Source organism: uncultured Polaribacter sp. (genome assembly GCF_947500975.1).
Lineage (GTDB): Bacteria > Bacteroidota > Bacteroidia > Flavobacteriales > Flavobacteriaceae > Polaribacter.
Genome location: NZ_CANMUE010000010.1, coordinates 57672 through 115342 on the forward strand (window position 1 = coordinate 57672; position 57671 = coordinate 115342).

General features: G+C 28.9%; 60 protein-coding genes, 2 tRNA genes and 1 riboswitch (2 of these 63 cut by a window edge). Of the genes, 21 read left to right on the forward strand and 41 right to left on the reverse strand.

All coding sequences use genetic code 11. The features are described from left to right. Both Q0733_RS11445 and Q0733_RS11450 read left to right on the forward strand, forming a co-directional pair. Positions 1 to 899, forward strand: the 3' portion of a protein-coding gene (locus tag Q0733_RS11445; protein WP_298782379.1) for a BT4734/BF3469 family protein. Its footprint begins 322 nt before the window's first position; only the last 899 of its 1221 coding nucleotides appear in the window; its start codon lies beyond the left edge, outside the window; the stop codon is at positions 897 to 899. A 117-nt stretch (positions 900 to 1016) separates the two neighbouring features. After that, positions 1017 to 1116: riboswitch (SAM-I-IV-variant riboswitch) on the forward strand. Then, a complete protein-coding gene (locus tag Q0733_RS11450) occupies positions 1107 to 1532 on the forward strand; it encodes a hypothetical protein (protein ID WP_298782380.1) in 426 nt (141 codons plus the stop codon). (Overlaps the previous riboswitch by 10 nt.) Here the strand turns inward: Q0733_RS11450 and Q0733_RS11455 are convergent. Both Q0733_RS11455 and Q0733_RS11460 read right to left on the reverse strand, forming a co-directional pair. Then, positions 1526 to 2260, reverse strand: coding sequence for a hypothetical protein (locus tag Q0733_RS11455; RefSeq protein WP_298782381.1), 735 nt, complete (start codon positions 2258 to 2260; stop codon positions 1526 to 1528). The genes Q0733_RS11450 and Q0733_RS11455 overlap by 7 nt on opposite strands. 6 nt (positions 2261 to 2266) lie before the next feature. Continuing rightward, on the reverse strand, positions 2267 to 4879 hold the full coding sequence (locus tag Q0733_RS11460) for a P-loop NTPase fold protein (RefSeq protein ID WP_298782382.1): 2613 nt from the start codon (positions 4877 to 4879) through the stop codon (positions 2267 to 2269). A gap of 335 nt (positions 4880 to 5214) precedes the next feature. Between Q0733_RS11460 and Q0733_RS11465 the strand changes: the two genes are divergently transcribed. The 4 genes from Q0733_RS11465 to Q0733_RS11480 all read left to right on the forward strand — a co-directional run bounded on the left by Q0733_RS11465 (position 5215) and on the right by Q0733_RS11480 (position 6934). Then, positions 5215 to 5637, forward strand: coding sequence for a lipocalin family protein (locus tag Q0733_RS11465; protein ID WP_298782383.1), 423 nt, complete (start codon positions 5215 to 5217; stop codon positions 5635 to 5637). Between the two features lie 3 nt (positions 5638 to 5640). Next, positions 5641 to 6096 (forward strand): hypothetical protein, encoded by a 456-nt coding sequence (locus Q0733_RS11470; protein WP_298782384.1) that lies wholly within the window; start codon positions 5641 to 5643, stop codon positions 6094 to 6096. A 107-nt stretch (positions 6097 to 6203) separates the two neighbouring features. Then, on the forward strand, positions 6204 to 6557 hold the full coding sequence (locus Q0733_RS11475; RefSeq protein ID WP_298782385.1) for a hypothetical protein: 354 nt from the start codon (positions 6204 to 6206) through the stop codon (positions 6555 to 6557). A gap of 14 nt (positions 6558 to 6571) precedes the next feature. Next, a complete protein-coding gene (locus Q0733_RS11480) occupies positions 6572 to 6934 on the forward strand; it encodes a KTSC domain-containing protein (protein ID WP_298782386.1) in 363 nt (120 codons plus the stop codon). Positions 6935 to 7398: 464 nt separating this feature from the next. On the opposite strand, the gene Q0733_RS11485 is transcribed toward Q0733_RS11480, so the two are convergent. From Q0733_RS11485 to Q0733_RS11495, 3 genes are all read right to left on the reverse strand, one after another. Next, a tRNA-Arg gene (locus tag Q0733_RS11485) sits at positions 7399 to 7472 on the reverse strand. A 57-nt stretch (positions 7473 to 7529) separates the two neighbouring features. Continuing rightward, the gene (locus Q0733_RS11490) at positions 7530 to 7760 is read right to left on the reverse strand and encodes a DUF2007 domain-containing protein (protein WP_298782387.1); all 231 of its coding nucleotides are present in this window, start codon (positions 7758 to 7760) and stop codon (positions 7530 to 7532) included. A 4-nt stretch (positions 7761 to 7764) separates the two neighbouring features. Next, on the reverse strand, positions 7765 to 7917 hold the full coding sequence (locus tag Q0733_RS11495) for an SsrA-binding protein (protein WP_298782388.1): 153 nt from the start codon (positions 7915 to 7917) through the stop codon (positions 7765 to 7767). Between the two features lie 496 nt (positions 7918 to 8413). Between Q0733_RS11495 and Q0733_RS11500 the strand changes: the two genes are divergently transcribed. Then, positions 8414 to 9346, forward strand: coding sequence for a calcium/sodium antiporter (locus Q0733_RS11500; RefSeq protein ID WP_298782389.1), 933 nt, complete (start codon positions 8414 to 8416; stop codon positions 9344 to 9346). A 2-nt stretch (positions 9347 to 9348) separates the two neighbouring features. On the opposite strand, the gene Q0733_RS11505 is transcribed toward Q0733_RS11500, so the two are convergent. Both Q0733_RS11505 and Q0733_RS11510 read right to left on the reverse strand, forming a co-directional pair. Continuing rightward, positions 9349 to 9723 (reverse strand): VOC family protein, encoded by a 375-nt coding sequence (locus Q0733_RS11505; RefSeq protein WP_298782390.1) that lies wholly within the window; start codon positions 9721 to 9723, stop codon positions 9349 to 9351. Between the two features lie 6 nt (positions 9724 to 9729). Further along, the gene (locus tag Q0733_RS11510) at positions 9730 to 10941 is read right to left on the reverse strand and encodes an MFS transporter (RefSeq protein WP_298782391.1); all 1212 of its coding nucleotides are present in this window, start codon (positions 10939 to 10941) and stop codon (positions 9730 to 9732) included. A gap of 233 nt (positions 10942 to 11174) precedes the next feature. Here Q0733_RS11510 and Q0733_RS11515 point away from each other — a divergent pair, with 233 nt between their 5' ends. Genes Q0733_RS11515 through Q0733_RS11525 form a run of 3 tightly spaced genes read left to right on the forward strand, consistent with a single transcriptional unit; the run spans position 11175 to position 13373 of the window. Continuing rightward, positions 11175 to 12227 carry a hypothetical protein gene (locus tag Q0733_RS11515; protein WP_298782392.1) on the forward strand — a complete coding sequence of 351 codons (1053 nt, stop codon included), beginning with the start codon at positions 11175 to 11177 and terminating at the stop codon, positions 12225 to 12227. Further along, positions 12224 to 12757 (forward strand): DUF4252 domain-containing protein, encoded by a 534-nt coding sequence (locus Q0733_RS11520; protein ID WP_298782393.1) that lies wholly within the window; start codon positions 12224 to 12226, stop codon positions 12755 to 12757. Before Q0733_RS11515 ends, Q0733_RS11520 begins: the two co-directional genes overlap by 4 nt. Before the next feature lies 1 nt (position 12758). Beyond that, a complete protein-coding gene (locus Q0733_RS11525; protein WP_298782395.1) occupies positions 12759 to 13373 on the forward strand; it encodes a DUF1684 domain-containing protein in 615 nt (204 codons plus the stop codon). Positions 13374 to 13637: 264 nt separating this feature from the next. On the opposite strand, the gene Q0733_RS11530 is transcribed toward Q0733_RS11525, so the two are convergent. The 5 genes from Q0733_RS11530 to Q0733_RS11550 all read right to left on the reverse strand — a co-directional run bounded on the left by Q0733_RS11530 (position 13638) and on the right by Q0733_RS11550 (position 16749). Beyond that, complete coding sequence (locus tag Q0733_RS11530; protein WP_298782396.1) at positions 13638 to 13970, reverse strand: hypothetical protein; 333 nt, start codon at positions 13968 to 13970, stop codon at positions 13638 to 13640. Between the two features lie 107 nt (positions 13971 to 14077). Then, complete coding sequence (locus Q0733_RS11535) at positions 14078 to 14779, reverse strand: crotonase/enoyl-CoA hydratase family protein (RefSeq protein ID WP_298782397.1); 702 nt, start codon at positions 14777 to 14779, stop codon at positions 14078 to 14080. A gap of 10 nt (positions 14780 to 14789) precedes the next feature. Beyond that, the gene (gene crcB, locus Q0733_RS11540) at positions 14790 to 15161 is read right to left on the reverse strand and encodes a fluoride efflux transporter CrcB (protein ID WP_298782398.1); all 372 of its coding nucleotides are present in this window, start codon (positions 15159 to 15161) and stop codon (positions 14790 to 14792) included. Then, a complete protein-coding gene (locus Q0733_RS11545; RefSeq protein WP_298782399.1) occupies positions 15161 to 16123 on the reverse strand; it encodes a DoxX family protein in 963 nt (320 codons plus the stop codon). The genes crcB and Q0733_RS11545 overlap by 1 nt, the downstream gene beginning before the upstream one ends. Positions 16124 to 16215: 92 nt before the next feature. Further along, positions 16216 to 16749 (reverse strand): DUF1599 domain-containing protein, encoded by a 534-nt coding sequence (locus Q0733_RS11550; RefSeq protein ID WP_298782401.1) that lies wholly within the window; start codon positions 16747 to 16749, stop codon positions 16216 to 16218. 83 nt (positions 16750 to 16832) lie between these two features. Between Q0733_RS11550 and Q0733_RS11555 the strand changes: the two genes are divergently transcribed. The 4 genes from Q0733_RS11555 to cdaA all read left to right on the forward strand — a co-directional run bounded on the left by Q0733_RS11555 (position 16833) and on the right by cdaA (position 19903). Continuing rightward, entirely contained in the window at positions 16833 to 17414 is a 582-nt protein-coding gene (locus tag Q0733_RS11555) for a TIGR00730 family Rossman fold protein (protein ID WP_298782402.1), read from the forward strand. Continuing rightward, positions 17415 to 18239 (forward strand): dihydropteroate synthase, encoded by an 825-nt coding sequence (gene folP, locus Q0733_RS11560; protein ID WP_298782403.1) that lies wholly within the window; start codon positions 17415 to 17417, stop codon positions 18237 to 18239. 229 nt (positions 18240 to 18468) lie between these two features. Beyond that, complete coding sequence (locus Q0733_RS11565) at positions 18469 to 19074, forward strand: biopolymer transporter ExbD (RefSeq protein WP_298782404.1); 606 nt, start codon at positions 18469 to 18471, stop codon at positions 19072 to 19074. Between the two features lie 52 nt (positions 19075 to 19126). Continuing rightward, positions 19127 to 19903 carry a diadenylate cyclase CdaA gene (gene cdaA / locus Q0733_RS11570; protein ID WP_298782405.1) on the forward strand — a complete coding sequence of 259 codons (777 nt, stop codon included), beginning with the start codon at positions 19127 to 19129 and terminating at the stop codon, positions 19901 to 19903. A 76-nt stretch (positions 19904 to 19979) separates the two neighbouring features. Here the strand turns inward: cdaA and Q0733_RS11575 are convergent, their stop codons facing one another. The 3 genes from Q0733_RS11575 to truA form a co-directional block, all read right to left on the reverse strand. Beyond that, entirely contained in the window at positions 19980 to 20426 is a 447-nt protein-coding gene (locus Q0733_RS11575; RefSeq protein ID WP_298782406.1) for a hypothetical protein, read from the reverse strand. 70 nt (positions 20427 to 20496) lie between these two features. Then, positions 20497 to 22263 (reverse strand): ABC transporter ATP-binding protein, encoded by a 1767-nt coding sequence (locus Q0733_RS11580; RefSeq protein WP_298782407.1) that lies wholly within the window; start codon positions 22261 to 22263, stop codon positions 20497 to 20499. Positions 22264 to 22266: 3 nt separating this feature from the next. Then, positions 22267 to 22992, reverse strand: coding sequence for a tRNA pseudouridine(38-40) synthase TruA (truA, locus tag Q0733_RS11585; RefSeq protein WP_298782408.1), 726 nt, complete (start codon positions 22990 to 22992; stop codon positions 22267 to 22269). Between the two features lie 96 nt (positions 22993 to 23088). On the opposite strand from truA, the gene Q0733_RS11590 reads away from it, so the two are divergent. Further along, positions 23089 to 23586 carry a metallophosphoesterase family protein gene (locus Q0733_RS11590; RefSeq protein ID WP_298782409.1) on the forward strand — a complete coding sequence of 166 codons (498 nt, stop codon included), beginning with the start codon at positions 23089 to 23091 and terminating at the stop codon, positions 23584 to 23586. Here the strand turns inward: Q0733_RS11590 and Q0733_RS11595 are convergent. The 4 genes from Q0733_RS11595 to Q0733_RS11610 all read right to left on the reverse strand — a co-directional run bounded on the left by Q0733_RS11595 (position 23561) and on the right by Q0733_RS11610 (position 27470). Then, positions 23561 to 25402 (reverse strand): ATP-binding protein, encoded by a 1842-nt coding sequence (locus Q0733_RS11595; RefSeq protein WP_298782410.1) that lies wholly within the window; start codon positions 25400 to 25402, stop codon positions 23561 to 23563. The two genes, Q0733_RS11590 and Q0733_RS11595, sit on opposite strands and share 26 nt — an antisense overlap. A gap of 7 nt (positions 25403 to 25409) precedes the next feature. Continuing rightward, positions 25410 to 26075 (reverse strand): hypothetical protein, encoded by a 666-nt coding sequence (locus Q0733_RS11600; RefSeq protein WP_298782411.1) that lies wholly within the window; start codon positions 26073 to 26075, stop codon positions 25410 to 25412. 78 nt (positions 26076 to 26153) lie between these two features. Next, the gene (locus Q0733_RS11605) at positions 26154 to 26819 is read right to left on the reverse strand and encodes a response regulator transcription factor (RefSeq protein WP_298782412.1); all 666 of its coding nucleotides are present in this window, start codon (positions 26817 to 26819) and stop codon (positions 26154 to 26156) included. A 219-nt stretch (positions 26820 to 27038) separates the two neighbouring features. Continuing rightward, the gene (locus tag Q0733_RS11610) at positions 27039 to 27470 is read right to left on the reverse strand and encodes a DUF4293 family protein (protein WP_298782413.1); all 432 of its coding nucleotides are present in this window, start codon (positions 27468 to 27470) and stop codon (positions 27039 to 27041) included. A 188-nt stretch (positions 27471 to 27658) separates the two neighbouring features. Between Q0733_RS11610 and rho the strand changes: the two genes are divergently transcribed. Continuing rightward, positions 27659 to 29335, forward strand: coding sequence for a transcription termination factor Rho (gene rho, locus Q0733_RS11615; RefSeq protein WP_298782414.1), 1677 nt, complete (start codon positions 27659 to 27661; stop codon positions 29333 to 29335). Positions 29336 to 29410: 75 nt separating this feature from the next. On the opposite strand, the gene Q0733_RS11620 is transcribed toward rho, so the two are convergent. The 7 genes from Q0733_RS11620 to Q0733_RS11650 form a co-directional block, all read right to left on the reverse strand. Continuing rightward, positions 29411 to 31501, reverse strand: coding sequence for a peptidylprolyl isomerase (locus tag Q0733_RS11620; RefSeq protein ID WP_298782415.1), 2091 nt, complete (start codon positions 31499 to 31501; stop codon positions 29411 to 29413). A 121-nt stretch (positions 31502 to 31622) separates the two neighbouring features. Continuing rightward, on the reverse strand, positions 31623 to 32891 hold the full coding sequence (locus Q0733_RS11625; RefSeq protein WP_298782416.1) for a hemolysin family protein: 1269 nt from the start codon (positions 32889 to 32891) through the stop codon (positions 31623 to 31625). Between the two features lie 8 nt (positions 32892 to 32899). Further along, the gene (locus tag Q0733_RS11630) at positions 32900 to 33103 is read right to left on the reverse strand and encodes a hypothetical protein (protein WP_298782417.1); all 204 of its coding nucleotides are present in this window, start codon (positions 33101 to 33103) and stop codon (positions 32900 to 32902) included. Position 33104: 1 nt separating this feature from the next. Then, positions 33105 to 33668 (reverse strand): LPS export ABC transporter periplasmic protein LptC, encoded by a 564-nt coding sequence (gene lptC, locus Q0733_RS11635; RefSeq protein WP_298782418.1) that lies wholly within the window; start codon positions 33666 to 33668, stop codon positions 33105 to 33107. A gap of 4 nt (positions 33669 to 33672) precedes the next feature. Next, positions 33673 to 35007, reverse strand: a complete 1335-nt coding sequence (locus tag Q0733_RS11640) for a hypothetical protein (protein ID WP_298782419.1) — start codon at positions 35005 to 35007, stop codon at positions 33673 to 33675. 17 nt (positions 35008 to 35024) lie between these two features. Beyond that, a complete protein-coding gene (locus Q0733_RS11645; RefSeq protein WP_298782420.1) occupies positions 35025 to 36326 on the reverse strand; it encodes a hypothetical protein in 1302 nt (433 codons plus the stop codon). Continuing rightward, positions 36323 to 37051, reverse strand: a complete 729-nt coding sequence (locus Q0733_RS11650) for a type III pantothenate kinase (RefSeq protein WP_298782421.1) — start codon at positions 37049 to 37051, stop codon at positions 36323 to 36325. The genes Q0733_RS11645 and Q0733_RS11650 overlap by 4 nt, the downstream gene beginning before the upstream one ends. 99 nt (positions 37052 to 37150) lie before the next feature. Here Q0733_RS11650 and Q0733_RS11655 point away from each other — a divergent pair. The 5 genes from Q0733_RS11655 (at position 37151) to Q0733_RS11675 (ending at position 41250) form a co-directional block, all read left to right on the forward strand. Then, positions 37151 to 37223: transfer RNA gene (locus tag Q0733_RS11655), tRNA-Phe, on the forward strand. A gap of 655 nt (positions 37224 to 37878) precedes the next feature. Further along, complete coding sequence (locus Q0733_RS11660; RefSeq protein ID WP_298782422.1) at positions 37879 to 39168, forward strand: hypothetical protein; 1290 nt, start codon at positions 37879 to 37881, stop codon at positions 39166 to 39168. A gap of 118 nt (positions 39169 to 39286) precedes the next feature. Further along, entirely contained in the window at positions 39287 to 39538 is a 252-nt protein-coding gene (locus Q0733_RS11665; protein WP_298782423.1) for a helix-turn-helix domain-containing protein, read from the forward strand. Positions 39539 to 39782: 244 nt separating this feature from the next. After that, the gene (locus tag Q0733_RS11670) at positions 39783 to 40049 is read left to right on the forward strand and encodes a hypothetical protein (RefSeq protein ID WP_298782424.1); all 267 of its coding nucleotides are present in this window, start codon (positions 39783 to 39785) and stop codon (positions 40047 to 40049) included. After that, positions 40042 to 41250, forward strand: a complete 1209-nt coding sequence (locus tag Q0733_RS11675; protein ID WP_298782425.1) for a BT4734/BF3469 family protein — start codon at positions 40042 to 40044, stop codon at positions 41248 to 41250. The genes Q0733_RS11670 and Q0733_RS11675 overlap by 8 nt, the downstream gene beginning before the upstream one ends. Positions 41251 to 41424: 174 nt before the next feature. Here Q0733_RS11675 and Q0733_RS11680 read toward each other — a convergent pair whose 3' ends face one another. The 15 genes from Q0733_RS11680 to Q0733_RS11750 all read right to left on the reverse strand — a co-directional run. After that, a complete protein-coding gene (locus Q0733_RS11680) occupies positions 41425 to 42015 on the reverse strand; it encodes an isoprenylcysteine carboxylmethyltransferase family protein (RefSeq protein ID WP_298782426.1) in 591 nt (196 codons plus the stop codon). Position 42016: 1 nt separating this feature from the next. Beyond that, positions 42017 to 42805 carry a cation transporter gene (locus Q0733_RS11685; RefSeq protein ID WP_298782468.1) on the reverse strand — a complete coding sequence of 263 codons (789 nt, stop codon included), beginning with the start codon at positions 42803 to 42805 and terminating at the stop codon, positions 42017 to 42019. A gap of 52 nt (positions 42806 to 42857) precedes the next feature. Continuing rightward, positions 42858 to 45044 (reverse strand): TonB-dependent receptor, encoded by a 2187-nt coding sequence (locus Q0733_RS11690; protein ID WP_298782427.1) that lies wholly within the window; start codon positions 45042 to 45044, stop codon positions 42858 to 42860. Positions 45045 to 45113: 69 nt separating this feature from the next. Continuing rightward, positions 45114 to 45413 carry a DUF6660 family protein gene (locus Q0733_RS11695; protein ID WP_298782428.1) on the reverse strand — a complete coding sequence of 100 codons (300 nt, stop codon included), beginning with the start codon at positions 45411 to 45413 and terminating at the stop codon, positions 45114 to 45116. A 43-nt stretch (positions 45414 to 45456) separates the two neighbouring features. Beyond that, positions 45457 to 45867, reverse strand: coding sequence for a Fur family transcriptional regulator (locus Q0733_RS11700; protein WP_298782429.1), 411 nt, complete (start codon positions 45865 to 45867; stop codon positions 45457 to 45459). A gap of 3 nt (positions 45868 to 45870) precedes the next feature. Continuing rightward, positions 45871 to 47592, reverse strand: a complete 1722-nt coding sequence (locus tag Q0733_RS11705) for an efflux RND transporter periplasmic adaptor subunit (protein ID WP_298782430.1) — start codon at positions 47590 to 47592, stop codon at positions 45871 to 45873. Position 47593: 1 nt separating this feature from the next. Next, the gene (locus Q0733_RS11710) at positions 47594 to 48331 is read right to left on the reverse strand and encodes a heavy-metal-associated domain-containing protein (RefSeq protein ID WP_298782431.1); all 738 of its coding nucleotides are present in this window, start codon (positions 48329 to 48331) and stop codon (positions 47594 to 47596) included. A gap of 84 nt (positions 48332 to 48415) precedes the next feature. Further along, positions 48416 to 48667, reverse strand: a complete 252-nt coding sequence (locus Q0733_RS11715) for a heavy metal-binding domain-containing protein (RefSeq protein WP_298782432.1) — start codon at positions 48665 to 48667, stop codon at positions 48416 to 48418. A 36-nt stretch (positions 48668 to 48703) separates the two neighbouring features. Then, entirely contained in the window at positions 48704 to 49927 is a 1224-nt protein-coding gene (locus Q0733_RS11720) for a TolC family protein (protein ID WP_298782433.1), read from the reverse strand. After that, positions 49924 to 53634: an efflux RND transporter permease subunit gene (locus Q0733_RS11725; protein ID WP_298782434.1), complete on the reverse strand. Its 3711-nt coding sequence runs from the start codon at positions 53632 to 53634 to the stop codon at positions 49924 to 49926. The genes Q0733_RS11720 and Q0733_RS11725 overlap by 4 nt, the downstream gene beginning before the upstream one ends. Before the next feature lie 109 nt (positions 53635 to 53743). After that, positions 53744 to 54157, reverse strand: a complete 414-nt coding sequence (locus tag Q0733_RS11730; RefSeq protein ID WP_298782435.1) for a hypothetical protein — start codon at positions 54155 to 54157, stop codon at positions 53744 to 53746. A gap of 179 nt (positions 54158 to 54336) precedes the next feature. Continuing rightward, positions 54337 to 54756 carry a hypothetical protein gene (locus tag Q0733_RS11735; RefSeq protein ID WP_298782436.1) on the reverse strand — a complete coding sequence of 140 codons (420 nt, stop codon included), beginning with the start codon at positions 54754 to 54756 and terminating at the stop codon, positions 54337 to 54339. 265 nt (positions 54757 to 55021) lie between these two features. Continuing rightward, the gene (locus tag Q0733_RS11740; protein ID WP_298782437.1) at positions 55022 to 56311 is read right to left on the reverse strand and encodes a site-specific integrase; all 1290 of its coding nucleotides are present in this window, start codon (positions 56309 to 56311) and stop codon (positions 55022 to 55024) included. A gap of 257 nt (positions 56312 to 56568) precedes the next feature. After that, a complete protein-coding gene (locus Q0733_RS11745; RefSeq protein ID WP_298782438.1) occupies positions 56569 to 57018 on the reverse strand; it encodes a DUF1569 domain-containing protein in 450 nt (149 codons plus the stop codon). 60 nt (positions 57019 to 57078) lie between these two features. Further along, positions 57079 to 57671, reverse strand: the 3' portion of a protein-coding gene (locus Q0733_RS11750) for a pseudouridine synthase (protein WP_298782439.1). It continues 265 nt past the right edge of the window; the window shows 593 of its 858 coding nt (coding positions 266-858); its start codon lies off the right edge, out of view; the stop codon is at positions 57079 to 57081.

Here is a 57671-nt window from a genome sequence, read left to right on the forward strand (position 1 = left end):
CAAATAATGGTAGAGGGATATTAGTAAGAGTTGAGAATTTAACTATTGATAATTTTAAAGACACTTATTTAGCAATAGCTAAAGAATTAAATATTGATGTAGATATTAGAGCAGCTAAACCTACTCAACCAACATTACATAGTTTTGATAAAGATATTTATTTTAATGAAGATGCTATTACTTGGATTTGTGATAACAACCCTTATTTAGAAAACACCCCCAACACGTCATTAAATATTATAAAAAAAAGAAAGGGTAATGACGTGATAGGGGAAAATTTAATATTAAGGTTTAATAATTTTGATGAGGTAGATTTTAAAGGTAAAGAGTATTTACATTTTAAAGATGAAAAAAAGTTAATGGCTTCTGTAATAATACCAAGAAAAATAAAAGCAGGAAGCAGAAACTCAATTATATCAGCTATAACTTATCAAATTAGAGCCTTAAATCCTTGTATTGCATTTGCACATTTAAAGGCTTTAATTGATAGCATAAATATTAATTGCTGTAAACCAACACTTAAAGATGAAGAGATATATAATATTGCTGAAAACGTGATAAATTTAGAAGATATAGAACCAATTTTAAATAGTCCTCGTAGGTTTTTATTTAACCCTGTTTTTAATCTTACTCATAAGCAAAAGATGAAAATTGTAAACACTAAAAATGGTCAAGCACTTTCAGAAAAAACAATTAAAGAGATTGCTAATTGTATTGATAACTGGGATGTAAAAAAACAAGGCTCAATTAGTCAAACAAAATTAAAGGTTGTAACAGGAAAAAGTATTGGAACTATTGAAAAGTATTACAAATTGTTTAAAAGTCAAATTGCAGATATAAAAGAACAATACAAGTTATTAAAATTAGGTCAAAATACCCCTGCACAACTAATAAATTAGAGTAGTTTAAACATTAAATAGGGTTTTGGTAAGTTCAAAAATTAAAACCCCTTGTAGAGGCTGTTTTGAATTATCTGCTTTTAAATATTGTTAGCTTAAAAACATTTTATAGTTTTGCTTAATCATTACGAATCTCAATATTTTGAGATACCAACCTCCCAAAACAGGGGAAGGTGGTTTAACAATGAGCCTTAACTCAGGAAAAGTATGTTTAACTTACTTCAATTTTTATTAGAGAAAACTGTTAAAGAGGAAGATGTAAAAACCCTTTTTAAAGTTTACCATGATTATGATTTAGTTTTTCATCATTTAGCAGTAGATAGTATTAATGTTAGTAGTGTTTTTGAAGAAAAAGAGCTTTATGATTTTAAGATTAAAGGTCTTACTTCTTTTTTAATGTTTGATAACATTAATACTAAAAACTGGTATATGTATAATGAAATTGAATACAGTAAATTGAAAAACAATCAGTGTATAGCAGTATTGTATTTTAAAAACACTTCTACATACAATACTAAAGCTGTTTTAAATGTGCAAAACAGGGTTTTACATAAGGTTGTTTACTACTGGTATTTGAAGTGTTTTAATTTGAAAATACCGTATAAATTTAAAATATTTCTTAACAATCATTGATTATTTTTAACTTGCTGATGTCTTAATAATAGAATGTTTTCCATTACATATATATAATCTTTTAATTTTTTGTTTTTATTTTCCAAATCATCAAAGTATGCCTTTTTGAATAAAAACCTCCAAAAAAAAATGAAAGCTCCAATAAATATAAATAATACTAAAATTGTTTTAAATGTCTCATTTATTTTAATCGAAGTGTAATCGTTTTTTAATTCAAAAACCAGTATTAATACAATTAAAGCTATAATGGACTTTCCAGAATATTCTATGTATTTTTCAAAAAAAACAAAAGGGTCTTTGTGTGTTCTGTTAAGAAGCGATTTTGCTATATCAATTCGCATTTGAATTAATGATGATTTAGTTTTTAACTCTTTTAAGTATATTTTGTGAATCCTTATGCTGTTTAGTTCTTCTGATTTCCAATTCCAAAAATAAAATGGAATTGGCATATCATTTCCTTGGGCTTTCAATTCCTTTCGAGCAATAAAACTCTGTTTTAAAACTAAATAAAGATATAAAACAGCACTAATTAACACAAATACTACACCAGTCCATTTATAGATTGAGAATTGATTTGTAACTGCTCCGATAGTTATAAATAACAAAACAACAATCATAACGATTTTAAACTCACGATTTAAAAAGAAACTCTGAATATTGTTTAAAAATAATTTTTCATAAGAGTATTCTTTATTAAACTCTTCAAATGATTCGTTAAATGTTTTCATAACTGTTTAATAATTTTGTCTTTTTATAATTGCATCTAATTTTTCAAGTACTGGGATGTATGTAAATTTAAAAGGTAACATCATTCCCTTTTCTATGTATTGCTCGGTAAAAGTTGTAAATTCTTCTAAAAATTCAGATGGAGCAATTAAATTATTCTTTAATTCATCAGACTTTAAAAATTCAAGAAATTTTTCAAATGAACCAAATATTGATTTAGCAATTTCATCAACTCCAGTTTTAAAGTCCTCTGTTCTATCTCCATAAAAAGGTTGAGTACTAACAAAAATGACTAAAAAATAATCTAAATTTTTAATCATATAGTTTTTAAAAACCTTAATAGCATCATCAAGATATACATTTTGCTTTATCCAAGTGTTACTACTAGTCTTTATATGATTTCCTATTTTACACAAGTAAAAGAGAGTCCAAAAGTTTTCATCTGTTTTTTGAAGTTTAGAGGTGTATTTTTTAAAATAAGTTACTAAATAATTCCTTACAGTTTCTCTATCAATTAAATCAGAATTAATGTCAATAAAATCATCTATATAGTAACACAAATCAGCTTCATATCTATAGGGGCTTTCAGCTTCTTCAAAGATAGATTGTATAAATTTTTTCAGTTCATTTACATTAGAATAATACTTTTCTACGATACGGTTTCTTCTGTTATTTATTTTATTCCATAAAATACTAAAATCAAAGCCAAATAAAATTTGCTCTCCTCTAATGGATTTTATTTTATATTTTGAGATGTGTACCATTGATTTAATATAATTCTCATATTGCATTCTATTTTTTAGTTCATATATGTTAGTGTCGTATAAATGAACTCTTGCGTTTTCAAGTTTCCCTTTATTATACCAATCATTCATCTTAATTTTAATTTCCTCATAGGGTAAAGTCATTACTTTTTCAAACTCCTTTATAGATAAATCTTCATTACTCAATTCATCTTTAAAATATTTATAATAGTTGCTCTCTTGTGATATTGAAAGGTTATGCTTATAAATAGTGGATTTAGTAAACAAATTATTTAGCAATATTCCTACTGATATTAATTCTTCATTTTTATATTTTAAAGATTCTTTGATATATACTTCTATTTTAGAGTCTTTAAACTCATCATAAGAACTTGTAATTACTCCCTCTTTTTGAGGTTTTAGAATATATCTTGGTTTTTTACCCTCATTCTTTATAGCAACAAAATCGTCTCTATTCGTATAAAGTAAAGAATAAACATTGTAGAACTTAAACTTTAAAAGTTTTATAATAAGATAGTCTCTAAAATATACTTCATCTTTTATTATTTGATAGTCATTTACAAACGAACTTAAAAACCTTTTAACGTCTCTCAAATGCTTTAAAGACCAAGTAATATTTTCTGTAGATGTTACTGGGTAAAACCGTCTTCTTAAACCATCGAAAAAGTCATTAATATCATTTTTTTGATTTGGAAAATGTTTAAGTAATTCTTGTTTTAAAGAATTGTTAATTTGAATATTTGTTACAGGTAAAAGTTCTATTTCTCTTAAAAAAATCTTTTCTGTAAACTTTTCAGGATTTGGTATATTATGGTTATTTAATGATTTAACTAAATACTCTTTATCATAGGCAACAACATAAGTAAAAGTGTCAAATCCAGCAGTATTTCTTATGAGTTTTAAAATTTCAAATATTTCATTTGCTTGTAGTCTATCAAAATCATCTATAATTATAACAATCCTTTTATTTAATTTCTTTAGTAAATCATTAAGATTATTAAACTCTTCGGTAAGGCTTGATTTTAAAATTAGATTAATACCTTTTAAAACGGATTCAGTAACATCATTTTTATGAATGCTTAATACAGAATTGGAATATTTTCTGATATTCTTTGATACATCAAAACTATATTCTTTTAGACTTTTTTCTAAAGTGTTAAAAAAATCTTGTAAAATTGAATTTAAAGAAATGTTTAACCAAGGATTGAAGTCAATAAGAATGTAATCTTTACTCTTATTAATTTTAAATTGCTCTTTTATCATTTCTAAAAAAGACGTTTTCCCTGTTCCCCATTCTCCAACTATTCCAATAGAAATTGATGTTTCTTCGGATTTTAATTCTTGAATTTCTTTATAAACTCTTTTAGCTTTTTGACTTCTATTTAAGGTGTCTTGTTTTTCAGATTTAATATGTGTATCAAGTAATTGATGGTTATCATTAGTATTACTTTTTTTCTTCTTTATATAAAAAATTACTTTTAATAATATTGGAGTAATAAAGCTAAATAAAAATACATCAAAGTACTTTAGACTTGATAAGTTATGAAACGATAAGAACTCATTTCTGTACTTTACTCTAAAAAAAATATAGAATAGGGTAATTATTAAACAAAAGATAAAATGACTACTTCTTACATAGTAATCATTTTTTATTTTTCTGAAAAAAGTATATAAAATGTAAACTAAAAATAGTGTAAATATTATATCAACAAAAGTATTGCTTACTACTTTTTGAAGTATTGGTTTAGTGATAAAATCGTTGTATTTTAATAATATAGAATCATAAAAAACAACAATTAAACAAGAAAGTATTATTGTGTATTTTAATTCATTAAGAATTTTAGTAATTTTTTTCATAACTCAAAGATATTCAAATGCTAAAATTATTCTCAATTAAGTTTTTAACATTCCCTATCTTTGTGGTAATTATAAACGAATAGATTATAGAAAAGTAAAAAATAAAATATTTTAGAAAGCGTAAGCTGTTATTTGTGAAATAAAATCGCCAATTTTAAAAAAGCAACAATATAACAAGTCTATGCTCTCGTCCAGTTTTTGGACGTGGGTAGTACTTGATTTGTTGCAGGTGTTTGGCGATACCTTTTCACAGTCTTGGTTTGAACTCCACGTCTTTTTTATGCAATAAACTTTAATTTCACTTTAGGGGTTAAGTGAAGAAAAATAATTTAAAAATGAAAAGAATAAATTTCGCCTACTTAACACTATTCACTATCCTGCTTATCAGTTCTTGTTCAAATTCAGATGATACCAACGAAATATCAACAAGTTCAATTATTGCAAAGTGGGAAGAACAACCAGTAAATACAAATTGCTCACAAACTGAAACAATAGAATTTTTTGCAAACGGAACAGTACAATCTCTTGACTTAATAAATCCTCCTTGTGATTATCAATTAGGTACAGCAGAATATACTTTTGAAGCTGATATTTTAGAAGTAAATATCGAAGATAATAGTTTTAGTGATGGTATTTATACCATTCGTTACAATGTTATTACATTAAATGAGACTACTCTAATAGTAGAGCCTTTTTATGATGATGAAGTAGGTACTTATACTGGTACTTTAGAAAGATTTACTTATCAAAAAATATAAGCTATGAGAACTACTTTAATTCTAATTTCAGCTATTTTATTTACTTCATTATCGTTTTCACAAGGTGGAGGAGCATACAAACAACTTAAACCAATCAATAACGGAACTTCAAGCAGTTTACAATACTGGGGAAAAGTAAATGCACAAAATAGAGAAGCAAACCGTTTAGCTAATGAACGAGCAAAAAAACTAAATGAGAAACGGTTTATTGAGTTTAGAGATTTAGCAATAGAAAACTACAATAACAAAAAGTTTTCTAAATGTATTGAGTATTATAATTCATCATTAAAACTTGGTTATTATGATGCTTCTTTAGAACTGGTTGCAGGGATTTCTTACTATCATTTCTTTGTTCAAACAAAAAAGAAAAAATTTAAAAAGAGAGCAAAGAAACTCTTTAAACTATCTAAGAAACACGGTAGCATTGATGCAGAATTACTACTGGATAAATATTTTTAAAAGTACAAACTATGAAAAAAGTAATAACATTAATCTTGTCCCTTTGTTTTGCTAATTTTATCAATGCACAAAAATTAGATTTGAATTTAATAGACAAACTTGTTAAGATGTCTTTTGTTCCAATGGATGAATATATGGTTGAGGGATATGGGTTTAAAAAACTTAAAAATGTAAGTGATGAACGCACAAACACCTATGCACGAAAATTTAATAATGACTTCAATAGTTCAATTATTGTTAAAGTTTTAAACCCTAAAGACACTCCTAATGTAATTGAAATATTTCTTACAAAGAACTTTAATGTAAGAGATATAAAGGACGACCTTTTATCTCGTGGGTATGAATATAATGGGATTAATAAAATTGGCTACATAGTATATAAAAAGAGTAAATCAGCTTATGCAATTTCTAAAGAACCTAATAACAAAGGTATAACACATATAATGGTTTTAACAGAATAATAAAAAGTTTAATTATGTCAAAGCAGACCTATATCACGGTAGTTTTTTTCAGCATTTTTATAATGCTTTCAAATAGTTGTATCAGTCAAAATTGTAATAATATTGATTTGCTTAATATAGGTTATAAAGAAGCAATATCTGAAATAAGAAAAACTAACTTTAGTTTATCTGAAAAAGCAAATACTGATAGTTCTTGGATAAAAAGTATTGAGTATTATTCTTGTGATGAAACAAAAAGTTTTTTAATAATGACTACTAAAAAGAATAAGGAATACATACACAAGAATGTACCAGTAAATTTATGGTATGGGTTTAAAAATGCTAATTCCTACGGTGGATTTTATACTTCAAACATCAAAGGCAGATACCAATACTAAAAAAATATTATAAAAATTTTTAGAAAACACGAGGGTTTAGGGTATATCGTAAAATGCACCCCTACTTCGTTAAAAAGGAAAACCGATTTATTTTAGGGTACTGGGTTCGGCATTTTTAACTTTTGGTTGAGAAAGTTGAACTTTTTTTTTGAGAGAGTACTCGGCTTATTATGGTACGTCTATATATGTTTTTATACTGTATAGGAAACTATGCTTTTTTTGGCGTGATTTAATAAAAGAAAAATAAGTACTTTAATTTCAAACATCTTGTAGTTGTTGACTTAAACGCATTCTATTATATTTTTTTCTTGTTTTGTCAAATTGTCAAGTGTTTTGTTTATGTAAAAAATTTAAAATACAATTGCTAAAATTATTTACGTTACAAATATAGTTACAATTAGCGCTAAAAACGAAGAAACAAAAAAGCAACTAACTGAAATTCAATTAGTTGCTGATTTTTATTGTGACCATGGCAGGATTCAAACCTGCAACCTCTTGAGCCGTAATCAAGTGCGCTATTCAGTTGCGCCACATGGCCTTAAAAGGGCTGCAAATATAATAGCATTTTTTTAAATTAGAAAACTTAACTTGATTTTTATAAGTTTATTTTCTCTTCATATTTTTTTACAGTTTCATTTGCCTTTTCAATATCTGAATTTAACACATGTATTTCTACTGAATTCATATGTGCTCCATAACCAGCTAATCTAGCAGATTCAAACTGATCTTTAATCAAATAAGTAATTTTTTCTTCATCTAAAAGAACTGTTAAACCGTTAACAATAATATTTGTTCCTGTGAATATTCTTTCATGCTCGTTTTTCATAATTTTAATCTAATGAATTAATTGTTACAAAAGCTTTCCAACCAATAATTGCTAATTGAAATTTTGAAGCTTTTGTAATGTCTAACTTTTTTTTAGTAAAAGAAGGTAGTAACAATTTATTAATTTTAGCAAGTGCTTTAAATACAGTTTTTTTCATTTGGTTTGATTATACATCAAATTTAATGAAAATAAACAACTCTTTTTCAAAATTTTTAGTTGCCTTAAATCAATTAATTAGAATAGAATTTGAAAAATAAGTTCTGAAATTTTGTTTAATACTTCTAATAAAATAACAATCATTGTTTCTACGTTTTTAGTTAGTAAATAGTGGTAATCTCTGTTATGTTTTTCAAAGTAGAAGATTTTAAATTTCATCAGCAAACAATTTTTAATTTACCTTTTAATTTGATTTAACTTTTAAAACAAAAAAGACACTTTTTGTTTTAATAATAAACTATAATACTATAAAATAATTATCAATTTAAATTTATAATTACAATTAACATTAATTACTGTTAGCAAATAATGGCAAAGTTTTTACACTTTTAAAAAAGCAAAGGCAAAGTCATCTTTCAAAACCACTTTTTAAGGCTTTTCATTTTTTCCTTTTAACCTAAAGTGATAAAAATGTATCTTTGTAAAAAATAAATTACATGAATTTTTTACTAATAATTAGTGGTTTAGTTTTATTAATTTTAGGTGGAAACTGGTTGTTAAAATCGGCCGTAGCATTATCTTTAAAATTAAACATATCTAAAGTTGTAATTGGAATGACTGTTGTTTCATTTGCTACCTCTGCACCAGAACTTATTGTTAGTATAAATGCAGCTTTAAATGGTTCTTCTGATTTAGCTTTAGGAAATGTAATTGGCTCAAATATTGCAAATTTAGGCTTGGTTTTAGGAATTACTTTACTTTTTGGAAACATGAGCGTAAAAAAAAGTTTTGCTAAGTTAGATTGGCCTGTAATGATGATTGCTTCAGCAATTTTATTCCTATTTCTTTCTCAAGATAAAGTAATTGTACAGTATGAAGGAATTATTTTATTTTCTTTTTTAATTATATTTTTAGTTTATTTATTAAGATCTCAAAAAAATGAAATTCCTGATGAAGTTAATGAAAATGATATTCATTTAGGAGGTTTTAAAATTAGTGCTTTTTTAATATTAGGAGGTTTAGGACTTTGGGGAGGATCAGAATTATTAATTAAAGGAGCAAGAGCTTTAGCTACAGACTTTGGAGTTACTGAACGTATTATTGGAGTTACTATAGTTTCAATAGGGACAAGTGTGCCTGAGTTAGCAGCATCAATAATAGCAGTAATTAAAAAAGAAAAAGCAATTTCTCTTGGAAATTTAATTGGATCAAATATTTTTAACATTTTGGCTGTTTTAGGAATTACTTCTATAATAACTCCAATTTCTTTATCAGACGAAAGATTGTTATCTAGCGATATTTTTTGGATGTTAGGTATTTCTTTTATTATTTTACCTCTTGTGTTCTTACCAAAAAAATATAATTTAGGAAGAAAAGAAGGCTTGCTTTTATTATGTTCTTATTGTGTATTTATCTATTTAACTTTATAATTTTAGATTCTCCAAGGCGGATTTTTTCTATGATTACCAGCTTTATATAAAATAATTTTGTTCTTATCAAGATCATATAAATGTGCTTCTCTCCATAACCAAGGTTGGTTTTTTGGAAGTTGAGAAAATTTAATTCCTTTTTGTTGAAATTCAGCAACTAAATCATCTAATTTATCATCTTCAAAATAGATTGTAACACCCTCTTTTTCAAAAAGTTCATTAACTTTATGAATAGAAAAAGTAGCTTCTCCATCTGGCACTTCAAACCTAACATATTTTGGTAGTGCATCCACAATTAAATTAAATCCTAGGTCTTTATAAAAATTAGTAGCAGCTTCAACATCTAAAGACGGAATTGTTATTTGATTTAGGTTCATAATTATTTACAATTTAATTTTCTCTTTTTTTAAAATTCGTATTAAATAAAACAAGATAGCAACACCTGTTAAAGCAAAAACTGCAATTACATTCCATGTAAATTCAAAGCCAAATTTATTTACCATTTGCATTCCTGCATTATGACTAAAAATATGTGATAATGAAAATGCAATTGCATACAAAGCCATATATTCTCCTTGATTGCCCTTTTTAGCTCTTTCTACGGCAAACGCATTCGAAAAAGGAAAAGCAATCATTTCTCCAACCGTCATTAACAACATTCCAACAATTAAAACACCAATCCAAGAAGTTAAGTTTAAAATAATAAAACTCATAGCAACTAAGAATAAACCGATTAAAACTAATTTTATTTTCGAATTTTTACTGTCTTCCAACCATTTAATTAAAGGCATTTCTAGAAGGAAAATAAAAAAACCGTTGAAACCCATTAACAAACCAATTTCTAATTCTGATAAAAAACGTGCATTTTTATAATACAATGGCATTGTAGAAAAGTATTGCAAAAAGACAAATCCAAAGATAAACATCGCTATAAAAAACACCCAAAAAGGTTTGTCTTTATAGGCAGAAACTGGGGCTTCTACTTTTATTTCATCTTGGATTTTTGCTTTCTTCGGATGTAAAACTTTAAGTAACAAAACGGAAGCTAAAAAACAAGTAACACCATCAACCCAAAACAAACCTTGGTAACCTATTCCTGTAATAATAAGACCACCAACTGCTGGTCCTGCTGAGAAACCTAAATTAATTGCCAAACGTATTAAAGTTACAGATCTGGTTTTATTTTCTGGTTTACTATAAGCACTTAAAGCAACAAACATTGCTGGTCTAAAAGAATCTGCCGCTAACATTACTAAAAATATTCCGGCACAAAAACCTTTAAAAGTGGTTACATATTGTAATAAAACAAATAAAATTCCTGTAAGTACTAAACTTACAAACATTATTTTATAATAACCAATTTTGTCTGTTAATTTACCACCAATCCAAGTACCAACAACAGAACCTAAACCAAAAAAAGTCATAATCCAACCAACATCAGATAAAGAAAAATCAAGGCTCTTAGTTAGATATAATGACAAAAAAGGAATTACCATTGTACCTGCTCTGTTAATAAGAGTTATTAATGACAACCACCATACTTCTTTAGAGAGTCCTCTAAAAGTGTTGATGTAAATTTTAAATAAATTTTTCATGGTTTGGTTAATGTATAAAAATAAAAAGTCCGACTGTGAAGTCGGACTTTTTATAATTGTTTGATTTTATATTAATATTGTCAAAACATATTTATAACCCGATTCTTTCGTGATAAACACGATTGCTTGGTAAAATATAAAATGACAGTTTTCATCTATTTTTCTTATTAATACGATAAATCTACATAAAATATTTGAATGTTGTATTTTTGAAATGAAAAATCTTTAAAAAAATGAAGTTTAAAAAAAGGATTTTATATGCTGCCATCATACTGTTAGTACTTTTTATTGTTAATATTTTTATTAGTACTGGTTTTTTTAGAACTATAAAAAACAATTTTAATGGTAAAATTATAGCGAAAATTAATATTGCTGGGGCTGAAGATATTACTATTAGTAGAATAGATAGTTTTGCAATTGTTTCTTCAACAAAAAGAAATAAAATACCTAATAATGAGCAAGAAATTGGTGGTTTATATTTTATCAATTTAAAAGATGAAAATTTTAAACCAATTCATCTAACCAAAAATTTTAAGAAACCTTTTGCACCTCATGGAATATCTATTTTTAAAAAAGATAGCATCTATACAATTGCTGCAATAAACCATACTAAAGAAGGAGAATTTATAGAAATATTCACTTTATTAAAGCAAGAACTTACTCATCAAAAAACATTAAAAAACCAATCAATACTCAGTCCTAATGATATTGTTTTAGTGAATGAAAATCAATTTTATTTTACAAATGACCATAAATATCATGATGGCTTTATGCGTTTATTAGAAGACTATTTAGGTCTTGAAATTTCTAATGTAGTATTTTTTGACGGAAAAAATTATAAAGAGGTTGCAAATGGAATTTCCTATGCAAATGGAATTAATTTTGACAAAAAAAGAAACCTAGTTTTTGTTGCCTCTCCAAGAAAATTTTTGGTTAAAGTATATCAAAAAAATAATGATAATTCTTTAGCTTTTATTGAAAATATAGATTGTAAAACCGGTGTTGATAATATTGAATTTGATAAAAATGATAACTTATGGATTGGCTCACATCCTAACTTATTACATTTTGCCTCTTATGCAAAAGGTAATAAAGAAACTTCGCCATCAGAAATTATAAAAATTAACTATAAAGACAAGGGGGATTATACAATTGAACAAATTTACATGGAAGATGGTAAAACCATGTCTGGATCTACAGTTGCAGTACCTTTTGATGATTTAATTTTAACAGGAAATGTTATGGATAAACATTTTCTAATTTTAAAAACAATAAATAAAATATGAAAAAAATTATAACCTTTTCTTTATTTCTAATGATATTCACGTCTTGTGGAAGTGGAAAATCTTTTCAAAGTTTCTTTAATAATCATAAAAACGAAGTTGGTGTAACAGCTTTTCAAGTTCCAAATTTTATGAGAGCTTTATTAGTAAATATTTCTCCTGACATTAATCAATTATTTGGCAATGTAAGAGATTTAAAATTCATTACTTTTAATGAAATATCTAAAGCAAAACAAACTGAATTAATTAATGAAATGAGCTTAGTAACAAATAGTAATTATACAGATATTTTAAGGCAAAACACTATTGAAAAAACTAAAATTATTTCTGTAAAAGAAGATGGAGATGTTGTAACGCAAGCAATAATTTTCAATTCTACATTAGCAAAAACATCTGTTTTCTATTTAAAAGGACGTTTTGATCCAAATAGAATTAAAGAATTATCGAATACAAATCAGTTTGAAAATTTATCAAATAAATTAATTCAAAACTATCAAATAACACCTAAAACTCCTGGTTTTAACCCTAATTAATATGAAAAAAATAACATTTATTTCCCTGCTTTTTTTAATAATCTCCTGTAATTCTCAAGACAAACGTAAATTAATTGGAGATACGAAATATCAAAAAAAATTAAACGCAAGTTATAAAGACGCTTCAAAATCCCCCTTAAAAAAGAAAGATTTAAAAAATTTTAAAGGCTTAGATTTTTTTCCTGTAGATTCTTCATTTATTGTAAAAGCTAAATTAAAAAAAACAAAAAATGCACCTATCTTTCAAATGGCAACAACCACAAATAGAAAGCCATTATATAAAGAATATGGTATTTTAACTTTTACCCTAAAAGGTGAAAATTGTAAATTAACAATTTACCAAAGTCAAAATGATTTACGTGATGAAAAATATAAAAATTATCTCTTTTTACCTTTCACGGATGACACATCTGGAAATGATTCTTATGGCGGTGGACGTTACATGGATGTCTTAACAACCGATGAAAAACCAGATGGTACCATCACTTTAAATTTCAACAACACTTACAACCCTTATTGCGCTTATAATGATAAATATTCTTGCCCACTAACCCCAAGAAAAAATCATTTAAATATTGAGGTAAAAGCTGGTATAAAAATTTTTAAAAAGCATTAATTTTAGAAGCTATTTCCTGCTTTCACTACTCGCTTTTTTCGTTCCTCAAAAGAGCTCAAACAAGCCGTTCAATCAGGGCTAAGCTAATTTAAATGCTTAAGTTATTCATCGAAAAAAAAAGAAATAAACGGCTTCGTATAACCATCTTTTACGGGAAAGTTAGCAAATTATTCCGAATTTAACAGTTGCCATAGCAATTCCGAGTGGATTCTGACGGAGTCGAATCCGTCGTAATTGCGGTTATACATTGTTGTGTGTAGTTTTTTATTCCGTTTTTTGGAATTCCAATAGTTTATCCGTGAATATATTTATTTCTTTTTTCTCTTTTAGTTTAAAATCCGAAAACATAATCAGTCCGAAAACAACAAACACAATCGGCAAAATCCAAATTCCTTTAATCAGCGAAATTATTGAAATCAAAATTCCGAGTCCGAGTAAAACTTTCGCTAAAATATTAATTGGTGACTTAAATTCAAATTTCAAATCGTAATTACCTGTTTCATTCACAATTCCGATTAGTCTGTGATTGTTCGGGAAACGATTCCGCATTAATTCAAATTTTTCAGTTCCGATATATCCATTATAGAATCCGTTCACAATTAACTTGTTCAGAATCCTTAAATTTTTATCACTTTTGGTTATCGTTTGTCTCATTTCTCAAATTACACACAACAATTAATAAGCTTACTCAAAAATACAAAACATTAAGAATTTATTGAAATATCTTCAGCTAAATCTAATTCAATAGCATTTTTTAAAGCCATTAAATAAGGTTTTCTAACCTTTAATTTAGTTGCTGCGTGCGCCTTACTATTCAGTTTTGTAAACATTTTTGCAACTTTAATAGCAGTTGGTAATAAATGATCTTCAGGTACAATCACATCTAAAAAACCAGCTTTTACAGCATCTTTAGAACTAAATATTTCAGCATTATTTACACTTCTATTTAAATATACTTCAGACAAACGAGATTTAGCAATTGCAATACCTGCATGATGCATTGTCATACCAATCATTACTTCATTCAACCCAATTTTGAAATCACCTTCAACTCCAATTCTATAATCTGATGACAACAATAAAAAAGCTCCTTTTGCAATAGCATGACCATTACAAGCAATAATTATTGGTTTCGGAAAAGACAGCATTTTTAAAGATAAAGTAGAACCTTTTGTTACTAATTCTTTAGCAGAATCAGCAGATTCTGTCATTACTTTTAAATCAAATCCACCAGAAAAAATACCAGAAGTACCAGTTAAAATTACAACTTTATCTTCTTGTTCAGCTTTATCTAAACTAATATTTAGCCCTTCAATAACTTCATGAGAAATAGCATTTGCTTTTCCGTTATTAATTGTAATAATTACGCAATTTTCTTCTGATTGATATGTTACAAATTCGTTCATTACTTGATTTTTAAATAAATTTAACTAAATACATTCCTGCAAAAACTGCTAAAAACCCTACTATAAAACTAACAATTGTATAAAAAGCAAAAGAAGTAAAATCTCCTGATTTTAAAAATCCTTGATTCTCATAAGCAAAGGTTGAAAAAGTTGTAAACCCTCCACAAAAACCAGTTGCCAATAATAATGCTTGGTTTTCATTAAAGGTTTCACTTTTTGCTGCATAACCTAAAATAAAACCTATTAAAAGGCATCCTAAAATATTGGCAGAAAAAGTTCCATAAGGAAAGCTATTTTCAGTTGTGTTTAACCATTTGCCAATTACAAAACGTAAGACACTACCAAAACCACCACCAATAAAAACCAATAATAATTGCTTCATTATAATTTTATCTCATCAGCATCTCCCCAACTTTTCTTTTCTACAACTGTTCCTTTATTTAAAATAATTACACCAGGATTAGATCTAATCATTGTTTTTAAAGTTGTTTCATCACAAAATAAAAACTCAAAAGGAAGCTGATATTTACTTTTTGTTAATTCAATTTCATCAGTAAAAGAAGCAGAAACGCCATAAACTTTATACCCTTTTTCAATTGCCTTATCGGATACTTTTTTAATTTCAGTAAACCCCTCAAGGTCAGATTTATCTACACTATAAGCAATTACCAACATCACTTTATCCATTTTTAGGATTTCTGGTGCTAAGTCATTTTGAGAATCTTCTAAAACAAAATCATGTATTGGAGGCATTTCTCCATCATCTTTATACTCCATTCCATCAGCAATGTTTTTTCCTATTGAATATGCCCTAAAATCAATAATTGGCAAATGAGCTAATACATAATAAGTAACACCTGCAGAAACCAATAAAGAAAAAACAACAATCTTAAACGGTAAAGATGTTCTTGTAATTGGTGTTATAAAGCGCACTTTAAAACTCAAAAATAAAATTAATACCGTTAAAATGACATCTTTATAAAAAGATTCCCAAGGAGTTAATTTAATAGCATCACCAAAACACCCACAATCTGTAACCTTATTATAATAAGCAGAGTACCAAGTTAAAAACAAGAAAAGCAAAATCATTATCAATAATGATTTTATTGTAAATTTTGATTTCCAACCAACTAAAAGCGCAACTCCTAATACTATTTCTCCAATAATTAAAAAGATGGCGAATGGTAATGCATACGGAATTAAAAACTCTAAGTTAAGAACACCTTCTGAAAAATATTCTTCAAACTTATATTTAGAACCTATTGGGTCTACCAATTTTACTAAACCCGAAAAGATAAATAGAGCTCCTACTATTATTCTTGCAATTTGGACTAATATTTTCATAAATTATATTTTAAAAACTTTTTGATACAAATTTTTATTTAATTGAATAGAAGAGATTGCTTCGTTCCTCGCAATGACAACTTTGAAACTTTTTATCCCAAATGAATCATCGCAAAAACTGCATAATTAATCATGTCTTGATAATTAGCATCAATCCCTTCAGAAACTAAGGTTTTTCCTTTATTATCTTCAATTTGTTTTACTCTTAGTAATTTTTGCAAAATTAAATCGGTTAAACTAGAAACTCGCATTTCTCTCCAAGCTTCACCATAATCATGATTTTTATTCATCATTAATTCTTTGGTAATTTTGCTATGCTTATCATATAAAATAGTTGCTTCTTCAGTAGTTAAATCGGGGTTCTCTACAACACCTTTTTCCAACTGTATAAGTGCCATTATAGAATAATTGATAATACCAATAAATTCAGATTTTTCTCCTTCATCAACCTTTCTAACCTCATTTTCTTGTAATTGACGAATTCTTTGTGCCTTTATAAATATCTGATCGGTTAATGATGGCAAACGTAAAATTCGCCAAGCAGAGCCATAATCAGACATTTTTTTCATAAATAAACTTCTGCAATCATTAATTACAGCATCATATTGTTTAGAAGTATCTTGCATTTTTGTAAAAAACTATTTCTGTAAAAATAGTAAAACTTAAATGCTTTTCATTTATTTTTACAAGGAATTTATTAACTATAAGGATGAAAAAAATTGTTGTTTTTTGTGGGGCAAGTTTAGGATTTAATCCTATTTACAAAGAAGCTGCCATTGAGCTTGGAAACTATTTTATAAAAAACAAAATTGGTTTAGTTTATGGTGGTGAAAAAGTAGGAATGATGGGAGTTTTGGCTGATACAGTTTTGTCTAAAAATGGCGAAGTTATAGGCGTAATTCCTAAAATATTAGAAAAAGAAGAAGTAATTCATAACGAAGTTGAAGAAATGATTGTTTGTAACAGCATGAGTGAACGCAAAGTAATTATGAGCAAATTGGTGGATGGTTATATTACACTTCCTGGAGGTTTTGGAACTTTAGATGAACTCTTTGAAGCATTAACTTTAAACCAACTTTATATAGAACAAAAACCTATAGGACTCTTAAATATTAATGGTTTTTTTGACGCAATTTTATTGCAATTAGACAAAATGGTAAAAGAAGGTTATTTAAAGCAAACCAATAGAAACATGTTACTGGTTGGCAGTTCAGTAGAAAATTTATTAGAAAAAATGAACAACTATAATGCTCCAAAAATCAGTCACGTAATCAATAAAGTTGTAAGTTAAATGACCATAAATTGCAAAGGAAACTTAATAGATTTATCTACACCAAAAGTAATGGGAATTTTAAACATTACTCCAGATTCTTTTTTTGATGGTGGTAAATATAAAAACGAAAAAGACATCCTTTCTCAAACAGAAAAAATGTTATTAGAAGGTGCCACTTTTATTGATGTTGGTGCATATTCATCAAGACCTGGAGCCAAACATATTTCTGAAGAAAAAGAACTGAAAAGAATTGTTCCTGTTATTGATTTATTGATTAAAAATTTTCCTAAAATCATTATTTCTGTCGATACTTTTAGAAGTAAAATAGCCAAAGAAACTGCAAATTCTGGAGCAGCAATTATTAATGATATTTCTGGCGGAGAAATGGATGAAAAAATGTTTGAAACTGTAGCTAAATTACAAGTTCCCTATATTGTAATGCATATGTTAGGCACTCCTCAGGATATGCAAAAAAAACCTGTTTATAAAGATGTAACTAAAGAAATTATTTCCTTTTTTGCAGAACAGATATACAAATTACATCAATTAAAACTAAATGATATTATTATTGATGTTGGTTTTGGTTTTGGAAAAACCAGACAACATAATTTTGAGTTACTAAAAAATTTAGAACTTTTTAAAAGTTTAGACGCTCCTATTTTAGCAGGTATTTCTCGTAAATCTATGTTATACAAAACTTTAGATATTTCTGCTCAAGAAGCCCTAAACGCAACAACTTCGGCAAATACAATTGCATTATTAAATGGTGCAAATATTTTAAGAGTTCATGATGTAAAAGAAGCAGTTGAAGCTGTAAAAATTGTAAATCAGGTTTCTTTTTAGAAGCTATTTCCTGCTTTCGCTACTCGCTTTTTTTGAGAAAAACAAAAAAGAGCTCAAACAAACGCTCAATCAGGGCTAAACCAATTTACCAACTTTTAGCTTCACTTCTTTGGCATTCTTTTTGTTAAATAAATGTTAACGCCAAAAACTCAACTTAGTTAAACTTTAATAAAACTTCTTAAAAATTTAAGAAGAAACACAAAATTATTAATTTTTAAAACTACCTATTATGAGCAAAAAAGAATCACCAGAAATTAACGCTGGATCAATGGCAGACATCGCATTTTTATTATTAATTTTCTTTTTAGTAACAACAACAATGAACGTAGATTCTGGAATTCTTAGAAAAATTCCAGAAAAACAGAAAATATCTGAGGCAATAATTATAAAAGACAAAAACATTTTAGAAGTAAACATCAACTTTAAAAATGAAATTTTTGTTGACGAAAAAATTATAAAACTTAATGAGTTAAAACAAATTGCTATAAATTTTATTGATAATGGAGGCGGTTTGGACTTCAATAATAAACCTTGTAATTGGTGTAGAGGCAAAAAAGATGTCGCATCCTCAGATCATCCAGTAAGAGCATTTATCTCAATTAAAGCAGACAGAAACACAAATTACGAAACCTATATTTTAGTCTTAGACAACCTTAATGCTGCTTATTCAGTTTTAAGAAATAAGTTGTCTGTAAAATTGTATAATCAAAATTATGAGAGCTTGTTAGAAGATTTTAAAAAATCGAATCAAAGAGATAAAAAAATAGAAGAAAGAATAAAAAATATTCGTAAAAAATACCCGCTTTTACTCACTGATGCAGAAATAAAAAACTGATTATGTACTCACAAATTTTATTAGTACTTTTACCTAAAACCAGTTACTTTACATGTTAGATTTTATTCCTTTTTCTTTTTTAGATGTACTAGACATTTTGTTAGTTGCAATACTACTCTACTACATTTATAAATTATTAAAAGGCACAGTTGCTATTAACATTTTTATTGGAATTGCGTTAATTTTTCTCATCTGGAAAATTACTCAAGCGCTAAAAATGGAAATGCTAAGTGGTATTTTAGGTTATTTGCTATCTGGCGGTGTTATTGCTTTAATCATTGTTTTTCAGCAAGAAATAAGAAAGTTTTTGTTAATGATTGGAACCACAAATTTTTCTAATAGAAAAAACTTTTTAACCCAATTAAAGTTTTTACACTCTGAAATTAATTCTGAAATAGATACAGAAGTTTTAGTAAAAGCCTGTGGTAATATGTCTAAAACAAAAACAGGAGCATTAATTGTTATAGAGCGTACAAATGCTTTGGATTTTTTAATAAATACAGGCGATACTATGAATGCTCTAGTAAACGAGGTTATTCTTGAAAGTATTTTTTATAAAAACAGTCCACTACATGATGGTGCTACAATTATTAGAGATAATTATGTAGTTGCAACTAGAGTTGTATTACCTATTTCTGATAGCAAAAAAATACCAGCAAGATTTGGTTTAAGACATAGAGCTGCTATTGGAGTTACCGAAAAAACGGATGCAGTTTGTTTATTAGTTTCTGAAGAAACTGGAGAAATTTCTTACATAAAAGATGGTGAATTTGTCTTATTTTCAACACATTTAGAACTGAATGAAAAACTTAAAAAAGATTTTATCTAATCAATTTAAAATATGTATAACAAAAAAAGGTTCTCAAATTGAGAACCTTTTTAGTATAAAATAAATTGTATTTTCCTTATTTAACAGAAGCCATTTTAGATTTAATTGCATTTAATACACTTTTAAATTTTGTTGCACTTTCTGCATCTAAAGAGCCTAATAATTCTTTTCCTTTTGCAGCTAATTCAACACCTTGTTTTGCTAATTTTGCATTTTTTAAAACATCTCCTTTTGCTGCAATAAAATCTTTTGCATAAGTTGCATATGTTTGTAGATGTTCAGTTACAGCTTCGTTTTCAAACTTTGGAATTGAAACTCCTTCTATAGCAGAATTTATCATATTAGAAACATCTGTTTTAGTTTCTTCTACAACTTCCTCTACTTCTTCAACTTTTTTTACAAGCTCTTTTTTCATTTCGGTTTTAGCATCTTTAACAGATTCTAAAGTTGACTTTTTTTCACTTTTACATGATGTTGCTAATAAAGCACCAACAACCATCATTGATAATAATACTTTTTTCATTTTTAATTTTGTTTAAGATTGAAAACAAATCTACTTTATTTAAAACTCTTAACAAAACATTACCAAGTAATTAAGAAGCTTGATCTAAAGTAAACTGTTTTTCATATAAGTTTTTGTAATAACCATTCTCTTTTGCTAACAACTCTAAATGAGTTCCTTCTTCAACAATTAGCCCTTTATCCATTACAATTATCTTGTCAGCTTTTTTAATGGTTGTTAATCTATGTGCAATAACAATTGAAGTTCTGTTTTTGGTAATTGTATCGGTTGCATATTGTATTAATTGCTCTGAATGTGCATCTACAGAAGAGGTTGCTTCATCCAAAATTAAAATACTTGGTTTGCTTAAATAAGCACGTAAAAAAGCTATAAGCTGTCTTTGACCAGAAGATAACATTGCTCCCCGTTCTTTTACATTATATTGATAACCTTCTGGAAGTGTCATTATAAAATCATGAACTCCAATTTGTTTGGCTGCTTCTTCTACTTCTTTTTGAGTAATACTTTTATCTTGTAAAGTTATGTTGTTTAAAATTGAATCAGAAAATAAAAACACATCTTGCAAAACTATTGCAACTTGTTTTCTTAAACTTTCAATGGTATAATCATCAACATTAACATCATCAATACATATGGTCCCTTTATCAATTTCATAAAAACGATTTATCAAATTAATGATTGTAGATTTTCCTGCTCCAGTTGAACCAACAATAGCAATAGTTTGCCCAGATTTTACATTAAATGAAACACCTTTTAAAACTTCTTCGTCTTTAATATAACTGAACTTTACATCTTTAAAAACAATATTTCCTTGTAATTTTTCTGCTATAATAGTTCCATTTTTTGTGATACTACTATCTGTATCTATAATTTTAAAAACTCTTTCTCCGGCTACAATCCCCATTTGAAGTTGATTAAATTTATCTGCAATTTGACGTAAAGGCCTAAATAACATTTGAGCAAATTGTATAAAACCCATAATCATACCAATAGAAACATTTGAATCTTGAACGGCTTTACCGCCACCAAACCAAACAATTAACCCTAATGCTATTGATGATAAAATTTCTGCTATTGGAAAGAAAACAGAATAATACCAGATGGTTTTTATATAAGCTTTTTTATGTTTTTTATTTATCTTTTCAAAATTCTGATATTCTATATTTTCTCTATTGAAAAGTTGTACAATTTTCATTCCGGTAACCCTTTCTTGTACAAAACCATTTAGATTTGCTACTTGATTTCTTACTTCTTGAAAAGTATTTTTTATAGCTACTTGGAATAATTTTGTTGCATATAATAAAATAGGTAAAATAGCAAAAGTGATGAGTGCTAACTTTACATCTAAAATTAGTAATACTACTATTACAGAAAGCATTACAAGAATTTCACTTATAATTGTAAAAACGCCAACAGAAAAAAAAGCTGCTATAGTTTCAATATCAGAAACAACTCTTGTTACTAATCTTCCAACAGAGTTATTATCAAAGTAAGACATCTTAAATTGTAAAATATGTCTGAATATTTTAGCTCTTATGTCTCTAATAATATGTTGACCAACCCAATTTGCAAAATAAATAAATGTAAAACGTAATAACACTTCTACAAGTAAAATTACCAACATTATAAGCGTATAATTTAACAATCCTTCTTTGTCTTTAGTAGCAATATAATTGTCTACAGTATCAATTAAAATTAAAGGAGTTAGAACAGAAAATAATGCTAAAAGTATAGTTGAAGATGCAGCTATAAAAAAATGAAAACGATATTTACTAGCAAAAGACATTAGTCTTTTAAAAATTTGCATATCAAAAGCATTTCCAGATTTTTCTTCCAAAACTTAATATTTTATATTTGTTAAAAATAAACCTTTTGCGGGTACTGACAATCCTGCATTACTCCTATTCTTACTTTCAATTACCTTTCTAAAATCTTCTACAGAAATTTTACCTAAGCCTACATCTAACAACGTACCAACTATAGCTCTTACCATATTTCTTAAAAACCTATTTGCTGTTATGTAGAAAGTTAATTCGTTATTATTTGCTTTCCAAAATGCCTCTGTAACATCGCAATTATATGTATAAACATCTGTTTTAACTTTAGAAAAACATTGAAAATCTGTATATTCTAAAAGTAATTTTGCAGCTTTATTCATTAATAAAACATCTGGTTTTTGAGAGTGAATTTGCCAAGAAAAATCTAATAAAAAAGGATTTCTTCCCAACCAAATTTTATACTCATAGCTTCTACTTAATGCATCAAATCTCACATGTTTTTCATCATCAACCCTATAAAAATCTTGTATGAAAATATCATTTGGTAAAATAGAATTGAGTTTGAAAATAATTTGTTTTTCTAGTTTTTTATCAGAATCAAAATGCGCAAACATTTGTGAAGCATGCACTCCAGTATCTGTTCTTCCTGCACCAACTACCTGAATATCTTGTTGTAAAATTGTACTAATTGCGTTATTTAATTTTTCTTGTACAGAAATTACATCTGGTTGAATTTGCCAACCGTGGTAATTTTTACCATTATAAGAAAGTTCAATAAAATACCTCAAGAATAATTGTTTTTGAAGTTATCAAAATTACGGAATTTATTTAGTTATCCTTACTTTTGAAACTCTCAAAAGACGTTAAACTTTTCTTACAATTTTATGAAAAAAATTTTATTGTTATCAGACACTCATAGTTATATTGACGATCAGATATTAAAATTTGTTAAACAAGCTGATGAAATTTGGCATGCAGGTGATATTGGAGATTTAAAAGTTACTGATACAATTAAAAAAATAAAACCTTTAAGAGCAGTTTATGGAAATATTGATAACAGTGATGCAAGGCTTGAATTCCCTTTAGATGAAAAGTTTAAAGTTGAAAATGTTACCGTATGGATGACTCACATAGGTGGTTATCCAAATAAATATAATCAACGGATTCGAGAAGAAATTAAAGTAAACCCTCCAAAAATATTTATTGCTGGGCATTCTCATATTTTAAAAGTTCAATATGATAAAAAACTAAATTTATTACATCTAAACCCAGGAGCAGCTGGAAATCACGGATTTCATAAAACACGAACAATGTTACGTTTTTGCCTTGATAATGGCAACATTAAGGATTTAGAAATTATAGAGTTGGCAAAACGTGGCTAGTTTTATCTTTCTCCATAACTGGTATTATCGATTCAATTATTGTTTCGCTATTATTTTGTGAGTTAATTTTAAAAGTCCCTTTCATTACTTCAATCCTTGCTTCAATTTGACTAAGACCAATTCCATTTTTTTCGTTAAATTTAAAAGAGTTAAAACCAATACCATTATCAGAAATCATCAACTTTAATTTCTTATTGGATTCTATTAAACTAACTGTTGCAGAAGTTGCTTTACTATGTTTTAAAATATTGTTTAATAATTCTTGAATAATATTATATATTTTAGTTTCAAATTTTGGGTGATATCTTCTCAATCCTTTAACTTCTGCTTTAATTTCTAATTGAGAATTAGAATATTTTTCTGTGATATTAATAATTGCTGAGTCCAGCCCAAATTTTGTTAAAACAGGAGATGTTAAAGTATGCGATAAGTTTCTAATTTTTTTTGATGCTTCAGAAATTATTTCTTGCGCTTTATTAACTTCGTTTGGAGTTTTAACTTCTAAAGTTGTTCTTGCTGCCTGTAAATGAAGGTTTGCCGAAGATAATAAAGCACTAACACTATCATGCAAAACTTCCGAAATTTCTTGTCTCTCTAATTCTTTAGCATCTATAGTTGCATTAAGTATTCTATTTTTAGTTTCGGTATTTAACTTATCTAGTTTTTGTTTCTGTATTAATTTTATTTGGGTCAGCTTTAATTCTAAGTTTTTTCCCCTTAAATTTACTACCACAATAACACTTATTAGTAATATAAAAATGAAAAAAGAGATAATAATAATTATTCGAGTTTTATCTTTTTCTTTTACAATTTGTAGCTCTTGATCTTTTTTTAGTAGCCTTTTTTTTGTGTTAAAATCATATTTATATCCTAATTCTTTCACTCTAGCCTTTATTTCAACATCTCTTATCTCATCTTCAATTTCATTTGCTTTTTCTAGAATATCATATGCTTTATAATCATTTAAGTTTCGCATTGCCCAAGCTAAATTGTAGTATAAAAAAACTTTAGATTTTAATGCAGCTTCGGTACTATCATTTTTAATTAAATTTGATCCATTAATATATATATCTTTTGCTTTTTTATATTTTTTTTGTGATAAATAAATATTACCTAAATTATTTCTTGCGCTTGCTTCAAGAAACCTATCTTTTTGTCTATGGTGAATGTTAATTGCTTTCATTGCATAATCTTCTGCCTTAGAATACAGAGATTCACTTTCATAAATTCCTGACAAGTTAGAAAACATTGTCGCTTTTATTTTTAAAAACTCGTCATTAAAAATAGGCAAACTTTCTATTTTTTTATAATAAAATTTAGCACTATCACTATATGAATGATTTATTTTTTCTTTATTAATATAAGCTAGCTGTTGAAAGGAAGATCCAATTTTTAGATATATTTCTGCTTCATTAATGGCTGAAGTTGAATTGCTATTCGTTTCATTTAATATATTATAATTAAAGTAATGAAGAGACTCTTTATAAAACCTTAGCGCTTGAAGATAATTATTAGTTTTACTATAAATTTTTGCTATTAATAAAGAAAGTAAATAAGAATATTCTTCGTTTTTATATTCTTTACAATAATCATAAATCTCCAATGCCTTTTCTAAAGCTGGCTGAAAATTTTCTTCTTTATAAATAGCAATTACCTCATTATATTTAACTTTAAAAATAGAATCATTTTCAACAAAAAACACTGAAGAAGTTTCTTTAAAAAAGACCTCTTCAGTATAATGTTCATTACCAAATATTTTAGCAAAAAAAATGTTAAAATAAATTAAAGTAATAGTTAATAAGTAATTATTTTTCAAAAAAAACTTAATCATTTATAATTATTCTTGGCTTTCTTCTTGTTTCTACTGTTGATGATTTGGAAGCATAATTATAATTAACAAAATCAATTTTTAATGGTTTTCCATCTTCTTTTTCTAAATCTCTTTTAAACTTTGCAACATCGCTATCTCCTTCTTTTAAGTGAACTTCATAAGTTTCATTATCAGAGTTATAAGCAAAACTTACTTCAACATTATTATTTACTTTAAATTCAAGTTCAAAAGTTTCATCTTTATTTTGTTTAATACTATAAGATTTTAATTTATTTGTGTCTGTTGACCCTTTAGATAAAAATTTAATATCATCATCATAAACTGTAATAAAACCAGTTTTATTTGTGTTTGAATCTTCAAAGCTTAATTGTAATTTTTCTCCTACAAATACATCTTTAGTAAATTTATCTAATACTGTTTTCTCTGAGGGAGTAAAAAAAAATTCTTTTTTATTAGTTTCCTCATCATAAACTTCATTTACATCAGCATTATTTATCTTTAATTCTAAAGAATAAGCTCCAAAGCCATCTTTATTTAAGGTATAAGTTTCTAATAAAGCTGAATTAGGGGACTCAATTAATTCTGCATTTTCTGTATCGCAAGAAAAAAACAAAACACAACATAAAATAGTTATAGAAATCGTTTTTAATGTTTTCATGATAATAGATTTTGGGAAAAATGATTATATTATATATAATATTAATTAATATTTATATGTAAACATAAGTTTGGGGATTTATACTATATTGTTTTTTACAGCGTACATTGCTAAACCTACTGAGTTTTTTACTTTAATTTTTCTTAATAAATTTTTTCTATATGTATCAACTGTACTAATGCCAATATTTAACTTATCAGCAATTTGTGTTGTATTATACTCTTCTGTAATTAATTTTAATACTTTTAATTCTCTATCTGTTAGTTGTTCAATTACAAATTTATTTGGTAAATTCCCTTCAGGAACTGATTGTCCTGAAATAGATTTTATCAATTTTCTTTGAATATCATCACTAAAATATTGCTCTCCTCTAGACACTGCTTTTATTGCATTGATAATATGTTCTCCTGCATTGTTTTTGGAAATATAGCCTAAACAACCAAGTTTCAACATTTCTTCTACAATCTTCACATCATCATAACTAGATAATACAATTGTTTTATGATCAATTTTCAACTTATTAAGATGCTTAAGAACTTCGATGCCATCTATAACAGGCATTGTAATATCTAAAATTAGAACATCGGCTTTGTTTTTCTTTTTACTAAACCATTCAAGCACTTCTGCTCCATTTAGTGAAAAACCATTGACTTCGATATCTTTATCGGTTTTTATAATAGCAATGATTCCTTCAATTAAAATCTTATGATCATCAGCTACATGAACGTAAATTTTTTTTCTCATTATTGTATGTCAGCAAATTTAATATGGTTATTTAATGTACACAATCCCTATTTATAGGGAAATTTATAGCTCCCCATTTATAAGGAGTAACTCCCTATAAATGGGGAGCTGAATAATTTATTTAATTTCTAAAGTTAATGATATTTAATAATTATAAAAACAAAAAACCGAGATTGAATCTCGGTTTTTTTTTCGCACTAAATATACTAATTGTTAGTATTATCGTAATCTATCAACAGATTTTACAAGATCTTCATCCTTTTTAATCGCCTTATTTGCTAAAACAAGAAGCAATACAGCCAAAATTGGTAAGAACATCCCAATACCTTTCTCAGAAACTGAAGTTTCTCCAGATAATGTTAGAGATAAATAAATCAATAATCCTAATAAAAAAAGATTAATCAAAATTATAATTCGCCCGATAACAAATTGCAATTTTCTATTTTTATATAAAAATATAGTTACAAATGATGAAAGAGCGGATAGAAAAAATAGAATTGGTATTATTTTTAATGATAATACTTCTTCCGAAAACAAATCTAAAACAAATATTTTTTCTTTTAAAGTATTCCACAAATTAAATACAAAAATTAATCCTCCAGAAATTATAGAAACTAATAATAAATAAATTGTTTGTATTCTTTGTATCATGTTTTTTTTCTTGTCTATACAAAAGTAAAACTTCTTTTTTAAAAAGAAAACCTCAATCTTAAAAAAAAAGTATATATTTGTAATGTAAAACCTCACAACAATATTGTATAGCACTATATACAGTTTATAAAATCTAAAAACAAAATTATTGATATTTTAAGATAATTTTTAACTTAACAAATACATAAATGTTCGAAATTTCTGAACTAAAAGCAAAAACTATTGCTGATTTGCAGACTATTGCAAAAACTATTGGTTTAACCAAAACTAGTCAATTAAAAAAACTGGACTTAGTTTATCAAATATTAGATACTCAAGCTGCTAATCCTGCTGCTCCCAAAAAAGATCTTAATAAAGATGATAAACCTAAAATAGATAAGCCAAAAAGAAAAAGAGTTGTAAAAAAACAACCTATTGAGGCCACACCTCCTGAAGTAAAAGCGATTGAAGAAACTTCGGAATTAGCTGAAAAAAATATTCAGCCTAAAAAAACACCTCAACATAAAAACCCAAACAAGCAGAATAAACCTAAAGTTGATGCAAAAGATAATGTTGTTTTAGCAAAAAAAACTGTTGAAGTAAAAAAACAGAATAAACCTGTACACAACCATCAAAAAAATCAACAGAAAAATAACAACTCAAATAATCAACAAGGTCCAAAACCAAGAAGTAAAGACAACAATTCTAAAAATAATACTGTAAATAAAGGTAACAGATCTAACAACAGATATAAGGATCCTGATTTTGAGTTTGATGGTATAATTGAAAGTGAAGGTGTCTTAGAAATGATGCCTGATGGATACGGATTTTTACGTTCTTCTGATTACAATTATTTATCATCACCAGATGATATTTATGTATCTCAATCTCAAATAAAATTATTTGGATTAAAAACAGGAGATACCGTTAGAGGAAATGTAAGACCTCCAAAAGAAGGTGAAAAGTATTTTCCTTTAATTAGAGTTTCTAAAATTAATGGTTTAAACCCAAATATTGTTAGAGATAGAGTATCTTTTGAACACTTAACACCTTTATTTCCTCAAGAAAAATTTAATTTAGCAGAGAAAGGAAATTCCTTATCAACTAGAATAATTGATTTATTTTCTCCTATTGGAAAAGGACAAAGAGGGATGATTGTTGCCCAACCTAAAACGGGTAAAACAATGCTTTTAAAAGATGTTGCAAATGCTATTGCTGCTAATCATCCAGAAGTATATCAAATCGTTTTATTAATTGATGAAAGGCCCGAAGAAGTTACAGACATGAAACGTAATGTACGTGGAGAAGTAGTAGCGTCAACTTTTGATGAACCTGCAGATAAACATGTAAAAGTTGCAAACATCGTTTTAGAAAAAGCAAAACGCTTGGTAGAATGTGGACATGATGTAGTAATTCTTTTAGACTCTATTACACGTTTAGCAAGAGCATACAATACTGTTGCTCCTGCTTCTGGAAAAATACTTTCTGGTGGTATAGATGCAAATGCGTTACACAAACCAAAACGTTTCTTTGGAGCTGCTAGAAATATTGAAAATGGTGGTTCTTTAACTATTATTGCTACTGCTCTTACAGAAACTGGCTCTAAAATGGATGAAGTTATCTTTGAAGAATTTAAAGGAACTGGAAACATGGAATTACAGTTAGATAGAAATATATCTAACAGACGTATTTATCCTGCTATTGATTTAATTAAATCATCTACAAGAAGAGACGATCTATTATTAGATGCAAAAACAGTACAAAGAATGTGGGTTTTAAGAAAATACTTAGCAGATATGAATCCTATAGAAGCAATGGAATTTATTAATGAAAGAATTAAGTTTTCTAAGAATAATGATGAATTCTTAATTTCTATGAATGGATAATTTCTAAATATAAAGCATAAAAAAACCGTTCTAAAAATAAAAAAGAACGGTTTTTTTATGCTTTATATTTGTATACTAATTTGCGGCATACATATTTGATCTACCATCTTTAATACCTGATGCATTTTTAATTGCTTCATACATTTTAAAAGTTAATCTTTTTCTTGCATCTGCAATTCTTTTTCTATTAGAGCCATAATTTGGTAAAGCTGTAGGCTCTTCCTTTTTTGTAACAGAAAACGCATATACACCTTTATCTCCTACAATTGAATTATAAACTTTATTTAATTCTGCATTATACATTGCTCCTACTATTTTAGGCTCAACTCCTACTCCTGAAAGTGTTGGACTTTTTAAAGTAACACCTGTTGCATTTCTAGTAGCAACACCATTTGAAGTAGCAAGATCGTTTAAAGTTGTACCAACAAGTTTTTCTTTAATTAAATTAGCTTTCTTTTGTTTCACCAAAATTGGTCTTACTGTAATCGCAGCTTTTTCAGCAGGCATTAACCCTTTTTTAGTTTTAGATGAAACCATTGCTACTACATGACTTCCTTCTAAATCAAATCTTTTAAAATCACCTGTATTTGTCTCTGAACCAAAAGCCCAACTTACAATTTGCCTTTGATTTCCTAAACCAGGTACGTTTTCATCTAATACTTTAATACCTACAACAGGTTTAGCACTGTAATTATTTTCCTTAGCTACCTCAGCAAAATCTTTACCATTAGTTATTGCTAATGCAAACTCTTCTGAACTCCTAAAAATTGCATTTTCTGTTGCTTCAGAAGCAGTAATTTTTCTAGTATAAGTAGCTAATTTAAAAACTTTTTGAATATTTTTTTGATCTTCTATGCTTATAATATGAAAACCAAAAGGGGTTTCAACTACATCTAAAGCTCCTTTTTTATTTGTAAAAGAAAAATCTCTAAAAGCTGGTGTCATTCTATTATAATTAAACCAATCTAATTCTCCGGACTTATCTGAATTAGAAGCATCTGAAGAAAACTTAGCTGCTAAATCTTTAAACTTGTTTTTATTTCTTTTAACAACAGTTAAAATACTATCTGCTAATTTTTTTGCTTGTTCTTTTGTTCTAACAACATCTGCAGCAACTCTTTGCCCTCCAACAAAAGGAATTAAAATATGTTTTGCTTTTACAGAATCTGGCATAGATGTAATTTCTGTAATTTTAGAAATTTTATAAAACCCTTTATCTTTATAAGGTCCAACTACATCTCCAATATTACCTTCAGATATTTTATCTGCAGCTTCTTTATTTATTAAATTCTTAAACTGAAAATTAGGGTTAATATTAGAATCAGAATCGTTTTCAGACAAAAACAAAGTATTATTTTCTGATGCTTTAAAGTCTTCAATTAAACTTGATAAATCTGCACTAATTGCAGCTTCATCTTCTTGAGTGGCAACAATATCAAATTTTACATAAGATAAATCTCTAGATGCTTCAACTTTAAAGTCTTGTTCATTTTTCTTGATATAAGCTTCTATTTCTGACTTTTTAACTTTCACTAAACTATCTGCAATTGAAGTAAAAGGAACTTGTACAAACTGAGCGTTTAATTTTGTGTTATCAATTAAATATTCTGCTTCACCTTCTTTTAAAGAAGCTCCTAAACCAGCAGTTACTAGATTATTATAAGTATTTCTTTCAGCATTATCTCTAACTTGATTCATATAATTTGACCACTGAGCCCATAATTGAGTTTTACCGTCTTTTTCAGTTGCTAAAAATTGCTTAAACTTTGTTTCATCAAATAAACCTGCCTCATTTTGATATCTTGGATCATTTTGTACAAAAGATGCATTAACAACTTCATTCCAAACATCTGCTTCTCCAATTGAAATACCAGCTTTTGATAACTGATTTTTATATATTTTTTTTCTTAAAATATTATTCCAAACTGTTTTTGCAGCTTGCATTTCAGAAACATTACCTCCTGCTTGTTGTTTGTATTGCTCTAATTCATTTGCAAATTCTTGTCTAGAAATGGTTTCTCCATTCACTTCTCCTACCTCATTTATTTTGCTTGAGTTAAAAAAATCACCAAGAGTTGATGGATCTAATACAAATGCAAAAAGTGCTAATCCAATAATGATGATTAAGAACATTGAACGTTCTCTAATTTTTGATAAAATTGCCATACTTTGTTAGTTTAATTTCAGTTGGCGAATATACGATTTGGGTTTTAATATTGCAACCTCTTTTGTAGTTATTAAACTAGTTACTTTGAAGGATTATAAATTAAGAATACAGTTTATTACTTTATCCTTCTTTATCTATAATTTTAATTTTTACTTCTTCAATTTTTGCACCGTTCATTTTTAAAATCTTTATTTCAAAATTTTCAATTTCTACGTGTTCTTTTTCAACAGGAATATTTTCTGTATGCTCTATAATATAACCGCCTAAAGTTTCATAAGCTTCAGATTTTTGAATATTTAAATTATACTCTTCATTTAAATAATCTATTTCTAATCTTGCAGAAAAGTTAAACTCAATTTTGCTTATTTTTTCTTCTAAAAATTCTTGACTATCATGCTCATCTTCTATTTCTCCAAACAACTCTTCTACAATATCCTCAATTGTTATCATACCAGAAGTACCACCATACTCATCAACCACAACGGCAACACTTTTCCTTTTTTTAATTAAACTATTTAAAACATCATTTATCATCATAGATTCTGGCACAATTTCTACTGGCAATAAAATAGATTTAATAGTTTTAGGTTTCTTAAAAAGTTCAAAGGCATTTACATATCCTAAAACATCGTCTAAAGATGATTTATAGATGATTATTTTTGATAAGCCAGAATCAATAAATAAACTTTTTAAATTGGATACTTTTTCATGAATTTCTACTGAAACAATTTCAGTTCTTGGCACCATAACTTCTCTTGCTTTTACATTTTGAAATTGTAGCGCGTTTTGAAAAATTTGAATTTCAGAATCTAAATCATCATGGTCATTTCCGGTTTCTAATTGCTCATTTATATAATTACCTAGTTCTTCTTTACTAAATTCTGTTTGTAATTGATCTGAACTTGTTTTAAAGAAAATACGTAAAAAAAAATCAGAAATTTTTGTGATAAACTCTGAAAAGAAATGAAATAAATAATAGAAAATATATGCAGGAACAGCAAAAATATTTAAAACCTCATTTGCGTATATTCTAAAAATAGCTTTTGGTAAAAACTCTGCTGTAACCAAAATTATAACTGTAGAAATAATTGTTTGAATTAATAAGACAGAAAACTCATTAAAATTTTCTGACAAAGAAAAAACATCAATCAAAAATTTACCCATGTAATAACTATAAATTACCAAAGAAATATTATTACCAACCAACATTGTAGTAATAAATTTTGATGACTTTTGAGTAATCTTAGTTAAAATTTTAGGAATAAAACCATCCTTTTTTTTCTCTAACTCTAAGTGCATCTTATTTGCAGAAACAAAAGCAATTTCCATACCTGAAAAAAATGCAGATAATAATATAGAGATTATTATAATTAGAAGTTCTACTTCCATTTAAAAAATTAGGTTTTATTTTTGCTGTTTCTAATTTCTACTTTTTTTCTAAAATGTCTTTTAAAGAAAAACACTAAAGTAATAAAAATTGAAAAGCCAATAAATATGTAAGCTCTCTCTCTTTCAGAATTCCAACGAATTAAACCTTCAATTAAACAAATTACTGCAACTAATAAATATCCGTATTGAAAAAATTTCCAAATTTTGTTCATATTATTCTTCTGTAGTTTCTAATCTTCCTGTAGTTTTTTTTGCTAAATGTTTAGATAAATCTTCTTTAGACTCAAATCCAACACCAAAGATAGTATCATTTTCTTTAGTTAATTTAAATGCTTTTTCAGAAACAAAGTATTTTGTTTTTTGATCCCAAAATAATTGCTGAGTTTCTAATTTAGAGTTTTCTGTATGATTTATTACAACAACATTCCCTCTTATTTCAGACATAGAAGTTTTTGAATAAGTTATACAATAATCACCAATAATAGTTGTGGAATCTAACCCTTTATTTTCAAAATTGATAATTTTAATTCCATCAGTAAACTCTGTATATGGATGACTTTTTCGATTGCTAAAATCTAACATTATTGGCGCCAAAAGTTTAGAAGTAATTCTACCAGAGTCTTTATATACATGATTGGCATCTTTAGCTTTACCAATAGGTAAATTTTTATCAGCCAAAAAATCTCTAACTTTTTGTGTATCAGTATTACAAGAAAAAAGCATTACTGTTAATAAAACAGTAATGCTTTTTAATAATATATCTATATGTTTTTTCACAAACTTAATTAGATGGTACTCTTACAGTTTCACCTATCCAACATTTAACAGTATAAGAGCTTCCTGGTGCAATACCTTTGGTAAAAATAAGTGTTTTTTTAGGAAGATTTGCTCTATAAGATGCAATGTATTTTTTTGCTGTTGATGACATACTTGGATCTACATTATAAGCTTTTTGGGCTTGTTTTAATGCCGCAGCATATACCATTCTCTTTTCAAACTCATCTGAACCACATTTATTAACACTTTTTTGATATAATCTTGCAATCAATAAATATGCTCTTCCAGAATTTGGATTAAATTTAATTGCTTCTCTAGCTAAACTTCTTGCTTTAGCAAACTGACCTCTAGCTCTAGCTGCTTCAGCAAATTTTAATTTATATTTTGATTTCTTTAAAGGATCCGTTTCTAAATCAAATGCTTTTTGTCTCATTTCAGCAGCTCCAGTTGCATCACCATTTTTTTCTAAGATACCAGCATAAAAAGAATACGAATCTGGAGATGGTGTAGCTTCAGCATAAGCTTTTGCTAAAGTTTCAAACATTGGATCATCTTGACATTCTTTATTAAACATTCTTGATACTGCTCTTCTTAACCAAACTGCATTATTTTTATTAGCTTCAAAATCTCTTTGATATATTGGCACTAATCTTTCACAAGTAGCAATTTCAGAAATAATTGCATCTAAACCACCTTCTATTTGACCTAAAGCTTTAGAGTTAATCTTATAAGCATTTAACCTTCTTTCTTCTTTCTTATCTAAAGTTCTTGTAGAATCTGATAAATCAACAATTTTTTTAGCATAATCATCTAACTTTTCCCCAACAGATTCAACAACATCATCATATGTATCAAATACTTTTTGCGGGTTCGTATCTTTAAATTGATCTGTAATTCCTTGAAAGTATATATAAATATTTTTTACCCCCATTGCTTGTGGTGAAATCTTATATGCCTTTTCTAAAATATCAAAAATTTCCTTTTCTGAAGCTAATTTATTTTTTGATAAATATGTTGCATAGTCACTATGAACTTTAGCTGGATTTTTTTTAGGAAAATATTGTAATCTCTGCTCATAAACTCTTTTTGCTAACGCAGGGTCTTTTTTAACATTTTGTGCTAAATTAGAACCGAATTTATAAATATTTACAGTTAAATCTTTACAATTATCCATTAAATATATCCAGTTAGTATATGCTTCATCATATTTTTTTGACTGGTAATCACCTTTAAAAAGATTATATTTTATTGAACATTCTCTTTTCGCATCATCTTGCGCATTTGTTTTAGCTGTTGCCAAACATATAGTTATGGCTAATAAAAACGTAAATTTCTTCATTTTAATAGGGTTTATTGTTAATCTATTTTTCTTTTTTGAAACCACCTTAATTGCCCAAAAGCAGACAAAGATAAACTTAATCTAAAATTAAAATAATTTTCTTGAATTAAATTATTTTCTATGGATCCTCTTTTACCAAATTCAAATCCCATATTTAAAGTTGATAACTGTTTCAATGGTAATCCTAAACCAAAAGACATGCCAAAGTCTTTAATTGCTGTAAAATTTGTAGTATTTCCTGTTCCGTCAACTAATAAACCAGTATCTTCAAATCGTAAACCTGCCCTATAAGTAACCCTACTCCAGTAACTTGAAATTGAATTTATCTTTGGAATATAAAAACCTCCAATAGAAAACCTATTTGAAGCTCCATATTTATAAGCACTACTATTTGTTGCCCCTAATAAATTAGTTGTTGTAATTGCATCTTGATTTTCATACTCTAAACCTGCATACCATTTATCAAATTTACCAAAACCGATACCTAAAGTAGTTTTTACCGGTAAATTATATGCACCAGATATGGCAGATGTTGATAATGTATCTTTTGGAATATCAAATTCTGTTGTAGAAAACACAGTTGAGTATAGGTAATCTCTACCAGAGACGTTTAAATCATTTCCAACCTTAACTGTTGCTCCTGCATTAAAGTTTGTTTTATTCTTTAACTGTACTTTGTACTGTGCACCTAATTTAATTGTATTCCCTCTTACAGTTAAGACCTCATCATATTTAGTAGCTAAAACAACACCATCTCTTCTATTCAAAATACTATTCTCTATATTTCCAAAATTAAAATCAGCTTCAATACCTAAAGAAAAACCTTTAAATACCTGAATTCCCAAACTCCCATAAATTCTATTTATTCCACCGTTTCCAGAAAAAAGTGATATTTCAGTAATTTCACCATCATCATCAGTTAGTGTGTTTAACAATGAATAACCCACTGATGAAACAGGCTGTATACCTACTGAGAAACCAGCTTTGCTTCCAATTGGAAAAGCTAAAGTAACATATGACAAACTAGTTGATGTAGATTGTTGCTCAACAGTACTAGTTTTAACTGTTAAATCATTATTTAACATCCCTAACCCAAATGTAGTATATCTTAGCTCTGCAATTGCAGCTGGATTTGTAAAATTTAAATATTTATAATGGCTAAATGCTACGCCTATGCCTCCCATTGAACTTTGTTCTACTGTTGTTGTGCTAAATTCATCACCTACACCAAAAAAAGAATATGGAGATGAACTAGTTCTTTGTGCTGTAACAATTACAGTTGAACACAGTAAAAAAACTACAAGAATCTTTCTAATCATTTGTTTTTGTTAAAATTCAATATTTCATTTAGTCCCTCAAGGAGAAAATTTTGATTGGCAAATATGCTACTTTTTAATTGTTTTGACAAGAAATTTGTATCTCCACCTGTTAAAACAACCATTAAACTTGGATATTTTTTTTGATATTGACTAATTACCCCTTCTATCTCTTGAATAACACCGTTAACTACACCTGAGTTTATACTTTTATTTGTGCTTGTTCCTATAAAATTTTCAAGTGTTTCTTTTTCTAAATATGGGAGTTTAGAAGTAAATCTATTTAATGCTCTAAATCTCATTACTAATCCTGGTGAAATTGCTCCACCTAAATATTTTTTATCTTTAGTTACAAAATCAAAAGTTATGCAAGTTCCGGCATCAATAATTAATGTATTTTTATTTGAAAATTTTTTAACAGCATTAGAAACTAATGCAATTCTATCTACTCCAAGAGTTTTTGGAGTTTGATAACAATTAATAAAAGGAACTTTTGTTTCAGAAGATAAAACTTGAAAATTGACGTTTTTTTGCAAACTTTCTAACTTTTTACTTGAAATAGAGCTCACACTTGATAAGATTCCGAAGGGAATTGTAAATTTTTTTAAAATTTTTTTCACTTCTGAAACAATTCTTTTCTTATCAAACAATACAACCTCTACAAGCCTATCTTGCTCAAATACAGCTGCTTTTACTCGGGTATTACCAATATCAATAATTAAATTCATTTTTAAAAAATAGATGAAATTCAAAAATACAATACATTTTTTGAATTTTATTTGGTAGATGTATAAAATACGTTTTATATTTGCATCCGCTAAGGCAATGGTACCTTAGCTCAGTTGGTAGAGCAAAGGACTGAAAATCCTTGTGTCCCTGGTTCGATTCCTGGAGGTACCACTTTAAAAGTCTGTAATCCTTTATAAATAAAGAGATTGCAGGCTTTTTTGTTTTTGAGGGTGCTTGACAGGGTGCTAATAATGAACTTTAGTAGAAAACTTTTTGTTTGCTTAATAAATATACGAAAACTTACAGGCACTGGCAAGCTGTAGGGAATTAAGTTTACTCATAACTTTAATTTGTAAAAGGCAAAAATCTTTTGGTATTACATATCAATTTCGATTTTGTTCAAAAAAAGTGGTCGGGGTGCTAAAAAAAATAGCTTCAAATACCCCTCGTTATCGGAAGGTTCATCTTGAGATATCGCCTCTTTTAAAATTTTGTACTTACCTATCAAAAAGGTTATAAGAGAATGAAATAATAAAAAATTGCCCAACGTCTTTATTCATAAGGCTTAACACACATTTAATAACAAATGAGTTTATAACACAAAAAGCACCTTTTATGGAGTAAAAATGCCATTTGAAGCAAAACGCACATTATTAAGGCTTTTTTAGAAAAAATTTGACCCAAGTGTAAAATAGGCTTACCCATCAAAAAACCTATACGTGCGCATAGAGGCTAACAAAACATAAAAAATTATCTATATTTTACTATTTTAAAATGCTTAATTTTGGGGGTTTAGAGGTACATCTTCCCTCTTTGGCTCTCGTTTATGAATAAAAAAGACATTTTAACAGATTTTTGCATACATCTTTTGTTGCTCGGAGATGAATTTCGTGATTCAGAATTACATTTCTTTGACAAAAAAGACAAAAGCGTTTTAACTTATCAAAATTATGTAAGTACTATTAATAAATTTTTGAATGTAGAAGATTTTCTTTGGGATACTGATATAAGTAAACCTATTTCAAAAATAAAAACATTAAACGATTTAATCAGCAATAAAGAAATTGAATTTTTACAAGATTATATTAAAAAGACGTTCTATTTTGGTTATCCAACTGAAGTAAATGAAGATGGTTTTGCTTGGGGAGAAACTTTTAGATTAGACTTTTCAGTTCAAGATATAGAATCCTTTTTCTTCGACTACTTGGATTTAAAAAAAATAAATCCCCATAGATATATTACCTATTATCAGCAATTTCTTAATTATTTAGATGGGCAAATCAACAATGCTATATCTACAACAAAGTTTAAAATTGATAATTTCCACAAAAATAGAAACAGTATTGATAATGGTTTATATTCAGAACTCAAGGATAATCTTGAGTCCGAATTAAAAAATATGTTATTAAAGTCAACTCAAAATACCGAATTTCAGTTACAAGGTGGCTTCGACGAATTTGGTTTTATAATTAACTATCAAAATACATTAAAATCAATTTTAAAACTACATAACACTCAATACTCTAAACTCAATTTAGAAATTGACCCAAAACAATACTTTGTTCTGATTGAATATGAATATTATCGATTCAAAATTGAAGGACAAAAAACAACTACCAATGCAGATAAGCAGAAGGTACTTAAAGAAGAATTTGAGTTGTTAAAAGAAAATAACTCACAATTAATTGAGTTTTTAAAGGCTAAAAAGTTTGACAATCGAGAGGTTGAAATTATTATTAACAGCTTTTCTTTCAATAAATTCAGTTCACTTGGCATTAGGTCAATTAGAAATCTTTCTAAAATAAATTTCTTCAGTTTGTTTTATTTGTTTTATCGGTTTGACTTTTTAAAACAAGAACTTGGTTTAGTGTTAGATGTTCAAAATGATTTTCTCGAAGCATCATTAGTTGAACAGCCTAATTTGATAGATAAAAATATGTATTTCAAATATTATAAGCATTCTGAAGATGTAGTGCCTGAATATAATGAATATCATAAAGATTACCCTTTTAAGCAGATAAAACGTCTCTTAAACAAAATTAAAGAAGATCTTCATATTGATTTAAAAAAGTTAAATATTCCTCCAAATTTTAAATTTTTCGTAAAGGATATTTAATCAATTCTACCTTTCCAAAATACCTCTAATACCTTTTCGGGTCTTTGCATATCAATTACAACGAAGTAGTTGTAAATAAAGTTATTTTAAAATGCAAAGAACAATCCAAATGCATGACATGAGTCCAGACTCGCTCATGAAAATGCTAAAAACACTTTTAAAAGAAGAGTTTAAACAATTAATTGAGAACTTGAAAACAAGTCAACCTGATGAGTATCTAACACGTAATGAAGCTGCGGAGTTTTTAAAAATTTCCAAAACAACACTTTGGAATTTAGACAAGACCCAAGTATTGCCTGCTACACGTTTGAATGGCAAGGTCTTGTATCTCAAAAGCAGTTTGTTAGATTTCTCAAAACGCAGTGCTTAAACTTATTTAAGCTACTACTCACAATTTTTTAACCCAAAGGCAAGGCGGTATTATCATACTGTTAGGAATCGTCTTGCCTTTTTTAAAACAACGAAAATGACATTTTCAATAATACAAATACAAGTAAATCAAAACAACTTAAATGTAATAAGTATAACTGTAGTTATTGCATCAGTTTTTATCAACCGCAACTCAATTCTTAAAGAATTGCGGATAATCAAATTAACATTTTAAGAGCAAAAAAATGAAAAATTTAGATAAAAACATAATCGGTAAAGGAGAGGTAAAAGGCTTCATATTTACCCAACACAATCAATCAAATAAAGCATACCTATACAAAGTAGATACTGGCTGTTCTATTTACTACGAAGTGTTTAAAAAGACTTATCGTGTGAACTCTAAACGGCATTGCTTCCCAACATCTAAAGCCTTTGGTAAATGGGCGTGGACATTTACAACACTTGAAAAAGCTATTGAAAAGTTTATTCAGTTAAACGAAGAAAATGATTAGTTGCTTCAATCACATAAAAGACCCTAACGCAACTGACGAAATAGACATCTACGAATTTGTAGAGCGAATTAAGTCGCCAGACAAATCTATTATTGTTTTAATTGAACAGGCTCGGCTCTATCACAACAAAGACAAAGATAAATATGATGGGTTAAAAGCAAAGCTACCGTGTTTTACATTAAATTTTAGCTTTAATGGTAGAAAAACCAACGAGACTATTAAATCTCCTACTGGGTTTATTTATTTAGATGTAGATAATTGCACCAGTATAGATTTATCTAACCCATTCATATTTGCTACTTGGTTATCGCCATCAAATACTGGCAGAGGAGTATTGGTTAAAGTTGAGAATTTAAATCTTGATAACTTTAAAGACACTTATTCGGCTATTTCCAAACACTTAAATTTAAATGTAGATATAAGAGCCGCTAAAGCTACCCAATATACTATACACAGTTACGATAAAGGTATTTACTTTAATGAAGATGCTATTACTTGGGTAATTGATACTTCTAATGAAGCTCAAACTAATTTTACCCCTACTACGTCTATACTAAAGCCTATACTAAAAAGAAAAAGAAAGGATATAGGTGTTATAGGGGTAAATTACTCTATACGCTATAACAATTATAACGAAGTGGACTTTGGAGGAAAAGAATATCTATATTTTAAAGATGAAAAAATAGTAATGGCTACGGTGTTTGTACCTAAAGCAATTAAAAAAGGAAGTCGAAACTCTATTGTGTCTGCAATAGCATATCAGTTAAGGGCTTTAAATCCGCATATAGCACAAAACTATTTACAAAACTATATAGAGACTGTGAATCTACACCATTGTAAACCAAAATTAAGAGCTGAAGAAATTAGCACTATTGTTAGAAATATTATGAATAGAAAAAACCTGATTCCTGTACCAAATAACCCAAGACGGTTTTTATTTAACCCCAAATTTAAACTCCCTCTAAAAGAAATAATGGGCATTGTAAACTATTATAACGGTAAGGCACGTTCTGAAAAAACTATAAATAAGATTAGGGAGTGCATTTTAAATTGGGATGTAGCCGAATTAGGCAAACTAACTCAAAAGTCGCTTATTAAAGCATCTGGTGTAAGTAAAGGCACGATAGAAAAATACTATAAATTGTTTGAAGAAGAAAGAAAACTAATAAATCAACAATACAATAAGCTAAAAACAAGCTAATTTACCTATGCACAGTTAACAAATTAGAACACTTTACCCATAAGTGATATTTGGGTATTACTTGCTATAAGAAAGAGGCTAAATTGTGAGTTGTGCAAAGTGTTGCTACAATGGTAGAATCTAAAAAACTGTGTGAGGTATGAAATAAGGCAGGTTTTAAAAACCTCCTTAATTTTAAATCCAGCGTCTAACTTCTTGCTTATAATTTAAGTATTCCTCTTGGTGTTTTGATTCTAAATATTGTTCTTCTAATCGAATTTGCACCGAAATACTGTAATAACTTAACAAAGCAATACAAAGTGTAATAGCATTAGGCAGAATCAAGAAAAAACCAACAGCAGAAATTACTAATCCAAAAAACACAGGATTGCGAGAATGCCTAAACAATCCTGTTTTAATGAGTGTTGTTTTTTCTTCATTGTCTATACCAATTCGCCAAGATGTTTTCATATTCGATTGTGCAATAACAATCCAAATAAAGGCTATGGCTGATAAAATTACTCCTGTCATTTTCAACCAATAATTATCTAAAAATTGTATTGGCGATGTATATTGATAAATTCTATTTCCTAAACAAAACAGAACTACTACAATCAAGTCTAATACAATGAGTAAGGCAAATACTTGTTTATTGATGCTCTGTATCGAACCATCATTTTTAAGTTTTAACGGATTTATTCCTGTCTTTTTATAAAGCCATAATAAACGGTAAACACCTATCACTCCATAAAATAATGCTACACCAACTACTAATAATATTTTCATTTTAACCAAGTTTTAAAATTCGTATTGCTCCCTGAACTACTAACAGGAAAATAATAATTCCAACAACCAAATCAGGAATACTTGATTGCAACCAATGAACTAACACACCTGCTACAATTACGCCTATGTTGATTATGATGTCATTAGATGTAAAAATCATACTTGCCCTTATGTGTGCTTCTTTGCTCTTGGTTTTTTGAAGTATGGATAACGATAAGGTATTGGCAATGAGAGCAAAAATTGAAATGTAAATCATCATTGAAAAATCAGGAACTTGCTCGAACCCTAAAAACCGTCTTACAACTTCCAACAACCCTAAAAATGCAAGGGTCATTTGAAAATAACCTGCCATTTTTGCCACTCTCTTTTTTAGCAGTATTGAACCACCAACTGCAAACAAACTCATTCCATAAACAATGGCATCAGAAAGCATATCAAGACTATCAGCCACAAGCCCCATAGATTTTGAAATTATCCCTGTGGTTATTTCAATTAGAAAGAATGCGAAATTAATTATAAGGACTTGCCAAAGTAACTTTTTTTGATTGGTGTTTTCTGCAAAATTTGTCTGTTGAGTTGATTCGGTAAAAATGTGTTTACTACCTAAATTCAATTCTAAAATAGATTGCTCAATTTGCTCAATACTATCAAGATGAAATACCGTCAGTTTTCTTTGACGAATATCAAATTCAAGACTTTTAACAACAGCCAAATGCTCTATCTTCATCCGTATCAGATTTTCTTCTGACGGACAGTCCATTTTCGATATTTTAAACTCCGTTTTGTACATCATAATTTGAATACAAATTTAGGTTACAATTCCTGCAACCTAATTGCAAAGTTTAATGTTCATCCTCTCCACCAAATACATTAAACATTACACCCACAGTAAACACGAAACCATCGGTAGGTGCATATATTTCTGCAAATTGAGGTTCTTGATGTGGTGGTAGGGTTTCAGGAGAAAATCGGCTCTGCCTACGGTCTGTAAAATTCTCAAAGTTGATGTATGGACTTCCCCATTTAAAATGCTTTTGTACCAATAAACCCATCGTAAAGAAATCTTGTGTTTCAACGCCTGTACTTAACCTTTGACTTCCTGTATAGTAGGTTTCATAACCAATACGCCATTTCTCATTCTCATACATTAAAACGCTTCCTGCTTGATGTTTTGGTGTTAGAGTTTTTTGTGGATTATTAGGCAGATAGTTTAAAGTCGTGTTGATGTAAGCATAGTTTAAAAACCATCTAAAATCATTGTAAGTAAATTTGATATTGGTTTCAGCCCCTCGACTTAAAACTGTTCCATCAGCGTTTTCAAAAAGATATGTGCTATTAAGTTGTTCATTTAATAATAGTGCATTGTCAATGCTCGTAACATAAAACAGTTGGTTAATTGAAAATCGCACATCATCAGAAATTTTACCCTTGTAATTGAAATCAATATTTGCTCCATAGGAACGTTCAGCACTTAAATTATCTTCATCAATAGGTAAGATGTTTTCAAAATTCAAAGTGGCTGCTTCTTCGGTAAACATATCAGGAATTTTATAGCCTAATCCACCACCTAAACGACTTGAAAAATGGCTGTTGGCTTTCCATAATAGAGAGATACGAGGTAAAGGGAATACACCCCAATTTGGCACAAAATCTGTTCTAAAGCCTGTTTCTAAAATAAACTTATCAGATAGGTCTATTGTATTATTTGCAAACGCTCCAAAAGTGATATTGTCTTGATTTCGTGGTGTGGGATTGTCTTTCTCTTTGAATGAATTACTGTAAAAATTACCTCCAAAAATCCAATCCGATTTTTCTTTTTGAATGGTATAATTTGCTTCTGCAAACACATCCCATTGCCGACCTGAAAACAACAAATTAGGAGTTACTAAATCCCTGTCAAAATAGGACACACTATTTTTTATCTGTAACGATTTATCTTCGCTAAACTCTTTTTCATAGACGGCTTGTGTACTTATTCTTGTTGAGGTGTTTTCTTCTGAATATTGATGAATACCATTCGCTCCGTCTCTAATGGCTATAATATCGCCTCCCTCTCTTTTATCAAATGTGCCATTGATACCCAACCAAATAGTTTCGCTTTCGGATGGATAGTAAAACAACTTTGGATTGAATGAAACAGTTTTGGTTTCAGGCAGATTGCTAAAATCATCATCGTCAGGGTCGTATAGGTTCTGATAATGTCCTGAACCGTAGAGCGTATAACCAAATTTATCATTACGCTTACTGTAAAAAGCATTTATTGTACTTCCGCCAACGTGGGTTTGAGCGAGTTGTATGTTCAATTCAGGTTCTTCATCAGGTGTTTTAGCAACCAAGTTTACCAAACCTGCAATAGCACCGGCACCGTACAAAGTAGAGGCACTTCCTTTGATAATTTCAAATTGGTTGAGGTCTAAAGGTGGGATTTGGTTTATGCTCAATCCTCCTGAAAATCCTCCAAATAACGGAAAGCCATCTTTTAGTATTTGGGTGTATCTACCATCCAAACCCTGAATACGAATACTGCTATTAGCACTACTTAAAGAGGTTTGCTGTATTTGAATGCCTGTGCTTTCACGAAGTACCATAGAAATATTTGAAGCATTCATTATGGCTTTTTCGCCTAATTCTTCTGAACTGATAAATTCTACTCGTGTAGGGATTCTTTTAATAGTTCGTGTACTTCGAGTTGATTTTATAGTAATGCCCTCCAACTCCATACCTCCCTCGTGCATCACGTAGGTTTTTATGGGTGTAGTTTCTGTTACTTGTATCGTGTCAATAATCGTTTCAAAGCCAACAAAAGAAATCGTAATTTCCTGTTTTCCAAGTGGTATGTTTTCCAATATTGCTAAACCCTCATCATTAGTTGTTGCACCAATTTCAAGGGGTTCAAAATATACAGTTGCGCCAATTAAAGGTTTGTTGGTTTCTTCTTCTGTTACTTTTATAGTTACTGTTGTGTTTTGTGCAAAAATGGATGCACTAAATAATAGGCATAGTATAATGTCGTACATTTTTTTATTCATTTCTAAATTTTAATAATTGTTAAATAATTCAGGTTTTGATAAGACGTACTTATCCATTGAATAGATTATTTAACCAATGGCAGGAGGATGCCAAATAGAAGTGATAAAACCTTGTGTAAATAGGTTTTCGTAGTTAAAAGAATGAGAAATTAAAGTAGTATTTAACTGCTCATCTTCAAAAACAAAGACTTCAAAAGGAATAGCAATACCACAACACGCACAGGTGCAAAATGGTGTGCATCCATCGTCTGAATGGTCGCTATGGTTTTCTGTTTGAAAAGTATCGGCAGTTTCATTTATTCCATCAGTACAAGGAACAGTTGATAATGCTAATGTTATAACAGCAAATATGAGTGTTAAATATTTCACAGGACAAATGTACTATTTATTCAATGCAACCCAACTGCAAAGTTTACTCATTGCAGTTAGCACATAAACCTTTGATAACCATATTTGCTTGATTCATCTTAAAGTTAGTTGGTAGTTCTATTGTTGGTATGTTAAGAGTAGTAAGGCAAAATGTGTTTTCACAATTCGTACAATGAAAATGATAGTGCAAATCTTGTAATTCGCAATTACAACTTTCAAGGCATAAAGCATATTTAGTAACGCCTGAACCATCTTCGATACTATGAACAATTTTACTTTCTTCAAAAGTTTTTAGTGTGCGAAACAAGGTGCTTTTATCGGCATAACTCAATCCGTTTTCCAAATCTTTTAACGATACGGCTTTGCTTTGTTCTGTAAAATATTGCAAAACCAATAATCGCATTGCTGTTGGTTTAACTGATTTATCTTTTAATTGTGATTCTATATTGTTCATTGATTATTCTATTATTTCTTTCACACTACCGCATTTCAGCATCTTATCGCCAAAGTAAGGATTTAAAACCTGTTCTTCTTTACTTAACCAAGATCCACCTTTATTATTGTCTGCCATTGGGCAATATTGAACAAATAATTTGCTTTCAATTTCATCAAAATTTCTAATTATTGCAATTAAATTATCTGATAAGATTTGAAATTGTTTACGTTGCTGTTTCAAACTTACATTTTCATTAATGCCTTTAGATGTTTTGTGAAGTTTAGACCAATAATTATGTGTTTGCGCTCTTTCATTTACCGAAATTGCATCTAATGCCTTTCTAAAGATTTCACTTTTATTAGATGCCATCGCAACATCAGATTTTATTAAAGCATCTTTAAGGTTGATATAAGCATTTATAACAGGTTGAAACGATTTTTCTATGGCTGTATTAAATTCAATTTTATCTGTTGCCTTATTCATTGTGTGTCCTTCGTGTCCTGTCATTGTTTTACCACCTTCTTTATTCATCATAGACTTTTTACCTTGTAATTGTGCCGAAGCATCCACCGTAAATGTGCCATTGGTTACAATTTCGTCTCCATTTTTAAGACCATCAACAACTTCGTATTGGTCTCCTAATTGCTTGCCAATGGTTACTTCTCTCATTTCAAAAATAGGCTCATCAGGATTTGTTTTTAGATACACCACAGAGCGTTCGCCTGTCCACAGTATTGCTGATGAAGGAATCGTTAAACTTTGCTCTTTTTTAGACATTGTATTTTCAATATTTCCTTCTACAAACATTCCTGTTTTAAACTCACGGTTCTTATTGTTTAATACTACTCGAAGTTTTACCGTTCGTGTTGATGGATTAAAAGTTGGGTCTATAAAATCTACTTTTTCTTTAAATTCTTTATTCGGATATGCATTTGAAGTTATCGTAATATTTTGTCCTTTTTTGAATAATTCAACCTGATTTTCATACACATCAAACAATGCCCAAACGGTATTTAGATTTGTGATTTTCAATAACGCCTGACCCTGTTTTACATAGTCACCTTGCTCTACTAATTTTTCTGAAACTGTGCCTGAAACTGTTGCATAAATTGGAAAGTTTTGCTTCACTTTTCCTGATGCTTCAATTTGATTGATTTGGTTTTCAGAAATCTTCCAAAGTTTTAGTTTATTACGGACAGCCTTATATAATGCAGGTTGTGATTCTTTAAATGACGAAGCCGTAATTAGTTCTTGTTGAGCCGAAAATAATTCTGGCGAATATATGGTTGCTAATAACTGCCCTTTTCGCACTTCTTCGCCTGTTGAACTTATATTTAAACGTTCTATTCGCCCTGAAAAATAACTTGCTTGTACAACATTGGCTTCTTCATTTTCTACAATCTTTCCTGATAACTTAATAGTAGCATCATTACTCGTGCTATTGCCTACGGTAGAGGTCTGAATATTAGCCAATGCCATAGCATTTTTTGTCAGTTTAAATTCATTTGCGCTTAACCCTTCTGAACTTGCCTCGGCAGGAATTAAATCCATACCGCAAATAGGACAATCGCCTGCTTCGGGTTGCATAATTTGTGGATGCATAGAACACGTCCACATTTGATTCGTTTCTGCCGTTTCAGAATGATTATGCTCTTTTTCTTTATTGGATGAGTTGCCAAAAAAGAACCATCCTAATAATAGTCCTACGACTAATATTCCGATGTAAATAATATATTTTTTCATTTTAAAATATGTTTAATAACATTAATGTCGCCATTACAATCATAATAGCGTTTTCAATAAACGTGGCTTCTGTCATAGGTAATTTTAAAGCAGTTCCTAAACAAGCACAACGTATTGATTTTTTATCTAATAGTGTTTTTGTTACTCCAATAGTCGTTATTCCTAATACAATAAGTGTAACGATTAAAGCAATATTGATTTCAAATCGCATTAAAAACATTAGCCCTAAAGCAGTTTCTATAAATGGATAAACCCAACCATAGAAAGGAACTTGTTTTGCTAATGGGTCGTACATTTTAAATGAATCTGGAAATCCTTTTAAATCCAACATTTTAAAGAAACTAAAAACAATGTAAAATAAGCCCATAAAATCGAGCATAAATTCGCTCCAACTCCAATTTTTATAATGCAATAAAATACTTGCAACTGCTATGTAAAATATGATTAATAGTAAGGGTTTGAGTTGTTGTAGTTTGCTTTTTTCTTCTTTTACTTCAAAATTTGAATTTTGAGCAGAAGCAAAAACATTTTTATGTTCCTTTTTGGTAATACTATATTTTGAAGGCAAGACTTTTTGTAGTTCTGAAACTTCAATATGTCCATTCATAGTAATTGTCGCTTCTTGACTTTCAAGATTAACGTCAACTTTGGTAACATTATCTAAATCGTTTAAACTCTTTTCGACTGATGCTTTGCAACTGCTACAAGTCATTCCTGATATTTTATAAGTGTGTTTCATTTTTTTTAATTAAAATTCAATATGTTTAGTAACTATAAATAGAATGTAGCAACATTAAATAAATGTTGCCACATTTTGTATTAATTAATGCTTATGACCATTTGAGTTGTGGTCTTCATTTTTAACGTAATCCATACCACATTTTGGGCATTCGCCTCCCTTGTCGCTACCACTACCTTCGCAATGCATTGGGCATACATAGGCAGAAGCATATTCTTTCTTTTCTGCTTGTTCTGTTTTAGTGGTTGTGTCATCTTTTTTAGCATCTTTACACGATACTGTTGTTAGCATTACTGCAAATACTAAAACTCCTAAAATTGTTTTTACTGTTTTCATTTTAAATTGATTTTTATAGTTAATATGTATTGAATTTTAATTAGTTAAATAGTTGATAATTGTTCTTTGTAAATAATAGGTTTTAATAGATTCTATTTGGTTAATTTGAAATTTGAGTTGTAATTCTTGAATATCTAAAACATCATTAAAATCAATCGTTCCTGTTTCATAACTTTTTACTAAAATGGTTTCGGCATCTTTGGCTTGTTTTAAGTTTTTTGTTTGCGTATTGTAACTTATTCTTGCCGAATTACTCTTTTTTATTGCTTTGTCAAGTAATGTTTCTAATCGGTTTAACTTGTCCTGTTTTTGAACGTTTATTTCTTTTTGTAGTAACTCATTCTGCTTTGTTTTCGATTTGTATTTGTTGTTGAAAATTGGAATAGAAACACTAACCATTGGCATTACAATATCTTTTCCGTTATCGCTAAAATCCATATTTGGTCGTTCAGAAACTGCGATATAGTCTAATCCAAATCCAAGCATTGGACTGCTTTCTTTTTTGTTTAATAATTCAGATTTTTCAACCGATTCGTAGAGTTTGTCATATTTTAATAGTTCAGGATGTAATGCTAAATTTTCAGAATTGATAAGTTCGTTTTCAGAAGGCATAATTAGTTTATCAGCAACAATTACTTCTTTGTTTTTATCTCTATTTAACAACTTATTCAATACGGTTTGTTCTGCTAAATAATCTTGTTCTAACACTTGTTTAAGTTGCTCTAATTCGTTTTGTCGCATTTGTAAACGCAAGACATCTACTGCTGATGCTTTGCCTACTTCAACAGATGTTAATGCTAATTCTTCATAGGTTTTCAGTAAGGCACTATTTTCATCTAAAACCAACTGTTTCTCTTTTAGCGCATACAAATTATAGTAGGATTGTGATACGGATGCTACCAATTTTCGTTGTGCAATAGCAATATCTTCATAAACCGCATCTGCCAAAGCGTTTTTATAATTTTCTCTTGCTGTTATTGAGCCAAATGATGGTAACATTTGTTTTGCCGAAATTTTAAAGCGTTGCGCTCCTGTTCGTGTTTCAGGTTCGCTCACAAAATAACCAACACCTATTTGTGTATTTGGTAGCGTATTGGCTTCATTCACTTTTTCTCTTGCTACCTGATGCTTTAATTCAAATAGTTGAATTTCAGGGCTTTTTGTTAAACCTTCTTCAATTAGTGTTTGTAATTGCTGTGCATTTCCTTTCAGAATAAAGAAAATTGAGCAAAGAATAAAGATTGATTTTATTTGTTTCATTTTGATGCTTTTTTAAGTTGTATTTCCTGTTTCCAACTGTATAAAACAGGAACAACAAATAAGGTTATTAATGCGATAAGCATACCACCAAAACTTGGTATTGCCATAGGAATCATAATATCGCTTCCTCGACCTGTTGAGGTTAACACAGGTAATAATGCCAATATGGTTGTTGCTGTGGTCATTAAACAAGGTCTAATTCGTTTTGTTCCTGCTTCAATTACGGATGCTCTTACATCTTGTTTGTTTGTAGGCTTATTTCTATCAAATGTTTGTGTAAGATAGGTTGCCATAACAACGCCGTCATCTGTTGCAATTCCAAAAAGCGCAATAAAACCAACCCAAACGGCAACACTTAAATTTATGGTGTGCATTTGGAATAAATCTCGTAGGTTTTCGCCAAAGAAATTAATGTTTAAAAACCAATCTTGACCATACAACCAAATCATTATAAAACCACCTGCAAAGGCTACTGCAATTCCTGTAAATACCATTAATGAAGTGGCTACCGAACGAAATTGAAAGTACAGGATTAAAAAGATGATAAATAATGCTAATGGCACAACAACCGATAAGGTTTTTTCGGCTCGTATTTGATTTTCATACGTTCCTGTAAATTGGTAATTAATGCCTTTTGGTACAGTTAATTCGCCTGAATCTATTTTTGACTGAATTAATACCTGTGCATTTTCAACAACTCCAACTTCGGCATAGCCATCTAATTTATCAAATAGTACATAGCCAATTAAAAAAGTATCTTCACTTTTAATGACTTGTGCGCCTTGCTCATATTTAATACTTGCTAATTCGCCTAAAGGAATTGAACTGCCTTTGGCAACAGGCACATAAATATTTTTTAAATCTGTTGGATTACCTCGCAATTCTCTTGGGTAGCGAACACGAACCCCATAACGCTCTCGACCTTCAACAGTCTGCGTTATTTCCATACCACCAACAGCCACCATTAAAACATCTTGAACATCTTGAATTGATATGCCATAACGTGCAATTTTTTTTCTATCAATATCTATCAACAAATAGGGTTTGCCAACAATTCTATCGGCAAAAACGGCTTCGGTTTTAACGCCTTCCACTTGTTTTAAAATAGACTCTAATTGTACTCCAAAGTCTTCAATTTGTTTTAAACCCTGTCCTTTTACTTTAATTCCCATTGGCGCACGCATACCTGTTTGTAGCATTACCAAACGTGTTTCAATAGGTTGTAATTTTGGTGCTGATGTAACGCCTGGCAATTTTGTTACACGTACAATTTCTTTCCAAATATCATTAGCAGATTTTATTTCAGGTCGCCAATTCCTGTAAAACTCGCCATCACTATCTTCAATAAGTTCTTTTGCGATTATTTCAGGCATTATAACAGCTTTATCTGAATTGTTTGGGTTTTCCACCATTGTTCCATTTTTCAATTCAAAAAAGCCATTATCATCAACTTTATAGCGTTGTCGTTCTCCATTGCCATTCAACATATATTCCGATTTATACTGAATTAAGTTTTCATACATCGACAAAGGCGCAGGGTCTAAAGACGATTCTACACGACCTGCTTTACCAACAACGGTTTTAATTTCAGGAATTGTTGCCACAGCCATATCTAACTGCTGTAACACTCGCTTGTTTTCTTCAACTCCTGAATGTGGTAAAGACGTTGGCATTAATAAAAAAGAACCTTCGTTGAGTGAAGGCATAAATTCTTTGCCTGTGTTTTTCAGTATTAAAAACCCACAAATAACTATTGCTGTTGGAATAGAAAGGAATAGTATTTTATTTTCTAAAGCCCAATTTAAAATACGTGTATAATACCTTCTGAATACCGTAAAAACACCCAACAGTCCAAAACAGATTATAGCCACAAAAACAAGATTCCAAAAAATGCTTTTATCAACGCCTAACGGTCGCCAATATTCTGCCAAAAGAAATACGATTGCTAAAGTTGAAATAGCAATATTGAAATAGTTTGCTTTATTTCCTGACAATCTATTTTGAGATTTTAAGATTGCCGTAACTCCAAATGCAATAAGTACAATTCCAAGCCAATATCCATAAATAAGTGCTATTATTCCAAATAGAATTAAAAGGCTATTGATAACTAATCTCGAAACTTTTTTAATACTTCTTTTTTGAAATAAATAGGAAGCAAAGGGTGGAATTAAAAACAAGGCAACAATAATAGAAGCCGTTAAAGCAAAGGTTTTTGTAAATGCCAAAGGTCTAAACAATTTTCCTTCTGCGCCAATCATTGTGAATACAGGAATAAAACTGATAATGGTTGTTAAAACTGCTGTTATTATTGCTCCTGAAACTTCGGTTGTTGCATTGTACACAACTTCATTTACAGATAGTTTTTCTTTGTTTTCTTCTAAATGCCTAATAATGTTTTCGGAAAGAATAACGCCAACATCCACCATTGTTCCAATAGCAATAGCAATTCCAGATAAGGCTACAATATTAGCATCAACTCCAAAAAGTTTCATTGCTATAAATACCATTAAGACTGCCACAGGAAGCAAACCTGAAATAAGGACAGAAACACGAAGATTAAACACCATAATTAGAATGACTAAAATGGTAATGAGTATTTCTAATGTTAATGCTTCATTGAGCGTGCCTAATGTTTCTTTTATGAGTTCAGACCTGTCGTAAAAAGGCACTATGGTTAATTGTGAAGTCCTACCATCTTTCAATACTTTAGAAGGTAAACCTGAACTTAATTCGTTGATTTTTTCTTTGACATTATTTATGACCTCTAATGGGTTTGCGCCATATCTTGACACTACAACACCGCCAACAACTTCTGCACCTTCTTTGTCTAAAATACCTCGTCTTGCTTTTGGTGCAAGCGTAACTTTAGCAATATCTTTTATCTTAATTGCAGTAAAATCTTCGGAAGTAACAACTGCATTTTCTATATCTGAAATAGATTTAACATAACCTAAACCTCTAACCAAATATTCGGCTTGGTTAATTTCAATAGTTTGAGCTCCAATATCTTTATTACTCTCTTTAACTGCTTTGACGATGTGGTGTAACGATACATTGTACTGCCTCATCAATTCAGGGTTCACATCGACTTGATATTCTTGAACATAACCACCTATTGAAGCAACTTCCGAAACACCACTTGCAGACGATAACGCATATTTAACGTAGTAATCTTGAACACTTCGTATTTCGTGTAAATCCCAACCGCCAGTAACGTTCCCTTGCTCGTCTCTACCTTCAATAGTGTACCAAAATATTTGTCCTAATCCTGTGGCATCAGAGCCTAATGATGGATTGACTTCATCAGGTAGTAAGTTGTTCGGTAATGAATTTAGTTTTTCAAGGATTCGACTTCTACTCCAATAGAAATCTACATCTTCATCAAAAATGATATAGATGCTTGAAAATCCAAACATAGAGGAACTACGAATGGTTTTTACTCCTGAAATTCCAAGTAAAGACGTTGTTAATGGGTATGTAATTTGGTCTTCAATATCCTGTGGCGAACGACCTTCCCACTTTGTAAATACAATTTGTTGGTTTTCGCCAATATCAGGAATAGCATCTACCGCAACAGGATTGTTTGGTAAAAAACCTATTTCCCAATTAAAAGGTGCGTGTACAATTCCCCAACCTATAAAAAAGGTAAGTAATAGTACAGCGACAAGTTTATTTTCTATTAAAAATTTGATGCTTTTATTTAGCATAGCGTTTGATAATTAAACAATTAGACATTGGCGTTACGAAAACACCGAATACAACGAATTATCCTTACGACATTGCAGTCATAGGATAACACAGTCTATTGTTTAAAAATCAAATTAAATAGGTCTCGTCTATCTTGTAGATTTGCCTGATGACGAGAGGTGGTTTATATTCTTGGTAAGAATTTATATTTTCATCAAACCCTTCAAAGAGGTTGATATAAGTGTAAATGAAAGAAGCAATAAATTGTTGTTGTTCAAAAGAGAGCGTATCAAAAGTAAGTTGCAATTCATCTTGACCATCAACAAAAATCTGTTTATCACTACAACAATTCTTTTTTGTCATAGAACAATCTTTAGTTGATGGATTTTGCATTTCCATTCCGCAACTTTTAGCCTTTTTAAAAATAGCAGTATCAACTAAAGTATCTCCACAATAGTGCATATCAATAGTAAATGACACCGTAGATAACAATACTACTAATGCCATTATAAAGGATGCTATTTTATGGAAAACTTGTTTCATTGTAGATTACAAAGTTAGTAAAAGTTAATCAATATTAAGTTAATGAAATCATAAAGTCGCTTTAGGGCTTTGTTTTAATAAAATGTTTCCTCTCATAATTTACTCTGTTCTTGGTATCTATATAGCATACTTTTTTCGGTGCTTTGTATCTTCCAAGATAGAAAAGTCTAAAAGAAATATTACGAGTATTGGAAGTATTCCCTAAATACTTTTTTCTGTGCCGTATCTACAATAGATTCTAATTTCGTTTGAGACATTGCATTTTTTATTTCAGATTTAGCACTTAAATTGTCTATTAAATTTTGTGCGTAGCTTGTTAAAGAGTCCATAATAAGTGTTGTAACTACTGGAGTGTTTTTAAGCTCATTTGGTGTATCTTTTAAACATTGCGTAATATGTTTTCTAAATGCTTCTTCAATAGTGTTTTCAAATTTTTCGTGGTGCTTTTTTTGGTTATTTTGAGCAACTTCTTTTAGACTATCAACGGTAAAACGTCTTGACTCTGTTTTTTGGTGTTGAAAAGATTTGTTTGAACGATTGGTATTATAGATGATTAAACCAATAAAAATAATTGCGACGACTATGACTCCAAAGGACATACTAAATGGATTTAAATTTTCACTCAAACCCAAAGTGAAGTTTATAAATATTAAAAGCGTGGGTTTATAACATTACCTGTCTTGAGGTTCTGACAAAACCCTACGCCAAGATAAGCTACTCCCACGCCGTAACATGGCGTAGTCATTTTATCCTGTGGCGTAATGGAGAAATTGTCAGATTTCAAGACCACAATAAAAGCTAACGCTTTATTTTTAATATGTTGAGAACAAATTTAGCATTTTAATATGATGCTAAAAAACTTTCCTAATTGAAAAAGCCATTTTTCAAAACAGATAAGGCTTGTTGCTCCTTTTCTATCCGTATGTACTTGTAAAACTCTCGTTCCGTTTTGTGTCCCGAAAAAAGCATTATATCTTGAATAGATTTGCCTGCTGCATAATGGTTAGTACAAAAACTTCTACGTGCCGTATGTGTTTTTATCAAGTTATATTTTGGTACTCCTTTTTTTATCGCCTTACCACCTTTTGTGTATGAGATATTAACCATCTCCTTAAACCCAACGGTGCTACAAGCTGTTTTTATATTTCTTCTCAAGATAGGCTCACTTAATTTAGGTGGAAAATTATTGCCATATCTACTCATTATCTTCTGTATATCAACAGTTATAGGGATAAGCACCGTTGTGTCAGTTTTTTTCTGACGTACCTTAATAAATTTGTGACCATCTAATATTTCTATGTTTTCGTTAGTCAATCCATTATAATCGCTAACCCTTTGTCCTGTATAACAGCCAATTAAAAATATATCTCTCGCTAATTCTATACGGGGACGGTTACTAAAATCTTTTTCGGCTAAAGTTTCGATTTCTGCCTCACTTAAATAAACATCTGTTGTAGTTTCTTTAAGCACTTTAAAGCTTCTATTTTTAAAAATGGTGTTGCTACTTACTCCATTTATTAAAGCATCATTTAGGAATATTTTTAGATTTTTGATATGCTTACCTATACTGTTTAAACTATAATCTTCGTTCTCTAAAAGCGTTACGAATTTGCGGTAAAACGATAGGTTTATTTCATCGAATTTTAATATTTCTTTATGCTTTTTCTCATAAAGACTCAATAACCTCAATGTTTGCTTATAAGAACGATACGTTGTAATGCCTATGGTGTTTTTCTTTGCTTCTATTAGGTTTTCACAATAGACAACTATTTTAGCGTTTTCTTGTTGCTCTATGTCGTTGTCAGAGCCGTTTATCTTTCCGCTTATTAGATCTGCCAAACGATCTACATCTAATAAACCATTATTTTTCATAGAAGAAAGTGTGTCTTCTGTGAAAGCTCTTATTTCATCAATAAGTTTATTCACTTTATAAGCGTTGGACATCATGCCTTTGTTGGTTTTAACTCTTTGACGTGATACATCCCATTGGTTTAATGGGCATTTATAACCTATACTCTTTTTAAAACGCTTACCTTTTGATGAAAAATGCATCATAATTAAACTTTCTTTTTGCGGTGTCGCTTCTAAACTTTTTATAGATTCTTTTAAACTAAATCTGATAACTCCGTGGGTACTCTTTACTGATAAACTCATTGTTGTTTTTTTAATGTTATACAAACAATACAAAGCGAATTATGTACCAAAGCAGGGTGTTTGAGAGGGTGTTTTTGGTTTGAATAATTCTGAATTGCATTGAAATTTATTTAATGACAGACAGTTGATTTCCTACTGACAGGACTGACATATTAGCGATTGTCATTAAATAAGTTTCAGAATGAAACATTAATTTAGTACTGGAGGTACCACATTTAAAACCCGAACAAAAGTTCGGGTTTTTTTGTGCTTAAAATCTATTTTATAATATCTTTTACAATTTTTAAATGATGATTTGTATGCATTTTCATAAATCTAATAGCTTTCTTTTTATTTAATTGTTTGAAAAGTGGATGATGAAAATGTTTATTCTTTGTCAAACCTTCAAGATTTTTTACATTCTCTGTTACTTCACTTAATTGTTTTTGTAACTCTTCAATATAAATAACTTCTGGAGGTAAAACTCTTTTGGGCGATTTTGCTTTTCCTCTTGGAAAAAAACCTAAAGTAAAAACGATCAACCTTAATCTATTAAAACTGTATTTATATTCTTTAGGATCAGAATTTACTAACGTTTTACAAACAGTATTGATCACTTTTAAGGTATGATCTAAATGCCAACCTACATTTGCTTTTGATATTTTGTTGTTTTTAGCTTCAATTATATCAAAATAGCTTTCAATTAATTTTAGTTCTTTTTCTAACATCTTTCTAATCGTTTTTTAAAATTACAAAAAAATCCAGCTTTAAAGCTGGATTTTTATTAATTATTTCATCATTTGTAAATTGGTAACTTCTAAATTAGTTAACTCTCTCCATCTTCCTCTAGGCAGATTCTTTTTTGTTAATTCCGCAAAAATAACTCTGTCTAATTTATTTACTTTATAACCTACATGTTCAAATATTTTACGCACAATTCTATTTCTTCCTGAATGAATTTCGATACCAACTTCCGATTTTGGCTCGCCATCAACATAAGAAATTGCATCAATAAACACTTTTCTTCCTTCTATAATAACATCTCCTCTTAACTTCTCTAAATCTCTTAAATCTAACTTTCTATCTAATGAGGCATGATATAATTTACGAACATTGTGTTTTGGATGCGTCAGCTTTTTTGCTAAATCACCATCATTAGTAAACAACAACAACCCAGTAGTATTTCTATCTAACCTTCCAACAGGATAAATTCTCTCTTTGGATGCGTTTGCAATCAATTCCATAACAGTTTTACGTCCACGATCATCATCCATTGTAGTGATGTAATTCTTTGGCTTATTTAAAAGGACATATTTTTTTTGTTCGGGTGTAATTGAAGTTCCATCAAAAGTTACAATATCTCCTGGTTGAACTTTATAAC

Coding starts and splice junctions, on each gene's coding strand:
- Q0733_RS11450 (WP_298782380.1), top strand. CDS start 1,107: ATGTTTAACTTACTTCAATTTTTATTAGAGAAAACTGTTAAAGAGGAA.
- Q0733_RS11455 (WP_298782381.1), bottom strand. CDS start 2,260: ATGAAAACATTTAACGAATCATTTGAAGAGTTTAATAAAGAATACTCT.
- Q0733_RS11460 (WP_298782382.1), bottom strand. CDS start 4,879: ATGAAAAAAATTACTAAAATTCTTAATGAATTAAAATACACAATAATA.
- Q0733_RS11465 (WP_298782383.1), top strand. CDS start 5,215: ATGAAAAGAATAAATTTCGCCTACTTAACACTATTCACTATCCTGCTT.
- Q0733_RS11470 (WP_298782384.1), top strand. CDS start 5,641: ATGAGAACTACTTTAATTCTAATTTCAGCTATTTTATTTACTTCATTA.
- Q0733_RS11475 (WP_298782385.1), top strand. CDS start 6,204: ATGTCTTTTGTTCCAATGGATGAATATATGGTTGAGGGATATGGGTTT.
- Q0733_RS11480 (WP_298782386.1), top strand. CDS start 6,572: ATGTCAAAGCAGACCTATATCACGGTAGTTTTTTTCAGCATTTTTATA.
- Q0733_RS11490 (WP_298782387.1), bottom strand. CDS start 7,760: ATGAAAAACGAGCATGAAAGAATATTCACAGGAACAAATATTATTGTT.
- Q0733_RS11495 (WP_298782388.1), bottom strand. CDS start 7,917: ATGAAAAAAACTGTATTTAAAGCACTTGCTAAAATTAATAAATTGTTA.
- Q0733_RS11500 (WP_298782389.1), top strand. CDS start 8,414: ATGAATTTTTTACTAATAATTAGTGGTTTAGTTTTATTAATTTTAGGT.
- Q0733_RS11505 (WP_298782390.1), bottom strand. CDS start 9,723: ATGAACCTAAATCAAATAACAATTCCGTCTTTAGATGTTGAAGCTGCT.
- Q0733_RS11510 (WP_298782391.1), bottom strand. CDS start 10,941: ATGAAAAATTTATTTAAAATTTACATCAACACTTTTAGAGGACTCTCT.
- Q0733_RS11515 (WP_298782392.1), top strand. CDS start 11,175: ATGAAGTTTAAAAAAAGGATTTTATATGCTGCCATCATACTGTTAGTA.
- Q0733_RS11520 (WP_298782393.1), top strand. CDS start 12,224: ATGAAAAAAATTATAACCTTTTCTTTATTTCTAATGATATTCACGTCT.
- Q0733_RS11525 (WP_298782395.1), top strand. CDS start 12,759: ATGAAAAAAATAACATTTATTTCCCTGCTTTTTTTAATAATCTCCTGT.
- Q0733_RS11535 (WP_298782397.1), bottom strand. CDS start 14,779: ATGAACGAATTTGTAACATATCAATCAGAAGAAAATTGCGTAATTATT.
- crcB (WP_298782398.1), bottom strand. CDS start 15,161: ATGAAGCAATTATTATTGGTTTTTATTGGTGGTGGTTTTGGTAGTGTC.
- Q0733_RS11545 (WP_298782399.1), bottom strand. CDS start 16,123: ATGAAAATATTAGTCCAAATTGCAAGAATAATAGTAGGAGCTCTATTT.
- Q0733_RS11550 (WP_298782401.1), bottom strand. CDS start 16,749: ATGCAAGATACTTCTAAACAATATGATGCTGTAATTAATGATTGCAGA.
- Q0733_RS11555 (WP_298782402.1), top strand. CDS start 16,833: ATGAAAAAAATTGTTGTTTTTTGTGGGGCAAGTTTAGGATTTAATCCT.
- folP (WP_298782403.1), top strand. CDS start 17,415: ATGACCATAAATTGCAAAGGAAACTTAATAGATTTATCTACACCAAAA.
- Q0733_RS11565 (WP_298782404.1), top strand. CDS start 18,469: ATGAGCAAAAAAGAATCACCAGAAATTAACGCTGGATCAATGGCAGAC.
- cdaA (WP_298782405.1), top strand. CDS start 19,127: ATGTTAGATTTTATTCCTTTTTCTTTTTTAGATGTACTAGACATTTTG.
- Q0733_RS11575 (WP_298782406.1), bottom strand. CDS start 20,426: ATGAAAAAAGTATTATTATCAATGATGGTTGTTGGTGCTTTATTAGCA.
- Q0733_RS11590 (WP_298782409.1), top strand. CDS start 23,089: ATGAAAAAAATTTTATTGTTATCAGACACTCATAGTTATATTGACGAT.
- Q0733_RS11600 (WP_298782411.1), bottom strand. CDS start 26,075: ATGAAAACATTAAAAACGATTTCTATAACTATTTTATGTTGTGTTTTG.
- Q0733_RS11605 (WP_298782412.1), bottom strand. CDS start 26,819: ATGAGAAAAAAAATTTACGTTCATGTAGCTGATGATCATAAGATTTTA.
- Q0733_RS11610 (WP_298782413.1), bottom strand. CDS start 27,470: ATGATACAAAGAATACAAACAATTTATTTATTATTAGTTTCTATAATT.
- rho (WP_298782414.1), top strand. CDS start 27,659: ATGTTCGAAATTTCTGAACTAAAAGCAAAAACTATTGCTGATTTGCAG.
- Q0733_RS11620 (WP_298782415.1), bottom strand. CDS start 31,501: ATGGCAATTTTATCAAAAATTAGAGAACGTTCAATGTTCTTAATCATC.
- Q0733_RS11625 (WP_298782416.1), bottom strand. CDS start 32,891: ATGGAAGTAGAACTTCTAATTATAATAATCTCTATATTATTATCTGCA.
- Q0733_RS11630 (WP_298782417.1), bottom strand. CDS start 33,103: ATGAACAAAATTTGGAAATTTTTTCAATACGGATATTTATTAGTTGCA.
- Q0733_RS11640 (WP_298782419.1), bottom strand. CDS start 35,007: ATGAAGAAATTTACGTTTTTATTAGCCATAACTATATGTTTGGCAACA.
- Q0733_RS11645 (WP_298782420.1), bottom strand. CDS start 36,326: ATGATTAGAAAGATTCTTGTAGTTTTTTTACTGTGTTCAACTGTAATT.
- Q0733_RS11650 (WP_298782421.1), bottom strand. CDS start 37,051: ATGAATTTAATTATTGATATTGGTAATACCCGAGTAAAAGCAGCTGTA.
- Q0733_RS11660 (WP_298782422.1), top strand. CDS start 37,879: ATGAATAAAAAAGACATTTTAACAGATTTTTGCATACATCTTTTGTTG.
- Q0733_RS11665 (WP_298782423.1), top strand. CDS start 39,287: ATGAGTCCAGACTCGCTCATGAAAATGCTAAAAACACTTTTAAAAGAA.
- Q0733_RS11670 (WP_298782424.1), top strand. CDS start 39,783: ATGAAAAATTTAGATAAAAACATAATCGGTAAAGGAGAGGTAAAAGGC.
- Q0733_RS11675 (WP_298782425.1), top strand. CDS start 40,042: ATGATTAGTTGCTTCAATCACATAAAAGACCCTAACGCAACTGACGAA.
- Q0733_RS11680 (WP_298782426.1), bottom strand. CDS start 42,015: ATGAAAATATTATTAGTAGTTGGTGTAGCATTATTTTATGGAGTGATA.
- Q0733_RS11685 (WP_298782468.1), bottom strand. CDS start 42,805: ATGTACAAAACGGAGTTTAAAATATCGAAAATGGACTGTCCGTCAGAA.
- Q0733_RS11690 (WP_298782427.1), bottom strand. CDS start 45,044: ATGAATAAAAAAATGTACGACATTATACTATGCCTATTATTTAGTGCA.
- Q0733_RS11700 (WP_298782429.1), bottom strand. CDS start 45,867: ATGAACAATATAGAATCACAATTAAAAGATAAATCAGTTAAACCAACA.
- Q0733_RS11705 (WP_298782430.1), bottom strand. CDS start 47,592: ATGAAAAAATATATTATTTACATCGGAATATTAGTCGTAGGACTATTA.
- Q0733_RS11710 (WP_298782431.1), bottom strand. CDS start 48,331: ATGAAACACACTTATAAAATATCAGGAATGACTTGTAGCAGTTGCAAA.
- Q0733_RS11715 (WP_298782432.1), bottom strand. CDS start 48,667: ATGAAAACAGTAAAAACAATTTTAGGAGTTTTAGTATTTGCAGTAATG.
- Q0733_RS11720 (WP_298782433.1), bottom strand. CDS start 49,927: ATGAAACAAATAAAATCAATCTTTATTCTTTGCTCAATTTTCTTTATT.
- Q0733_RS11725 (WP_298782434.1), bottom strand. CDS start 53,634: ATGCTAAATAAAAGCATCAAATTTTTAATAGAAAATAAACTTGTCGCT.
- Q0733_RS11730 (WP_298782435.1), bottom strand. CDS start 54,157: ATGAAACAAGTTTTCCATAAAATAGCATCCTTTATAATGGCATTAGTA.
- Q0733_RS11735 (WP_298782436.1), bottom strand. CDS start 54,756: ATGTCCTTTGGAGTCATAGTCGTCGCAATTATTTTTATTGGTTTAATC.
- Q0733_RS11740 (WP_298782437.1), bottom strand. CDS start 56,311: ATGAGTTTATCAGTAAAGAGTACCCACGGAGTTATCAGATTTAGTTTA.
- Q0733_RS11745 (WP_298782438.1), bottom strand. CDS start 57,018: ATGTTAGAAAAAGAACTAAAATTAATTGAAAGCTATTTTGATATAATT.